65 protein-coding genes and 9 pseudogenes are annotated in these 54,800 nt (G+C 28.8%); 5 read left to right on the top strand and 69 right to left on the bottom strand.

Annotated elements, in window-relative coordinates; all coding sequences use genetic code 11:
• From QIA27_RS05955 to QIA27_RS05920, 8 genes and pseudogenes are all read right to left on the bottom strand, one after another.
• A pseudogene (locus QIA27_RS05955) lies at positions 1-531 on the bottom strand (DUF228 domain-containing protein); the annotation flags it as partial.
• An 11-nt stretch (positions 532-542) separates the two neighbouring features.
• Positions 543-1,235, bottom strand: coding sequence for a DUF1357 family protein (locus QIA27_RS05950; protein WP_418906373.1), 693 nt, complete (start codon positions 1,233-1,235; stop codon positions 543-545).
• Between the two features lie 16 nt (positions 1,236-1,251).
• Positions 1,252-2,478, bottom strand: coding sequence for a phage portal protein (locus QIA27_RS05945; protein ID WP_418885650.1), 1,227 nt, complete (start codon positions 2,476-2,478; stop codon positions 1,252-1,254).
• Positions 2,479-2,555: 77 nt separating this feature from the next.
• Positions 2,556-3,908: a PBSX family phage terminase large subunit gene (locus QIA27_RS05940; protein WP_418906372.1), complete on the bottom strand. Its 1,353-nt coding sequence runs from the start codon at positions 3,906-3,908 to the stop codon at positions 2,556-2,558.
• A pseudogene (locus QIA27_RS05935) lies at positions 3,905-4,472 on the bottom strand (DUF603 domain-containing protein). The gene QIA27_RS05940 and the pseudogene QIA27_RS05935 overlap by 4 nt, the downstream one beginning before the upstream one ends.
• A 188-nt stretch (positions 4,473-4,660) precedes the next feature.
• On the bottom strand, positions 4,661-5,131 hold the full coding sequence (locus QIA27_RS05930) for a DUF643 domain-containing protein (RefSeq protein ID WP_418906371.1): 471 nt from the start codon (positions 5,129-5,131) through the stop codon (positions 4,661-4,663).
• A gap of 182 nt (positions 5,132-5,313) precedes the next feature.
• Complete coding sequence (locus QIA27_RS05925; RefSeq protein ID WP_418906370.1) at positions 5,314-6,009, bottom strand: ErpL protein; 696 nt, start codon at positions 6,007-6,009, stop codon at positions 5,314-5,316.
• Between the two features lie 27 nt (positions 6,010-6,036).
• Positions 6,037-6,540, bottom strand: coding sequence for an Erp family outer-surface lipoprotein (locus QIA27_RS05920; protein WP_418906375.1), 504 nt, complete (start codon positions 6,538-6,540; stop codon positions 6,037-6,039).
• Between the two features lie 442 nt (positions 6,541-6,982).
• Between QIA27_RS05920 and QIA27_RS05915 the strand changes: the two genes are divergently transcribed.
• Positions 6,983-7,759, top strand: coding sequence for a site-specific integrase (locus QIA27_RS05915; RefSeq protein ID WP_418906369.1), 777 nt, complete (start codon positions 6,983-6,985; stop codon positions 7,757-7,759).
• 5 nt (positions 7,760-7,764) lie between these two features.
• Here QIA27_RS05915 and QIA27_RS05910 read toward each other — a convergent pair whose 3' ends face one another.
• From QIA27_RS05910 to QIA27_RS05880, 7 genes are all read right to left on the bottom strand, one after another.
• Complete coding sequence (locus tag QIA27_RS05910) at positions 7,765-8,190, bottom strand: DUF261 domain-containing protein (RefSeq protein ID WP_418906368.1); 426 nt, start codon at positions 8,188-8,190, stop codon at positions 7,765-7,767.
• 50 nt (positions 8,191-8,240) lie between these two features.
• Positions 8,241-9,569: a DUF244 domain-containing protein gene (locus QIA27_RS05905; protein WP_418906374.1), complete on the bottom strand. Its 1,329-nt coding sequence runs from the start codon at positions 9,567-9,569 to the stop codon at positions 8,241-8,243.
• A 753-nt stretch (positions 9,570-10,322) separates the two neighbouring features.
• Complete coding sequence (gene bdr, locus QIA27_RS05900) at positions 10,323-10,841, bottom strand: Bdr family repetitive protein (protein ID WP_418906367.1); 519 nt, start codon at positions 10,839-10,841, stop codon at positions 10,323-10,325.
• Between the two features lie 12 nt (positions 10,842-10,853).
• Entirely contained in the window at positions 10,854-11,399 is a 546-nt protein-coding gene (locus QIA27_RS05895) for a chromosome replication/partitioning protein (protein WP_418906366.1), read from the bottom strand.
• 50 nt (positions 11,400-11,449) lie between these two features.
• Positions 11,450-12,205 carry a ParA family protein gene (locus tag QIA27_RS05890; protein ID WP_418906365.1) on the bottom strand — a complete coding sequence of 252 codons (756 nt, stop codon included), beginning with the start codon at positions 12,203-12,205 and terminating at the stop codon, positions 11,450-11,452.
• Positions 12,181-12,738, bottom strand: coding sequence for a DUF226 domain-containing protein (locus QIA27_RS05885; RefSeq protein WP_418906364.1), 558 nt, complete (start codon positions 12,736-12,738; stop codon positions 12,181-12,183). The genes QIA27_RS05890 and QIA27_RS05885 overlap by 25 nt, the downstream gene beginning before the upstream one ends.
• Positions 12,739-12,747: 9 nt before the next feature.
• Positions 12,748-13,839 carry a plasmid maintenance protein gene (locus QIA27_RS05880; RefSeq protein WP_418906363.1) on the bottom strand — a complete coding sequence of 364 codons (1,092 nt, stop codon included), beginning with the start codon at positions 13,837-13,839 and terminating at the stop codon, positions 12,748-12,750.
• 396 nt (positions 13,840-14,235) lie between these two features.
• Between QIA27_RS05880 and QIA27_RS05875 the strand changes: the two genes are divergently transcribed.
• Positions 14,236-15,243 carry an ERF family protein gene (locus QIA27_RS05875; RefSeq protein WP_418906362.1) on the top strand — a complete coding sequence of 336 codons (1,008 nt, stop codon included), beginning with the start codon at positions 14,236-14,238 and terminating at the stop codon, positions 15,241-15,243.
• A gap of 42 nt (positions 15,244-15,285) precedes the next feature.
• Here the strand turns inward: QIA27_RS05875 and QIA27_RS05870 are convergent, their stop codons facing one another.
• The gene (locus QIA27_RS05870) at positions 15,286-15,729 is read right to left on the bottom strand and encodes an Mlp family lipoprotein (RefSeq protein WP_418906361.1); all 444 of its coding nucleotides are present in this window, start codon (positions 15,727-15,729) and stop codon (positions 15,286-15,288) included.
• Between the two features lie 179 nt (positions 15,730-15,908).
• On the opposite strand from QIA27_RS05870, the gene revA reads away from it, so the two are divergent.
• The gene (gene revA, locus QIA27_RS05865) at positions 15,909-16,412 is read left to right on the top strand and encodes a fibronectin-binding protein RevA (protein ID WP_418906360.1); all 504 of its coding nucleotides are present in this window, start codon (positions 15,909-15,911) and stop codon (positions 16,410-16,412) included.
• Positions 16,413-16,551: 139 nt separating this feature from the next.
• Here revA and QIA27_RS05860 read toward each other — a convergent pair whose 3' ends face one another.
• The 31 genes and pseudogenes from QIA27_RS05860 to QIA27_RS05710 form a co-directional block, all read right to left on the bottom strand.
• On the bottom strand, positions 16,552-16,905 hold the full coding sequence (locus tag QIA27_RS05860) for a BBA14 family lipoprotein (protein ID WP_418906359.1): 354 nt from the start codon (positions 16,903-16,905) through the stop codon (positions 16,552-16,554).
• Complete coding sequence (locus QIA27_RS05855) at positions 16,898-17,233, bottom strand: BlyB family putative holin accessory protein (protein ID WP_418885638.1); 336 nt, start codon at positions 17,231-17,233, stop codon at positions 16,898-16,900. The genes QIA27_RS05860 and QIA27_RS05855 overlap by 8 nt, the downstream gene beginning before the upstream one ends.
• Positions 17,223-17,570, bottom strand: a complete 348-nt coding sequence (locus QIA27_RS05850) for a BlyB family putative holin accessory protein (RefSeq protein ID WP_418906332.1) — start codon at positions 17,568-17,570, stop codon at positions 17,223-17,225. Before QIA27_RS05850 ends, QIA27_RS05855 begins: the two co-directional genes overlap by 11 nt.
• 3 nt (positions 17,571-17,573) lie before the next feature.
• A complete protein-coding gene (locus tag QIA27_RS05845) occupies positions 17,574-17,780 on the bottom strand; it encodes a BlyA family holin (protein WP_418906331.1) in 207 nt (68 codons plus the stop codon).
• Positions 17,781-17,852: 72 nt separating this feature from the next.
• Positions 17,853-18,668 carry a DUF685 domain-containing protein gene (locus tag QIA27_RS05840; RefSeq protein WP_418906330.1) on the bottom strand — a complete coding sequence of 272 codons (816 nt, stop codon included), beginning with the start codon at positions 18,666-18,668 and terminating at the stop codon, positions 17,853-17,855.
• Between the two features lie 9 nt (positions 18,669-18,677).
• Positions 18,678-19,283, bottom strand: a complete 606-nt coding sequence (locus tag QIA27_RS05835) for a DUF735 family protein (protein ID WP_418906358.1) — start codon at positions 19,281-19,283, stop codon at positions 18,678-18,680.
• Positions 19,284-19,288: 5 nt separating this feature from the next.
• Positions 19,289-20,167 (bottom strand): DUF276 domain-containing protein, encoded by an 879-nt coding sequence (locus QIA27_RS05830; protein ID WP_418906357.1) that lies wholly within the window; start codon positions 20,165-20,167, stop codon positions 19,289-19,291.
• A complete protein-coding gene (locus QIA27_RS05825) occupies positions 20,164-20,496 on the bottom strand; it encodes a DUF2634 domain-containing protein (protein WP_418906356.1) in 333 nt (110 codons plus the stop codon). The genes QIA27_RS05830 and QIA27_RS05825 overlap by 4 nt, the downstream gene beginning before the upstream one ends.
• A 29-nt stretch (positions 20,497-20,525) precedes the next feature.
• Complete coding sequence (locus QIA27_RS05820; RefSeq protein ID WP_418906355.1) at positions 20,526-21,077, bottom strand: DUF777 family protein; 552 nt, start codon at positions 21,075-21,077, stop codon at positions 20,526-20,528.
• 12 nt (positions 21,078-21,089) lie between these two features.
• Positions 21,090-22,079, bottom strand: coding sequence for a DUF693 family protein (locus QIA27_RS05815; RefSeq protein ID WP_418906354.1), 990 nt, complete (start codon positions 22,077-22,079; stop codon positions 21,090-21,092).
• A 3-nt stretch (positions 22,080-22,082) separates the two neighbouring features.
• Positions 22,083-22,697 (bottom strand): DUF792 family protein, encoded by a 615-nt coding sequence (locus QIA27_RS05810; protein WP_418906353.1) that lies wholly within the window; start codon positions 22,695-22,697, stop codon positions 22,083-22,085.
• 34 nt (positions 22,698-22,731) lie between these two features.
• Positions 22,732-24,039: pseudogene (locus QIA27_RS05805) on the bottom strand (DUF759 family protein).
• Between the two features lie 7 nt (positions 24,040-24,046).
• Positions 24,047-24,283, bottom strand: a complete 237-nt coding sequence (locus QIA27_RS05800; RefSeq protein WP_418906352.1) for a DUF1322 family protein — start codon at positions 24,281-24,283, stop codon at positions 24,047-24,049.
• Positions 24,280-24,725 (bottom strand): annotated as a pseudogene (locus QIA27_RS05795) (DUF1473 family protein). The gene QIA27_RS05800 and the pseudogene QIA27_RS05795 overlap by 4 nt, the downstream one beginning before the upstream one ends.
• Before the next feature lie 15 nt (positions 24,726-24,740).
• A pseudogene (locus QIA27_RS05790) lies at positions 24,741-25,167 on the bottom strand (DUF1463 family protein).
• A 12-nt stretch (positions 25,168-25,179) separates the two neighbouring features.
• Positions 25,180-26,292 (bottom strand): DUF787 family protein, encoded by a 1,113-nt coding sequence (locus tag QIA27_RS05785; RefSeq protein ID WP_418906351.1) that lies wholly within the window; start codon positions 26,290-26,292, stop codon positions 25,180-25,182.
• Positions 26,273-26,840 (bottom strand): annotated as a pseudogene (locus QIA27_RS05780) (DUF764 family protein). Before QIA27_RS05780 ends, QIA27_RS05785 begins: the two are co-directional and overlap by 20 nt.
• Entirely contained in the window at positions 26,837-27,223 is a 387-nt protein-coding gene (locus QIA27_RS05775; RefSeq protein ID WP_418906350.1) for a hypothetical protein, read from the bottom strand. The pseudogene QIA27_RS05780 and the gene QIA27_RS05775 overlap by 4 nt, the downstream one beginning before the upstream one ends.
• Positions 27,214-27,594, bottom strand: a complete 381-nt coding sequence (locus QIA27_RS05770; RefSeq protein ID WP_418906349.1) for a DUF1506 family protein — start codon at positions 27,592-27,594, stop codon at positions 27,214-27,216. The genes QIA27_RS05775 and QIA27_RS05770 overlap by 10 nt, the downstream gene beginning before the upstream one ends.
• A complete protein-coding gene (locus QIA27_RS05765) occupies positions 27,594-28,049 on the bottom strand; it encodes a DUF3890 domain-containing protein (RefSeq protein WP_418885619.1) in 456 nt (151 codons plus the stop codon). Before QIA27_RS05765 ends, QIA27_RS05770 begins: the two co-directional genes overlap by 1 nt.
• A 19-nt stretch (positions 28,050-28,068) precedes the next feature.
• Entirely contained in the window at positions 28,069-29,028 is a 960-nt protein-coding gene (locus tag QIA27_RS05760; protein WP_418885618.1) for a hypothetical protein, read from the bottom strand.
• Between the two features lie 18 nt (positions 29,029-29,046).
• A complete protein-coding gene (locus QIA27_RS05755; protein ID WP_418885617.1) occupies positions 29,047-29,616 on the bottom strand; it encodes a DUF228 domain-containing protein in 570 nt (189 codons plus the stop codon).
• Between the two features lie 27 nt (positions 29,617-29,643).
• The gene (locus QIA27_RS05750; RefSeq protein WP_418906348.1) at positions 29,644-30,405 is read right to left on the bottom strand and encodes a DUF228 domain-containing protein; all 762 of its coding nucleotides are present in this window, start codon (positions 30,403-30,405) and stop codon (positions 29,644-29,646) included.
• A gap of 4 nt (positions 30,406-30,409) precedes the next feature.
• The gene (locus tag QIA27_RS05745) at positions 30,410-30,967 is read right to left on the bottom strand and encodes a DUF228 domain-containing protein (protein WP_418885652.1); all 558 of its coding nucleotides are present in this window, start codon (positions 30,965-30,967) and stop codon (positions 30,410-30,412) included.
• An 11-nt stretch (positions 30,968-30,978) separates the two neighbouring features.
• The gene (locus QIA27_RS05740) at positions 30,979-31,671 is read right to left on the bottom strand and encodes a DUF1357 family protein (RefSeq protein WP_418885751.1); all 693 of its coding nucleotides are present in this window, start codon (positions 31,669-31,671) and stop codon (positions 30,979-30,981) included.
• Between the two features lie 16 nt (positions 31,672-31,687).
• Positions 31,688-32,914: a phage portal protein gene (locus QIA27_RS05735; RefSeq protein WP_418885650.1), complete on the bottom strand. Its 1,227-nt coding sequence runs from the start codon at positions 32,912-32,914 to the stop codon at positions 31,688-31,690.
• A gap of 77 nt (positions 32,915-32,991) precedes the next feature.
• On the bottom strand, positions 32,992-34,344 hold the full coding sequence (locus QIA27_RS05730) for a PBSX family phage terminase large subunit (RefSeq protein WP_418906347.1): 1,353 nt from the start codon (positions 34,342-34,344) through the stop codon (positions 32,992-32,994).
• The gene (locus QIA27_RS05725) at positions 34,341-34,907 is read right to left on the bottom strand and encodes a DUF603 domain-containing protein (protein ID WP_418906346.1); all 567 of its coding nucleotides are present in this window, start codon (positions 34,905-34,907) and stop codon (positions 34,341-34,343) included. The genes QIA27_RS05730 and QIA27_RS05725 overlap by 4 nt, the downstream gene beginning before the upstream one ends.
• Before the next feature lie 188 nt (positions 34,908-35,095).
• Complete coding sequence (locus QIA27_RS05720) at positions 35,096-35,566, bottom strand: DUF643 domain-containing protein (RefSeq protein WP_418885691.1); 471 nt, start codon at positions 35,564-35,566, stop codon at positions 35,096-35,098.
• Between the two features lie 181 nt (positions 35,567-35,747).
• On the bottom strand, positions 35,748-36,428 hold the full coding sequence (locus tag QIA27_RS05715) for an ErpL protein (protein WP_418906345.1): 681 nt from the start codon (positions 36,426-36,428) through the stop codon (positions 35,748-35,750).
• 26 nt (positions 36,429-36,454) lie between these two features.
• Positions 36,455-37,036, bottom strand: a complete 582-nt coding sequence (locus tag QIA27_RS05710) for an Erp family outer-surface lipoprotein (RefSeq protein WP_418906344.1) — start codon at positions 37,034-37,036, stop codon at positions 36,455-36,457.
• A gap of 437 nt (positions 37,037-37,473) precedes the next feature.
• Between QIA27_RS05710 and QIA27_RS05705 the strand changes: the two genes are divergently transcribed.
• A complete protein-coding gene (locus tag QIA27_RS05705) occupies positions 37,474-38,250 on the top strand; it encodes a site-specific integrase (RefSeq protein WP_418906343.1) in 777 nt (258 codons plus the stop codon).
• Positions 38,251-38,255: 5 nt separating this feature from the next.
• Here QIA27_RS05705 and QIA27_RS05700 read toward each other — a convergent pair whose 3' ends face one another.
• The 7 genes from QIA27_RS05700 to QIA27_RS05670 form a co-directional block, all read right to left on the bottom strand.
• Positions 38,256-38,681, bottom strand: a complete 426-nt coding sequence (locus tag QIA27_RS05700; RefSeq protein ID WP_418885746.1) for a DUF261 domain-containing protein — start codon at positions 38,679-38,681, stop codon at positions 38,256-38,258.
• A gap of 50 nt (positions 38,682-38,731) precedes the next feature.
• On the bottom strand, positions 38,732-40,060 hold the full coding sequence (locus QIA27_RS05695; protein ID WP_418906342.1) for a DUF244 domain-containing protein: 1,329 nt from the start codon (positions 40,058-40,060) through the stop codon (positions 38,732-38,734).
• Between the two features lie 753 nt (positions 40,061-40,813).
• A complete protein-coding gene (gene bdr, locus QIA27_RS05690; RefSeq protein WP_418906341.1) occupies positions 40,814-41,431 on the bottom strand; it encodes a Bdr family repetitive protein in 618 nt (205 codons plus the stop codon).
• Between the two features lie 12 nt (positions 41,432-41,443).
• On the bottom strand, positions 41,444-42,004 hold the full coding sequence (locus QIA27_RS05685) for a chromosome replication/partitioning protein (protein WP_418906340.1): 561 nt from the start codon (positions 42,002-42,004) through the stop codon (positions 41,444-41,446).
• A gap of 16 nt (positions 42,005-42,020) precedes the next feature.
• On the bottom strand, positions 42,021-42,803 hold the full coding sequence (locus QIA27_RS05680; protein WP_418906339.1) for a ParA family protein: 783 nt from the start codon (positions 42,801-42,803) through the stop codon (positions 42,021-42,023).
• On the bottom strand, positions 42,779-43,357 hold the full coding sequence (locus QIA27_RS05675) for a DUF226 domain-containing protein (RefSeq protein WP_418906338.1): 579 nt from the start codon (positions 43,355-43,357) through the stop codon (positions 42,779-42,781). The genes QIA27_RS05680 and QIA27_RS05675 overlap by 25 nt, the downstream gene beginning before the upstream one ends.
• A 9-nt stretch (positions 43,358-43,366) precedes the next feature.
• Positions 43,367-44,464 carry a plasmid maintenance protein gene (locus tag QIA27_RS05670; protein ID WP_418906337.1) on the bottom strand — a complete coding sequence of 366 codons (1,098 nt, stop codon included), beginning with the start codon at positions 44,462-44,464 and terminating at the stop codon, positions 43,367-43,369.
• 378 nt (positions 44,465-44,842) lie between these two features.
• Here QIA27_RS05670 and QIA27_RS05665 point away from each other — a divergent pair, with 378 nt between their 5' ends.
• A complete protein-coding gene (locus QIA27_RS05665) occupies positions 44,843-45,880 on the top strand; it encodes an ERF family protein (protein WP_418906336.1) in 1,038 nt (345 codons plus the stop codon).
• 130 nt (positions 45,881-46,010) lie between these two features.
• On the opposite strand, the gene QIA27_RS05660 is transcribed toward QIA27_RS05665, so the two are convergent.
• The 15 genes and pseudogenes from QIA27_RS05660 to QIA27_RS05590 form a co-directional block, all read right to left on the bottom strand.
• On the bottom strand, positions 46,011-46,496 hold the full coding sequence (locus QIA27_RS05660) for a hypothetical protein (protein WP_418906335.1): 486 nt from the start codon (positions 46,494-46,496) through the stop codon (positions 46,011-46,013).
• 139 nt (positions 46,497-46,635) lie between these two features.
• On the bottom strand, positions 46,636-47,169 hold the full coding sequence (bdr, locus tag QIA27_RS05655; RefSeq protein ID WP_418906334.1) for a Bdr family repetitive protein: 534 nt from the start codon (positions 47,167-47,169) through the stop codon (positions 46,636-46,638).
• Positions 47,170-47,269: 100 nt separating this feature from the next.
• Positions 47,270-47,623, bottom strand: a complete 354-nt coding sequence (locus tag QIA27_RS05650) for a BBA14 family lipoprotein (RefSeq protein ID WP_418906333.1) — start codon at positions 47,621-47,623, stop codon at positions 47,270-47,272.
• On the bottom strand, positions 47,616-47,951 hold the full coding sequence (locus QIA27_RS05645) for a BlyB family putative holin accessory protein (protein ID WP_418885638.1): 336 nt from the start codon (positions 47,949-47,951) through the stop codon (positions 47,616-47,618). Before QIA27_RS05645 ends, QIA27_RS05650 begins: the two co-directional genes overlap by 8 nt.
• Positions 47,941-48,288, bottom strand: a complete 348-nt coding sequence (locus QIA27_RS05640) for a BlyB family putative holin accessory protein (protein ID WP_418906332.1) — start codon at positions 48,286-48,288, stop codon at positions 47,941-47,943. The genes QIA27_RS05645 and QIA27_RS05640 overlap by 11 nt, the downstream gene beginning before the upstream one ends.
• A 3-nt stretch (positions 48,289-48,291) precedes the next feature.
• Positions 48,292-48,498, bottom strand: coding sequence for a BlyA family holin (locus QIA27_RS05635; RefSeq protein WP_418906331.1), 207 nt, complete (start codon positions 48,496-48,498; stop codon positions 48,292-48,294).
• A 72-nt stretch (positions 48,499-48,570) separates the two neighbouring features.
• The gene (locus tag QIA27_RS05630; protein WP_418906330.1) at positions 48,571-49,386 is read right to left on the bottom strand and encodes a DUF685 domain-containing protein; all 816 of its coding nucleotides are present in this window, start codon (positions 49,384-49,386) and stop codon (positions 48,571-48,573) included.
• Positions 49,387-49,394: 8 nt separating this feature from the next.
• Positions 49,395-50,000 carry a DUF735 family protein gene (locus tag QIA27_RS05625; protein WP_418906329.1) on the bottom strand — a complete coding sequence of 202 codons (606 nt, stop codon included), beginning with the start codon at positions 49,998-50,000 and terminating at the stop codon, positions 49,395-49,397.
• Positions 50,001-50,005: 5 nt separating this feature from the next.
• Positions 50,006-50,884, bottom strand: coding sequence for a DUF276 domain-containing protein (locus QIA27_RS05620; RefSeq protein ID WP_418906328.1), 879 nt, complete (start codon positions 50,882-50,884; stop codon positions 50,006-50,008).
• The gene (locus tag QIA27_RS05615; protein WP_418906327.1) at positions 50,881-51,213 is read right to left on the bottom strand and encodes a contractile injection system sheath initiator; all 333 of its coding nucleotides are present in this window, start codon (positions 51,211-51,213) and stop codon (positions 50,881-50,883) included. The genes QIA27_RS05620 and QIA27_RS05615 overlap by 4 nt, the downstream gene beginning before the upstream one ends.
• Before the next feature lie 29 nt (positions 51,214-51,242).
• Positions 51,243-51,794: a DUF777 family protein gene (locus QIA27_RS05610; protein WP_418906326.1), complete on the bottom strand. Its 552-nt coding sequence runs from the start codon at positions 51,792-51,794 to the stop codon at positions 51,243-51,245.
• A 13-nt stretch (positions 51,795-51,807) separates the two neighbouring features.
• Positions 51,808-52,636: pseudogene (locus tag QIA27_RS05605) on the bottom strand (DUF693 family protein).
• A gap of 160 nt (positions 52,637-52,796) precedes the next feature.
• Positions 52,797-53,409: pseudogene (locus tag QIA27_RS05600) on the bottom strand (DUF792 family protein).
• A 24-nt stretch (positions 53,410-53,433) separates the two neighbouring features.
• A complete protein-coding gene (locus QIA27_RS05595; RefSeq protein WP_418906325.1) occupies positions 53,434-53,571 on the bottom strand; it encodes a hypothetical protein in 138 nt (45 codons plus the stop codon).
• Positions 53,572-53,654: 83 nt separating this feature from the next.
• Positions 53,655-54,748, bottom strand: a pseudogene (locus QIA27_RS05590) (DUF759 family protein); the annotation flags it as partial.
• Between the last annotated feature and the right edge of the window lie 52 nt (positions 54,749-54,800).

Below are 54,800 nucleotides of genomic sequence, written 5' to 3'. Positions count from 1 at the left end.
ACGCTAGCAAGAATAATATATAAATCCTCAGTTAATTTATGTGCTTTTGATAGCGCTATAGCATTAATAGGTTTATTATTTCCACTAACTTTTTCAAGCTCCCCATGTTCACTAAAATTCAGCTTATCCCCAATGCTTATACTGCTTTGATTCTCTTTTTTACATACTAAATACCCTTCAAAATATTTGTAATTGGAATTACAGTGGCTATGCCGGTGAACTCATCTATATCAACGCATATTCCGTATAAGTCTTCTCCACCACCAGCCTCAACTTCAAGCTCTGTTGTACCATCAGCACTAAAACTAAGCTTTACTCCGCGCTTGTATGGATAACCCTTAGCAGGATAATTTTCTATTTTGTCTTTACTACTAGTTCTAACTCCACCAGAATTGGCATAAATTAAGTTTTATTTCTAAAATCAATAGAATTGCCAAGCAAATTTGCATCATGTTGGGGATTTTTCATTAATGCCTTAATTTCGGCAACTTTTTTATCAAACTCTTGTTTAATCTTTGTAATGTCACTCATTAAAAACTCCTTTACGTAATACTTGTTCTTTTATTTCTTTTCAAGTTTTCATAAAATTGCATTCGTCTTTGCTTGTAAGTATTACTAATAGCTTGTACAAATTCTGTAAAATTAATTGGAACAAAATTAGAATCAAGCAAACTTACTCGCTCTTCTGATTTAGCAACAATATTGCCTTTAATAGAATCAACAGAAGAAGAATTGCTGTTCGCATTTTTTCTTAACTTGATGTTGACTTTAGCTAAAGAAACTAGTTGTTCTAGTATCTCCCCATCAATATGGGTTATGTCTGCTACTTTAGAAATAGCTTTAATTTGCTCAATTGGAACAAACTTGCGAACAAGTTCTCTACGTTGCGCTTGCATAATGTCTTTTAGAGTGTATCCTTTTGCAAGTAGCACTTCTTTATTAAAATGATTGCTAAGATGTGCTTTTGCTAGCGTATCAATTTCATTTATACGATCTGCCTCTAGTAATAATTGCTTTTCAACACGCTCACGCTCTTCAACTTCTGCAAGTTCTTTTGTTATTCGCTCATTTATGCTTAAATCACGATTTATCTCTTTAGGTTTTGCATTTGCCTGTTCTTTAAGGCGCATATACTCTTCATATTCACCAGAACTTATAATCTTAGTATCAGATTTAACTTGCTGTTCTTCTTTAACTTGTACTTGCAAGTCTTCTTTTTCTTCATTTTCAATCACTTTTTAACTCCTTTTCTCAAAATGAGAATAACTTTTCTTTTAAAATAGCTAGCTCTTCGTTATTAAAGGCGCTGCTTTGTATAAGCTCGTTATATTTACTGTAAAGCTCAATTAGCTTAATATCTCTTTCTACCTTTTGATCTTCACTTAACATAATCAGTGAATTAAACCTCATATCAAGACCAAAATATTTAGTAAGTTTCAAATTACAAGAATTCTCAATTTGTTCTTGTACCCCTTTTAGAAAATCATAATAATTACTCCTATCGCCTTTACCATCATTTCCAAGTCCTTTAGCCTGCTCGTTAAAACTTCTAGTTAGAGGCTCCTTAGTATCAGCACCAATTTTTGCTTTAATTAATGCCAACGCTTCTTTTAAATAACTAAGATCGTACTTAACAACTTCTAAACTAGCGCTAGGGGTTGCGGTGTAAAACATCCCCTCATTATTAAGATTGCTTTTAAGCCTAGCAAGCTCATGTGCTAGTGAATCATTAAGACTGCGTAAATTAGAAATATCTTTATTATGATTATTTGTATTTTGTTTTCTTAAAAAAGAAGACAAAATGCTACTGCCTTTTTCATTATTGCTACTATTAGTTAGTGCGCTCAAAGAAGTTGTAGCACTAGAGAGAGCGTCTTGTAGTTGCACTAAAGATTCGTCTTTATAAAACAAAAAATTGTGGTTCTCAATGCGTTTTTCTATTTCAACGTATATTTTTTCAAACAAGTAAATATCTAACAAAAAACTTTCCGTATAACACGGAACATATCTTTTTAAGATATAATCGAAATTTTCATATATTATGAGTCGACTTTTGTGTATTTTAACTGCATCTAAAGAATTACCATTACTGTTGGCTTTTACTTTATAAGTTATATGATCAACATCAACCCCTGAATCTCTTACAGATTCATGATCAAGGTATTCAAATCCAACAGGTAGCTCTATGTTAACAGGTTCTTCAAGGTCTAGCAGTGTGTCTTTGGTTTTTACTAAAACATATCCAATGCCATGAAAACGGTAGCTTATAATACAATTTAAAAGCGCATTCTTAAGCTGCACCTTTAATCTAGAAAGTTCTGCTTCACTAACATTGCTAGTAGTGCTTTCAAGAACAAGCCCGTTCTTGAGGCAGTCTTCTGCTACATTTTCTATGTAATTTCTAAAAAATATTGAATATCTATATAGTTCTAGTGAACTTATTTTATCTACTAGTTTTGCTTTTCTTAAATTACACATTTTTACTTCTTATTCTTAATTTTCTTAATTAAATTATGGTGTATAATAGCAAAAACTAATATTTTTGTCAATAAAATTTACAAAAATTTTTGGCTGCCAAAATGAATACTTCGCTCTTTATATCCTAAAGACAACATCAAATATGCAGCGGACATTGCGTCAAGTGCATCATCATGGGTTTTGTTATCCCCTTTATAAGCGTAAATATCATTAAATACAGAAGAACTGCTGTACTTTGCAATATAAAGTTTCTTGTAAGTAAACGGTGTGATTAACGATGTTATTCTACTAAATTTATTGGACTTTGGTTTAACCGGTACAATTCTAAAATAATGGCCCATATTGTTTCTAAGAGTCATATATTCACGAGTCAATGCCCCCGCACCTTTAGTATTGTCCCTATCTTCTAAGTAAAGTGTATTTACATTGAAATTTTCTAAAACAGTCTTGACCATATTCATAATATAAGGATCATTTACTGGTCTTTGGTCTTGAAATACAAATGCGTAATACTTATCATCAACCCTCTCCATAACACATAAAGCGGTATTATCCCCTCCAACACTAAATGCTGGATCCAAATATGCTATAGGGCTGCTAAACACATAATCTTGGGTAATATTAATTTGTGTAAAAATTGAATCGGTGCTTGCTATCCATTCTCCTAGTAAAACCCTTGCCTTGTACGTTGGTATATCTTTATAGAGTTTCTCTTGAGTTTCGATAAATCCTTTACTAAGAAGTACATTATCGTAAGTTGTAAAATTATATGTTTTAAAAGTCGCTGTATTATCAATATAATCAGTTTTAAAATAGTGTTCCGGATGATCAGGATTAGTATCAAAAATAATAGTCTCTTGTCCGCATCTGAGTCTTTTTAGCACTTCTTCTAAAGTTTGTTTGTGCAAAGTAGTGGCCTCATTAACAAAAACAAGCGCCGAATTACTACCTCTAAACCTTTCAAAATCACTTGCCTTATCCCCGCCATATAAATTAATACGAAGTGAATCTATCAATATATATGAATTATTTGTGTGTCTTGGAATATAAGGAATTTTAAGAAGTTTACATATCTTCTCAAATTGCCCCAAAACATTAACTTCAACTGAACGTTGAGAATTTCCTATAATGAAATTATTAGTATCACTAGAATATAGCTTTTTATTTGCAATTAAACTTTTAATAAACAGATAACATGCAAGATATGTTTTACCGCTAGCAATACCACCACTAAATATAATCTTCTTTTCATTGTTCTTTTGAATGCTTTTTATCACATTCTTTTGCTTTAGGGTTAAATATTCTTCTTCAAACTGATCAAAATTGATTGAAGAGTTTGTTACCTTTACAAACTGCAATATATCAACTCCAAACTGATTTTTATATTGCTTTTGAAGTGTCGTAAAAAGTTTTGTTTGATATAAGTTCACTTGTGTCCTTTACTACTTTTGTAGTTACTTTTGCTCTCAACTTCATGAGCAGCAGCAAGCCTTTTCATACATTCATAGTAAAGCTCCATTTCCCTTATTGAGCACTCCTTTATTAGATCATCAAGTTCATCTTTTAAAGAATTAATTTCTTCAGTAATACATTTTGCATTTTTTTTGTTACATTGTTTATTTAAAGATTCAATTTTAAATCTTAAATCATCTATTTTTGAAAACATACTAGCAAGTTCAATACTAGAATATTGCTTAAATGCACGTATAAATCCCAATTCTAAATTAGAGCGCTCTAAATCTAATTCGCCCTTAGCTTTTTTAGCCTTAACTTCAGATTTAAAAGTTTGTGCTACAAGGTGTTCAAAAGTATCTTCACTAATTGTTACTCTAGAATCTTCGTTAACAGAAGTTTCCCCACTCGCCCATTTTTGTCTCATTCTCCATACATTTACTCTAGAAACTCCGAGTTTAGCTGCTATTTCTCCATCATTTAATGAGCCTTCTCTAGAAATATGCAACATAATCATCAAAAGATCTTTTAACTCTTTTCAAAAGCATTACCCTAAAGTAACAAAATTAACAAATTGTTACTCTAAATAGTAAAGCAATTTGATGAATTGTTAACATAAACTGATAACTTCTTGATATCTATTGAGGAGTATTTTATATTTATTGGCTTTTATTGATTTAGCTCGCTGCTATTTCTAAATCAAAGATTATGAAAATAGCGGTTCAATAATTTATTGTATTTTTAAAAACCTTGATTTTGTAAGTTTGTAAAAATATTTCACTTCATTCATAAAATTATTACTTGTGAAAATTCCTTTGTCATAGTAGTGTATACTTATAAATAACATATCTTTAAATTCTTCAATCGCATGTGGTTGGTTTCGTTTCGATACTTTTCGTATTATCTTATAAAAAATAAAACTAACAAAAAACAAAAAATTGATAGATTCATCATATCCTAATTTTTCCAAACATTTTTCTAGCATTCCTTCCTTGTAGCTATAATTAATCTCAACATTTTTGGAACTTCTATATTTTTCTATTAGATATCTATCTTTTAAAACCCCTTTAATAAATTCTTTTGTGGGTGGTCCTAAAGGGTCATTTATTATTTCATAAGCGATGTGTATTTCCTTTTTTGATTCTTGATCTAAATTATCATAAAAATCTGAAACTTTATTAGCATGCATATTATCTATCATATGATTATTATAGCAAAAACACAATTATATATGCTAAAATTTTAGCAAAGGAGGAAATTACAAAAACCATTGAAAAATGTTTAATATTAAACTGTTTAGCGAAGTTAATACTTTATAAATAAAAACAAGACTAATTGTTAGTCTTGTTTTTCATATTTTATGCTTTCGAAAATCATTTTTCTTTACTTTTTCTCTTCGGAATTTTTAGTCTCTTTTTCAATACTTTTAAGTTCTTCATCAATTTGCTTAATCGCCTCATCTATTATTCCATTTGACATACCACTAGTATCAGCACTAACAGAAGAATTTACACTTAAACCATATTCTCTAGCTTTTGTCCAAGCTTGCTTTCCAACTTGTCCTTGATTCTGAGCTTGCTGCCCATGAGTTTCTCCAGTTGCAGATTTAACTTGACTTTGAAGCTTTTCAAATTCCCCCTTAGCCTCTTCTAAGGCTTTTTTTCTCGCTTCTTTTTTATTTTTTAAACTCTCTTCAAGCGCCTTTAATTTATCCTCAAGATTTCCTTTATCTTTTAACTTTTCTTTTATTTCTTTTAATGTTTTTTCATACTCAGAATATGTTAAAAGAGAAGTTTTTTGGGAATCTGAATTTTCTATTTTATTCTTTAATTCTTGAATTGTTTTTTCAATTTCTTTTGTATCTTTTTCATCTAAATTAGATATGTCTTTTTTCTCTAAAATATTTAACAATCCATTAAATTCTTTTTTTATCTCTTGTTCTACTTGTTTTGAACTTTCTAACTCCTGCTCTGAACTTTGTTTTGAAGTTTCTAAATCTTTACTATTTACATCATTCTTGCAAGAACTTATCAGTGCAAAAACAACACAAATAACAAACATTCTTATTTTTTTATTCATAAAAATCATCTCCTATGATATAAAAGTTTATTTCAAATTCTTTTTAAGCTCCTCTAATAAAATTGCATATGAATTATCTTTTCCAAAAAATGTAATAAATTGAGAACCATTAATAGTTTCTATTTTTGTTTCTATGTTTTTGCTTTTATAATCTTCTCCTTCTTGATAACCATAATAATAATCGGCATTAAATGCTCCCCCTCTAGTCATTGCGTTTACAAAGTTATTAACTTCTGACTCTTCTAATGAAAATAATGTCGCCGTGTGTCCTCCTCCTTCATTATCATTATTCAACCCTGTTGCAATACTATATTCTTCCTTTCTTATAACTAAAGTTCCCAAATCTGTCCAATTGCCACTATTGCCTTTTTTATATTTAATTTTTACAGTAAATTCAGAAAATTTTATTGTATCACTACTTACTTGCTCACTTAAACTACCATGCTCGCTTGAACTACTTGTAAAATTTCCACAAGAACTTATCAGTGCAAAAACAACACAAATAATAAACATTCTCATATTTTTATTCATATTTTTATTCATAAATTACTCCATAAGTCTTAAAGATAATGCAATACCTATTATATACAATTTTTTTAAAGATTTAAATAATTAATTTTGTTACATTTCGAATTACATAGTAACAAAACTCAAATGTAATTTTAATCAAACTTAGAAAATCTCTCCATTGCAAATGTCAAACTCATTACAAATGATCACAAAACACATACAAATTAAATTTCAGAGTCTTTGCTATATATCACACAAAGTATATTATCTTTCTTGTGTGCACCCCTTAGAAATTGCCACTTCTGTTTACTATAGCCATCCTACATTCCAAATTTCGCATGCAATGAGAAGCACCAAAATTTGACTAAAATTTTTAGTTTTTGGTAAAATACAAAATGTAATTTTTATCTATTTTTATTACTTTTACTTAATTTAAAAGTAACACTTTTAAGGAGTAGATTTTATGGACATCAATAATTATCTTAATTTAAATAACGGTGATACAGATTTTATCCTCAACCTACTAAAAAATTATCAAAAAGTTATAGATGAAAATAAAATTCTTAAAAATTCTCTAAAAAATTCATCTAAAACCAAAAAAGAAAATCTAAAACCCAGTCCTAAGTTTTATATAACTCCAAAAACTAAAAAACTAATTGAAAAATGTATTAAACAACTAAAACAAATTGATCCAATATCTGGGTGGTTCGTATATTTGCTTTTAATAACTGGGTGTAGGGGCACTGAACTTCAAAAAGTAAAAATGCAAGATATTACTACTCTGCCCAGCAAAACTGGTGAAATTCTTTACAATATAAAAGTAAATGTAGCAAAAAAAAGAAGTATCGCTTGTATTAGAGAAATTGTCATTGACGCTAACGATTTCATGGCTATTCAAACAGTACACAAAAATCATTTTGAAGATAAAAATCTTGATACAAGGCGTACTTATCTTTTCCAAAAAACCAAACACAAGTTTAAAGACAATCAAATTGACATTATACATATTTCTAAAAAATTTAAAAATCTTCTTAAAAAGTCCGGCTTCAAGGTAAATAAATCACTTCATTTATGTAGAAATTTATTTATTTCAAATTTAAAAGCCAATGGTTATAATTCTTTTCAAATTAAAGAACTTATGAAATACTCTTCAACCCATGAAATTGACAATATCTACGGACTATCTTCTGCAAACAAAATTCAAGCTTATAAATTTATCAAAAATAGTTTAAAGCTATAGTGCAACTACTTAAACTTAAAGATACGTTTTGAAGTTCCCTTAAATTCTTTTCCACGAGGCTTTAAATCAAGAGAATCATATAATATCTCTTGCTCTTTCGTAGCAATAAAGTGAAATCCAGCAACTCCTTTAATTTTAACTTCACTTATTTCAAATTCATTTGCAGTTCCAAAATAACGAGAAGTTTCATATCTTGCGCTACTTCTAATTCCGTAGTAATTAAGTATCATACAGGGATCTTTAATAAAACAATTACTCCTAATATATCCAAGTCCTAAAAATCTGTAATACGATGCATTTATATCAAAAACATTAAATTCAAGTTTCTTAAATAAACTTGTGTAGTAATGCAGACATAAAAAATAGCACCCCCACTTTTGTATCTCTGTGAGTAACCCATTATTACTTTGTTTTATTTTACTAATAATCATTGATCAACCTCCAATGTTAAATATTTTTTTTAACTCTTTAGTATCCCCATTCAAAAGGGGACACTATTTGCATACGCTATATTGCTTGGTAAGAATATCTTATTACTTGTTGTTAAAAATTCAGTAAATCTATCTGATATTGCCCTTTTCTTAGGATCATAATTGAACACAAATTCTCTAAATCTGTAATTCATATGATGAATTAGTGGATATTTATCCAAAATATTATCAATTTTAATTTTGAGCAGATTTTTTATAGGTTTTTCTCTTTTTCTATTTTCATTTTGAATTTTATTTAATTCTGCTTTTAGCTTATCAATCTCAATAAGATTCTCCTCAAGATTTATAGCAGCCTGCTCGGTTTTAATCTCAAGGTCTATACACTTAACATACTCTACAAATTCTTTTACCCAATCAAACTCAGTCCCAGATTGATAAAAATCACTCTTTACTACCAACTCCTCAATCTCTTCAACAAGATTAATAAACGTTTCATTATCATGATCACTTGCGATTAATAAATCAATCCCATGGTTTTTAGCAATTTCGTTTCTTATATTGAAAACTTCCCGCTCACATTTTTGAACAAATTCTAAAACTTTTGTTATCAAAGAGTCATTTCTTTCTATCTTACAATTAACTGGTGCAGCATCTATCAAGAAGAATAAATTACAATACTCAAGTCCGGTACATGCTAATTGTATTTGTGCTTGCACATAATATTTGAAAAAATACTTACTACTTAAGAAATTGCCATTTTTATTGTACTCCGCTATAGCGCCACTCATATAATTAGAGTCACTACTCTTAATCTCTAAAAGTTCTTTATTACCTTCCTTATTTATAAACCAGCCATCAATTGTTGCCCCTACTAAATTTTCTGAACCATTTATTTTTTTGGAATAATTATATTTATCAACACCGTTGGCATATTTGTTTTTGTATAGTACATCAATATCATCACCATGTGTCTTAACAAATTCTCTAAATCCTAAATTTTCTAACTCTTTGCCCTTGAGCATATACAAATTCTCTTCAAAAGGTATACTCATGCCAAAATATTTAAGCACTCTATTTATCATTAAGTCTTTAAGATCAGCTCCACCAATTAGAACAGTACCCACTTCACTAGCACCGTATTTATCAAGCTTGTTTCTTTGCACGCTAAAATCAAGATTTCTATTAAATCTAAAACACTCCCTACTACTTATTCCTGGTAATTTTTTACCTATTTTACTTAATTTGCTTTTTTCTTTAACAACAATATTTGATTTTTCTTCAAACACTTCACATCCAATAAAACTTTGTTGCTCAAAATTCATCATTTTAGATACTCCGTTATTTTGTATATCTTGATTATTATTTGTTAGTGACATAATCGTCAACCTCCATGAATTTGTTTAATAATAATTATATAGCAAAAACTATTTTTGCCAACTTTTTAACAAAATTTTTTGTAAAAAGAAGTTGGGACTTAACGAAATTCTTTTATATTCTTTTATTAGAAAATCTGTTAAGTCCCAACCTAATTAAATTGATTCTTGATTTATGATTTATGACACTAACATTTTTTTAGCTATACCTATTATATAATAATATATGTTTTTGTCAACTTTTACACAAAATTTCTTGTAAATAAAAATATAGAGAACTTATAGAAAATCTCTTACGAAAGAAATTCGATAAATTCCCACTACTGATTTTTTGGAAAATTCTAAATAGATAATAAATAAGTAACCTTTGCTGGTGTTTATGCAACCAACGTTATTTGACAATAATATAGCAAAAATGGTTGTTGTCAATTTGTTTGTAAAACTTTTTGTAAAAAACAGTGGGGACTTTATTAAAGTCTCTTGTTAAAATAATTTAATAAAGTCCGGGGTTTAGCAGAATTTATTATAAAAAATAATTCTACTAATTAATCATAATTCAATTTAGAATTAAAATCAATTTGGATTTTTACAAAACAAAAACTTATTTAAGTTCTTTTGTTTAAAAGTTTAAACAAGTTCTAATTTAGAAAAGAGCAAAAATAAAATGTTATTTTTAATAATTTAAATCAAGATTATAGTATCTCTATTTAAAAAATACGCTATATACTCCCTTGATATTTTGAAAAATTTCACTCATTCTCAATTGAAGAAATACTTATTGAATATAGAGTAAATAATTGGAGCAAGTGTTATTCCTGCTATTAACATTACTTGTATTGTTCTATTGCTTGCATTAAGTTCATTTTTTAAACTAGATATATCCTTTTGTAAAGTCTTTTCTAAACTATCTATTTTAGCGTTTAAACTCTTCTCTACACCATCTATTTTAGCGTTTAAACTCTTCTCTACATTATCTATTTTAGTATCTAAACTATCTATTTTCGCATTAAGTTCGTTTTTTACACTATCTATTTTCGCATTAAGTTCGTTTTTTACACTATCTATTTTAGTATCCAATCTAGATATATCTTTTTGAAAGTTCTTTTCTACATTAATTATTTGTTGTTCCAAAGAATTCATTTTCTCTTTTAAAACTTCAAAGTTGTAATTATCATTGTGAAGAAAAACAAAATCTATTGCCTCCTCACTAAACCCTTTATTTAAAAATTCATTCTTTATACTTTCTATATTATATGTTCTGTACGCTAAATTACTCATAAAATCTACGTATTATCCTTTTAATTGTTTATATTCCTTCATAATTCTTTTAATTATTTCTTTTTCATTATTAAATAATTTGTCTAATAAGAACCCTGTGAATTTAGAATTGGTTTTATAAAAATCGTAACTCTCTTTGCTTTTAAGTTGAAATCTTAACGGTTTTATTGGGTTTTGTCTTGATTTATCCTCTTTAATTTCTGTGTTTAATATGTTTCTATATACACCCTTTAATCCTTTTTCTTTAATGTCACTTATTGATACACTCCCATCTAATACTTTTCTATAAATTTTAAGGTATAAAAAAGCCTGACTTCTGGATATTATAAATTCTGACAAAAAGTCTTCAAATTTTTTATAACCATCTATCAAATAAAGTTTTTTTTCCCTTATTTTATATAATATTTTCATTGTTTTAATTTTATTATCAATATCATCAATAGTAATTCTACGAAGTTGCTCTTTATAACTTTTATATTCAAGTTCGTTATTTTCAAATTCTTTAATGCTATCTGTTCTATTATTTAATAATATTTTTTTTACTTTTAATTTTGACATTTAATCCTCCTAAGTTTTAATTTACTATAATAAATATGCCGGCATACTTTTTATAACAAATTGTTTAATATTTTTTTCATTTCTTGATAATAAATTTCTTTATTGTCCGGCTCTTTTAATTCGTTTATAAAAACCTTAATTGCATTATAAAAATGAACTCTTCCCTTAATAAGATCCTTGTATTTTGGCTGCAAAATACTTTCGATATCTTTATATGTATTTCTATTTTTCATAAATTGGTTTTCTACTATTGACGTGTCAATATTTTTTTTTCTTATCATTTCAACTTCTTTTATTTCATTCATTAATATTGGCAAAGACTCTACAGACCATCTTTCCGTTTGAATAGGTATTATAACTTTATGTGTAATATTTAAAGCATTAAATAATAAAGAACTTAAACTGGGTGGAGTATCTATTATCACATAATCAAAATTATAATAATGTAAGTTATGATCAAAAATAAATTCCAACATAAGCTCTTTATAAGTAATATCTTCTTTTTCAAATTTACACAAAATGGGATGGGACGGAATAATATACATATTATTATTTATTGGATTCATATATTCGTTAAAATCCACTGTTTGATCTCTTTTTAATAGATAATAAATATTATTTATTTCAATATTACTAATATATCGTAAAAAATAGCTTGTCAAACTATTTTGAGGATCTAAATCTACAACTAACACTTTATTGTTGGCTTCATTTAAAATATATGAAAATATAATTGACAACATGCTTTTACCAACACCGCCCTTAATTGACGCAATTGTTATTATTTTAGGTTTTTTATTATCCATTTCGTAAGTGGTCCTTGTTCGGGGTATTTTTTCCCATAAAATTCATATACTTGTTTTTCTAAATCTGTAAACATACTAAATAATATTTTGTTGTAATGATTATTCATTCTTTCTTTATATAATAAGCGGTATAATCCCTTAAAATAAAAGAAAACGCTGCCTGCTTTAAATCTAACTTCCATATAATATGCCCTTGCAAATCCATAAGATTTTCTAACTCCATTTGCTTCATACTTTACAAAAGCCTTTTTAATTGGTTTTCTAAAACCATAAAAAATTCCCAAAAATTTGTCCCCTTCTTTGGGGGGGTATAAGTGGGTTTCTTGAACAATTCTTTCTCCATTATGCAAGGCCCTTAATGACACTCGAAATTCATGTTTCTTCTCATAAACTCCAAATTTGTATAAATCCATCATTATTGGTGTATGGTACATCGCCTTACCATTTTCTTTCTCAATTTTTATAAACTTATCTTTATTTTTACATTCAACTTTGCATTTACCTTTTTTGGTAGGCTCAATTGCAGTTTCCATACTTAATCCTTATACAACTTCTTTTAACGCTAAAGAATTGTTTTCATTTTCTACTATTTCTAATAATTCATAATAATACGTATCGAATACTTTATTATATTCTAATTTCTTTTTGCTATTCAAATAATCTTTTATAATTGGCTTTAAAACTTCAATTTCTTTCACATTTTTTAGCCGCTCAATAAGTATATTGAAAGTGTTTATCTTTAAATTTTCATAATCTTTTTGTGAATTTTCCCGATTTATTTCAATTGATTTTTCTAATTTGCGTATTATTTTGCTTAAATCGTTATATTTGTGATTTTCAATGATAAAATGGGGTTTAAATTTATAATTTTCATATATTTTTTGGAAATTTGTTTCCAGATGTTTGGGATTATACCCGTTTTTTTCTAATTTTTTTTGATTATTGTTTAAAATTTCTTTCAATTTGTTTTGCTTTTCTTTTAAAGAATTTTTGTTAAAATGTACATTTTTATGTTTTGTTGTTTTAATTTCAAATCTTTTTAAAGCTTTAATTATTTCAATTTTTTTATCTTTACTAATATCTAAGTTTAATAAAATTAGAAGAAATTCTTTATCTTTAAAGTTACATTTATTGTAATAGTTTATTACTTGAAAATTTTCTATTTTTTTATTTCTTTCTTCTTTTATATTATTATTTTTATTACTTAAACACTCCCCCAAATTTACACTCCCCCTTAAAGGGGATTTGTCCAAATAGTGGTTTTCAACTCTTTTTTTAAATCTTGAGTGTTTTTTATCTTCAAAGAATTTATTAATTTTAAAGTAACACTCTTTTTTTGGATAAATGAGTTTATAGTAAATTTCAGTCCCACAATTTACCCCCAGGTGTTTGTGGTAATTTGATGTAACTTTTATTTCTTTTTCTAATTTATAAAGATATTTTTGCAATGTTTTTAGCGTAACAGTATCTTGACCATTTTTTTTAAGATTTTTATTAAAGTAATATAGTATATTTTTTTGGGTATATTTTGGATATTTTATGTTTACGTAGTCTAGTGTTGAAATAAGAACAATTAATTTGTGTTGGTGTTTGTTGTGGCAATTTGGACTTTTTTTATTGATTGTTAGTGTCATGACCGTCAACCTCCATGAATTTGTTTAATAATAATTAATAATATAGTGCATAATTTTGATTTAAAAGTAAAGACTTTTCTAAGAAAAAATATTAAATTTTAATTATTAATCTCATTAATTTAATACACTTTTTATAATTTAGTAAAAGAAAATTGATTTTAATTCTAAATTGGGCTACACTACAAAAAGCGTAGTTGTTTAAATATTGACATTGGCACCTACCTGAATTTGTTAATTTGCAAGAAAATAATAATACAGTGGGCACTTAACGAGATTCTTTGTAAAGAGAGTTTGGTTAAGTCCCACTTCTTTTTACAAAAAATTTTGTTAAAAAGTTGGCAAAAATAGTTTTTGCTATATAATTATTATTAAACAAATTCATGGAGGTTGACGATTATGTCACAAGTAACAAATAATCAAGATATACAAAATAATATACAAGCAGAAATAGACTTCAAAAAAGATATGCACACCCTAATTATAAATTTATCAGGGATTGATAAAAATCTTCAGGGATATGGTTATAAGTATCAGAATTATAACGAAATAGCTAAAGAAATTAAAAACGTTATTAAAAATCATAATTTAGATATTTGTTTATGGCAATATCCAACTTCTAAATATGTAGATGGTCAAAAGGAGCACGTTATTAGGACTACATTTTTCAGCAGAAGTACTAGATATGAATTTTCTTTTGATACACCAATGTTTACAGAAAATTTACAATTCAATGATAATGATGATGAAAATAGTACTAAAGTTACAAATACAGTGTATCATCGATTTGGCTCAGCTATTACTTATACCAAAAGGTATGCGTTAGCTTCATTTCTCATGGTAGAAAGTGAAATGGATACTGATGCAGACCCTAATTACAATAATTATGAAAACAAAAATTATATGCCTAACAAGCAAGTTAGTTTTAATCGAAAGCAAGAACAAAAACAAGAGAGATATTACAATCAAAGAAAAGACAATAATTCTGAACAAAAAAACAACACTATTCAAAAACAGAAAAAAGATAGGTTTTATTACTACGGTATTTTTAAAGACGCTCTATCTAATATAAAAAATTGGGTAAATGATTCTAAAATAAAAGATGATATAAACTCAATTATTCAAAAAATAAGCTTTATTCAGAATGTAGACCCCAATAATATAGATGATATCAAGAAAATTGAAGCCGATTTAATCTCGTATTTTGAGAAAAATAGTGATTTTAAGAGTATAAACTATTGGGCGGAGATTATAAAAAGCTACTTCAAGAAAAATAATAGATTAAAGGATTTACAAGATTTTGAAAAGTTTATGGCGTTTAAGAGGACTACTTATGGCCCTAGCCCGTTAATATTCTTTAGTGTGTTAAAAGAAGATAAACAATTTGATTATATATTTGCAGCATAGCAGTATGTTTAGTAAAGCCCCCACAATAAGGGGGCTAGTATATTATGGATTATTACATGTACTAACTACATCAGTTTTGAAATTATTTATATCATCGCCTTTAAAGAATTCTTTAACCAAAGTTTTAAAAGTACTTTTCTGTTCATTGGCTTGATCCCCATTACAGCTATCAAGTTCACTTTTTATATGATCAAGTGCCGATTTTATTTTATCTTCATCATATCCTAAAAATTTATCAAATTTTTCATTCTCCAATGTGTCTTTTAACCATTTAAGTTGTTTTTTTTGATCTTCAGAGAGCTTGTCTTTAAGCAGGTCTTCTTTAGATTTTGGTTTTTCTTGTTGTTCGCTTATATCTCGTTTTGCCCTGCTTTTTACTTCTTGGGTATTATTTTTATTATTTTTCTTAAAAGCGTCGTTATTATTAGAATTACAGCTATTTAGCATAATAAAAAATAAACAAAATAATACATTGATAATTTTCATTTTTATCTCCTTTTTCTCTTCAGTACAATACATTAAGTAACAAAAAAGTTTATTCTTGTAATTATAGATCTTGTTTTTAGAAATTTTTAAAAAATTAACGCAAGTTTTAATTGATAGGTTTATATTTTAAAATGTTGTGCTATTTTTACCTTCATTATTATTAAATAAAGGAGTAACTAATGGAAATTAAAAACATAGTTAAATTATTTTGTATATCGACATTATTTGTAATGGCTTGTAGCTTATATGAAGAAGAAAAAAAAGCATATGAAGAAGAAAAAAAAGAAATAGATTCAATCTTTTCAGAGATTTCAACTCTTAAAAATGACACTGATTGTGACAAATTTAAAGGGTATAAAGATGAAATAAATCAATTAAAAGAAAAATTTAAAGATGTAGATAATGCAGAACTTAAAGAAAAACTATTAAAGTTACAAAGTCTTTTTAAAGATAAATTAACAGCTAAATTAGCAGCTTTAAAATTAGCTAAACAAACAATCGAAGGTATTACTGATAAGGATAATGAAAGTGAAAAAAGAAAAATATGGAAAGAAGCAAAATTGGTTGGAGTAACTGTAAAGTTCAGTGGAAGTAATACTTCTGGCAAAGGAGCAGAAATGTCTAAAGAAGCTGTAGGACAGATAGATAAAATAATAGAGTTTCTAGAAGAAGGTACTCATTGATTAGTAAATAATCATATTAAAAATGTTAAAATCTAGATATTAGATTAAATTAGATTTAATATCTAGATTTTCTTCTGTTGTAAAAGCTAATTTGTTTAATATAAAGCATAAGTTCTTGCAAGAACACTCTTTTTGTAATTTACATTTTTAACTTTGAATACGTATTATAGACTTTTTTTGCTATGGGTTTTGTTTTTTTGATGTACTCTAAAAGTAGTTTGATATTATATTTTATCGAAGTTATTGAGTGTTCGTCTTTTAGTGTTGATAAATCCGGATAAGTATATTCTGGATAATTTGGGTCATTAACTTTAGATTTTGTTTTAGATAAAAATGTTACTAGGTACATAGCATAATCTGATAGTTGTGCCTCATATTTAGCTAAAGATTCTAGTGTTTGAATAATTGGCGGTTTTGGTTCTCCAGGTAGGCTAGCAATAGTAGTGCAGCATAGTAGCAAAATAATCAAAAGGGGGTTTACTAGCTTAAGCATTTTCACTCCTTTTAAGAATGTTGATATATTCCCGCATAATCTTATTGCGTTTTGCTTTTAATGAGGAGATAATTTTCTTATTTTTACTACTAGAAATAGCCTCTATTATCTCAATATTGCATTTTAATATGTCTTGTATTTCTGCAAATATTCTCATTGATTCGGCTGTTTCCATAGATTTTAGTGTTTCAATATATGTTTTGTAGAAAAAATCTATTACCCTACTAAAAGTATTAATATAGTTTTCATCTATGTTTGTAGTATTTTTAGCTATATTAGTTAAGTTAGATAGTAAATTAAGTCCTAAACCAACAGTGTCATTTTGCATTATTTATCCCCTCTTGGTAGATAGGTTTTCCTTCCTTATTGAATTTTAGATCATTAGATATTTTTAGATTTTTTTCATCAGAATTAACTAGATCAATACACCTGTTGATTTTCTCATTAATTGGAGCTAGTGTTTTAGCTATTGTTGGAGTTAATGCATTCTCAAGTCTTTCCATATTTGATTTATAGATTAATTTGTAATGAGAATACAGCTCATAAACTAAAAAAAATCCTTTATGAGCAATCTCATCAAATTCATCTTCAAATTTAGAAAATATTTCAATAAGGTTTGATATGGACGTAAGTCCAAGCTCAATATTATCTTTAGATAATTTCATAAATTAATCCCGTTTTTTAATATGATTGTTGCCATTTCCATTGCCATTGCCATTTCTAAAAATCTTGCCTATTACTATAGATAATATGTCTTTTAGTAAAGGTTTTAGAAGAATTAGCACTCCTAGAACTAGTACAGTGACAAAAATCATTACGGCTATAAGTTTAATTTCGTTTAAATTAATAAGAAGTTCAGTTATTTTAATATCCATTTTTAATCCTTCATTTTAATTTTTTTTGATATATACATTATATACCAAAACTGTAATTTTTGCTAAAATAGTTTACAGTTTGCAATAAACTGGGATTGGATTTCCTGATCTGAGGGATCTTTTTTGGACATACCATCCTTTGTACATAGGGACCCTAATAGATATTGAAGAGGAGCCCTCATGCAGATAAACCAGATTTTTTTCACTTTCATCGTAATACTTTAGGTATAATGATTTACTCCCATTGCTAGGGTGTTTTATGTCAATATCAATATCAAGGTAATGGGGAACATCGTCAAGACTTTTATTGCAAACAAGAGTTACATCGCCGTAATCGTCCATATTAATAGTTTTTAAACTACCCTTGTATTCATACGGATAAAACGTGGTACCTAAAGTTTTTTGTCTGTAAGGATGATAACCAAATGGTAAGCCAGTTATTTGTTCAGGAACAGGTGTTTTTTGAATAGTGTTTGTTGAATGAGACATGATTAAAAGTTTATCATGATAATGTAGGGTAGCTGATGGCATGCCACTTTCAAGGTATGACTTGATTTTATAATAAAGGCTTACAATATTAGTAGAGTCATTGTTAATTAGTTTATTCGTTATTTTAGCGTAAATTTTTTTTACAAACTCCTCATCAGCTGCAAGTTCTTCAGCGATTGTAGACTTAATTATCTCTTTAAAATAGTCAAGTCCTTCACCTTTAAATGTTTTGTCTTTAGCGGTTTTTAAAAAATCTTTAAAAGTAATAGCGTTGCAACTTGCAACTCCATCATCAAGCAGTAAAAGATCATCATTGTTAACAACACCTACCTTATTTAAATCTTTTATTTGAACAGTTTCTTGTTCATCAATTAGTAATTTTTCTTGATCATCAGCCATTAAGCCCCCTTAATTATTAAAAGTGATAATATTTTCACCATCTTTATTATTAATTTTAAGAACTCTACCAATAGGAATAATCCTTTTTATGAAAGCATAAATTGAATGATCATATCCTTTAGGAAGAGAGTTGAATACTAAAGCCTTTTTAGATGCAGCATATCCATCTTTTTTTTCTCTAATTAATATCTTTCTAAGCGGGTTTCCTTTTGCAGTGCTAGGGGAAATAAATGTAATAAAATTTGTTTTTATTGTCCCTTTTAGTGAGATATCAATAACACCGGCTTCTGGTGTATTAACTGTAATATCTACATTTAAAAACGCCTTGAAAATCAGTCTAAACGATTCATCAGTGCCAATATGGCGTAAAGCAAAAATAACGCTGTTGATGTTGGTTGTAATACTTTGTAAAGTTTGAGTTTTTGCATAGAAAATTGATAAGACTTGATATAGCCATATGGCAATATATCTTGATTTTACATTTTCTTTTGCACTAATGGATATAAAGTTAGAATTCATGAATTTAAGTTCATTAAGCAGTGTTTGTGCGTATTCCAATTCTGTACGTATAAATTTGTGAACTTCAGTGTTTTGTAAAAAATTAGGTATTTTCATAATTTTCAAGTATCAATGCCAATAAGTAGTCGTTCAGTTGTATTGAAAATCAGCATTGTATCATCAGTAATGGTAATATCTTGATTTGTTTGAAAATCGCTATCACTGATTTTTGAAATACTTTCAGTGTCTGTATCTTTAACACAAGCTTTTATTTCCATAAACTTAATCCCTTTTACTTCATTAACGGGCGCAAAAAAGTCTTGATACTCAAAGCTAATTCCCATATCAGAATAGTTATTTGAAATAATCCTAGAGTATATGTTTCTAATTTGAGAGTCTATGTTTAAGTAGAGATAGTTTTTAAGGTCAAGTTTATATTTTACTTTCATATAAACATATTTTCTTTTTCCAAGTGATATTTTATAAGATTTTCGTTGTCCAGTTGGGTTGAGTCCATCAATTTCTATATCACCCTCAAGTAAAGGGCCACTAGGAGTTGTAAGATACAATGTTTCCCAAAGTTTTGCTTTAAATTCTGAATTATTAATAGTAGTTTTACCAGCGTCTAGTAAATCTTCTTTCAAAATTAGGTATATATTAGCTTTACCAGCGGAACTTTTAATGTTTGCGTACTCTACCCCATAAAGATTAAGTAAAGCAGCTCTAACTGCACTGTAAGTTGCGCTTTTAGAAGAAATGTGTTCTTCAATTGCAGACCAATAGCTACCACCGGGTTTCATTTTAGAAAAAAAGAGATTAAGTTCATTAATTACTTCTTCTTCAATCAATGCTAAAGAAGATGCAATCATGTTGTAAATCGAGCTATTACTATCATCAATGTTAATCCCATAATTTATCCGTAAGTATTCTCTTTTTGCCCGTACTATATCCTTAATTGTACGCTTTAGAATGCCAAAATCAGAATCAAAAACAATGCTCATAAATTAAACTCCATATTCAAAATGTCCCCGGAGAAAAAAAAGGATATATGTGCTTTGCGATCTTTTACAGCAGTCGAAATATTTATTATATCTAAGTTAAGTTCTTTAGATATTTCATGAAAATAGTTTTTTATAGCTTGAAGATTGTTAATTTTTAATAGTTTCAAAAGTAAAAAGTAGTCTAGTCCCCAATTAGGAGCATAGCTTAGACTTCCCTTTAATGTTTTTAAGAATAAAAACAGTTTTTGTTTTTGCTCGTCAATTCCATCAACAATTGATACATCGTTATTAAATACCAATTTAAAATCATTACTAATTCTTAAATCCATACTAGTAATTATACCATATTTAGCAAAAATTACTTAAACAAACTGTTGATATTAGCAGAAATTCTAGAGGTCACCGCTTGTAATGCTGGATAGTTAATAGTTGTTTTTTCGTCTCCTATGATAGTTATACCGTTGATAGCGCTGAGAATACTATCTAGAATTTCTTTTAAGCTAGTTGTTTGGTTAGCTATTTCAATTCTGCTATTTGCTTTTATCTTAACAGTATCAGAAATTAAATTTAAAGTTTTTGGACCAATTGCGCTAAGTATATAAAAATGATGTTTGTCAAAATGAATATCATCATTTTTATCAAAAATGTTAATGCTTGATTGAAGAAGTATAACAGTATCACCTTTTGATAATTCAAAACTGATATTAGAAATATTTTTTGTTTGAATTTCTAAGTCTTCAAATTCTGGTATTGTAACTACAGCCTCTTGTGTTTGCCGGTTAAATTCTTTTACAGCGCCAATTCGAGTTATGAAAATATTTGAATAAATCCAATTTTTTACGTCTTCTTGTGTTAATGTATTTCCATAAATGCGCTTGTTCATTTTGTAAATTATATGCTCTAAGTCCATTTTACCCCCTTATTATCTCATTGGTGCAAAATTAGAGGCGTCATATAGCTTAAGTGATAATGAACAATCTCCTGTGTTGCTAAGCCCCGCACTTGTTTCTTGTATGGTGTTTTTTATAATGTTTCCTAGTCCGTCTATAAATGAAACTTTATCACCAACTCTTAGTTTATGTGTATAAAATATTTTAGCGTTCCAATATATACGCCTTGTCTTAAATTCAGGTTCAATATCAACTTCTTGTTGTGGTATAAATTCAAGTCCATAATCTTCTAATGCCTCATAGTGAATATCTTCACTCTCTTGATTGTAATTAGTAAATATAAAGTTGCATTCAATTTCGTAATCATGATAGCCAGCATCAGTTATTACGTTATGAACGTATTTTCCTTTTATTATTTTTTCAATAAACTCTTTTGGTGTTGAGGCATAAATATTTTTGTCGATTACTTTAAGTTTATCTTTATCATTCATGTTAATGATATTGCGATTAGGAAATACAGACTCTATCGCATCTTGCACCGTCATGCCCTTAAAGTTTTTACCCACTTTTCCCTCTTTGTCCTTCAATTTGCGATTGAAGAAGTTGCTATTAGTTAATAATTTAACTTCAAGCTCGACACTAAAATCTCCACCAGGATAATCAGTGCTCATGGGGTGCTCTAAAGTGCCTGCCATTATGAAATCAAATTTTTTTTCATAAGCAAATTTCTTATAATATATTTTTACAATATCTCCGAATTTAATGTGGTCTGTAAAGTCTAGTGGCAAGTTCCACAGAACAATTTTTGCTTGTTTGGAACTTACAGTATTTAAGTCTTCTGATAATCTATTAAATATGGAAATATCAACATGAATTCCGCCTTGTGTATTGATTATAATTTTAGGAATTTTTTTCGGAAAAGGAGTTCCATCAGTTGATTTTTTTGATTCATCTACATCATAAAACTCAATTTTAAAATCATAACTTAGTAACACTGTTTTAAAATCGTGATTTACTAACATATATTATCCTTTATATTTTTCTAATGTAAACGTTTTCACTACTTCCATTGATAGACTAACTTCAACTTCATCAATGAAGGGAGTGTCCTTAAACGAAAGATTTGTAATTATAGCTAATTCTTTAAATCCAAAAGTTGGACTGTAGATAGTAAAAGGAACTTGAGCTTGTAGTCTGTTGGCTAGTTGTTCTTTTACAAGGTGGGCGTCAAAACGGAGTAAAGAATTGCCAAAAACAGTCTTTTTGAGTGGTGAAAGCATTTCTTTGTATAGAGAAGTCAGTACTCCACCGTTTAATGAAATATGTTCTCCAGTCATTACGGGGTTGTAGCTTACGTATGTCGCTTTTCTATCATAATAGTTGATAGTCGGGCGTTTAGAGTAACTAGTGTTGTAAGACCGCGAGATTAGCTGGGTTTTTGGTTTTATAAAAAACAATTGTGGCACATACCCAAAACCTTTTAAATCTAGTCTAGGGAATAGCATTAAAAAGTTGTCTGCTCCAAAAAGAGCAGATATTTGGGTTGTTATATCTCTTATTAATTGAGTATTCTCCGGAGATGACTTTTCCTTTTCTTTTTTATTTTCGCCATTGTCAATATTTTTATTTATAATGTCCATAAAATTACCTTTTATCAAATAACACTAAAAATCCTCAATAATAGCCCAATTTTTTTAGTAGTTTTTGTAACCCTACCGGTAAGAGACTTACAAAACCTCGCCACGCAGCGCTAAATCCAGCAGCAATTGCAGAACCTATAGAACTAAGAGCACTTGTAACCATTTTGGTTAAAACACCAGTAATGCCCCCTGTACTATACGTTTTCATCAAGTCTTCGACCCAGGCAATTATTTCTGAAGCACCATCAAGCACCGGTTTCATAGCTCCAGCAGTCACATCCATAAGAGATTGCTCAAGCCTGGTTAACTTGATATCAATTTCTTCTTTCTCGTCAGCAGGTTTTGTAAGTCCCTAACTTGCGTAATCATCTTTTATTTCTTTTAATTTCTTAAATCTAAAGTTATAATCTTTGCCCCGAGCGTCTCTTTCATAGTTATCTTTTGCTTGTACCGTATATTTTTCGCCTTTTATTGTGCCCTCCATTGTTTTATAAAGGTTTCCATATCCTCTAATATGCGCGTCAACAAGTGCTGCAGCCTCTTGCATGCTAGCTTGACCGCTAGATACAAGATCGGCCATCATTTCCCCCGTAAGTTTTAATCTCTCTGGAGTCAACTGGTTCATGCTTGTTAGAGTCCCCTTAATAAGAGAAAATTGCCGCAGAAACTCTTCTTTTTCTAAGCTGCGCTCAAATCCTTTTCTAGTATTAAGGATTCCCCCGGTAATATTCCCTTCCTTATCTTTAGTTCCCATAAATAATGCCCGTTGTTTTTCTGTATAAAATGCGCTATTGAGGTGTTGCGCTTTTCTCTGTTGAGAAACTGCTTCAACTGATTTTTTAATCCAACCAAACGCAAAACCAAAAATCCCACCTGCTGCTTTACTAACAGCGTTGCCAATAACAGTTCCTAGGGCGCTACCTATAGCAATTTTGGCAACAAGTCCTTTCCCTTGAGAAGCCGCTAGCAATTTACTTTTTGCTTTTGATTCTTTTGCAAGTTCTTTATACTCAAGGCGTCTTTTATCTCTATCCGACATTAAAGATCTTTTAAAAGCTTCTTTTCGAGCTTTTTCAAAACCCATGCCTTGTTTCATAAGCTTTTTAGTTTGTGTTAGCCTATATTTCTCAACACGCTCTCTTAAGCTTTCAAATTTAGTTTGTTTGCTTAGTTCTTTTTTCTTATCAGACAAATTATTTTTTACAATATCTTTAGTACTACCCAAACTAGATTTTTTAGGTTTAAGATATTTTTCCATTTTGGTAATATCTTGTTCGATAGCCTTTTTTGTTGCTGCATGATCAAGAACGCCCTTAAATTTAATGGTGAATTTGTCGCTCATTAATCCCTCATTTACTCAAAATTAACTCATACAATTCTTTTTCTAATTTAAGATCAGCAATACGATTAACTTCTAAAAGCTCATCATAAGGCATTTTCTTAACATCATCATATGAGCAAATATTCATAATTACTGGAAAATAGTATTTATCGTTTTTTATCTCTTCAAGTAAGGTGAAATACTTTTTTCTACTCTCATTAAGACTAGCAATAGTTTTGCCAATCTCTTTATTTATTTTGCTCATTTAGCAACCAGTTCAGTAGAATTTGATGTAAGTGTAGAAGTTACTTTTGTATAATCAAAATTATCATTGATGTAGTCAAAAGTAACAAAATCACCAACATTGTTTTCATATTCACTCAAAAATACTAAAGCCGGTTTTTTAAGATCATTATCTGCGTGAAAAGTATTGAATTGCGCGGTGTAGATAATAGCAACAAGATAGTCCTTGTAGTAAGAGATAAATTCTCTATTTGCATCTAAAATTACATAAAATTCATCTAAAAATTTCGGACTTATCATTAAGTTGTAATTTCTCTTAAATATTTCACTTCATTAAGCTTATAAATAGCGTCACTTTGATTAAATCCGAGGACTCTATCCCATTCATAGACTGGTAATACTCTAAGTGGATATTCATATGTTTTGTTTTTGGTTAAAATTTTCATTTTATATCTCATTATCATAGAAAGAATCTCCTTTTAATTTTTGTTTGGTTTTGTTTTTTTGCAATTAATAGCCCTAATTTCAAAAGTTACTTTTTCAGCTTCAGCGAATAACTTCTTGACGGTTCTTCAGTGAAAATTGCATGGTTAGAAATAATTTTGGTAGCAATTCTATCATTGAATGCTAAATCAAGCATTTTATCATATTTGCTAACATCCATGTTATAAAACTGATCATCTGCAATTTCAGTTAGTGCAATATAATCATGACTACCTAGAGTAACTTCAATGTTGAAAATATAAGTTATCGTTTTAGGATCTCGTAAGCTTATTACAGGAAATCCTTATCTTCAGTGCTAACCACTGCTCTTGTTGTAGGTTCACTTGTAAGCTCAAGTTTGCCACTATGCAGTTGTATACCACCGATTGAAAAGTAAACTTCTCTTAAATCATAAAATTGCATAATTTTAACTCCTTATACGTTTAAACTATTTTGATAATCAACTATATCTTGAGAAGTAATTACTAAAGTAACAGCATTAATACTAAAGTTGTAAGTAATATTCACACTAAGTTCTAATTTAAGCTGTTTAGTGCCTGAAAGGGTAAGCTTTAAGTCTTTGTATTCTACAATCAGTCCCCTATCGATAAACCGTTTTAGTAGGCATTCAATAGCAGAAGTATATGCATTATCTCTAGCGCCACTAAGTTGTAGTGCGGATAATTTGCTGTTTTGTCTATTGTTTTTATTCCAAATTCGAATAAGCTCAACAATAGCCTCGTTTTTTATGTAATGATAAGTAAAAATCTTATCTATTGATTTTCCAGTTAGATCAACACCCTCTTTAAAAGCGGATATACCATCAAGTCCAGTTTCATTAAGAAGTGAGTAAAAATTGATTTTTGTATCCCTTAACTTTTTAATCACAGCATCATCAAGAAGTGGTTTGGCGGCTAGTGGCATACCATAAGGATTAACAGAATGAAAAATACTTGCTTGATGCAAATACGCACTTACAAATTTTAAATGTAGATTGTCTCTATTATTACTATAAACAACAATATTTCCTTCTTTTTCAATATCGCCTTTATCCTTAAACAGTTCTTTTATTTCTTGTTCTTTAGTTGAGAATACAAAAAAAGTTGAAGACATTTTGAACTTATCATAGTCGTCTTTGTAAATTTTTAGTCCATCATCCGAATTATCACCTTCAGTATTAATAAGCACAACAAAAGAGTGTCTATGCACTTTTAGATAATTTTTTAATTCTTCAGGTTTATCCTTATAAATAAAAAGAACAGCGGATTTTGTTGACTCTTCAGTTGAATTAAAAAAATCTTTCATTGCGGTTGTTAAGAGTGTTTTTTCTTTTCCAAACTGTTCTTCTCCATTGCCATTTTCTTTTTCTAAAGTTTGAATTTCTTTTTCATAGTTATTAACAGTTAGATCCAATGTTTTGTAGTTAATAGAATCTTTTTTAACCTTAATTTTGGCTGTTTTGTAGACCAAAAGTGGGCTATAATAATTGGGCGTGTTAGCTTGAACACTAGCTTTAACCAAGCTTACACTAATTGTATCTTGTGGCAATTTTAATCCTCCTTTAAAATTTCGATTGCTTGAACACTAGCATTAAATGCTACAGATGCACTGTATGCATGGTTGCTATATTTTGTACCTAAATTAATCATTCCAACTGTTTGCATGTTAGATGTTAGATAAATATAAAAGTTAATTTTTCTTATATATTCGGGTTGAGATTGACTTTCTAACGTGTACTTATGGTCTTTATTATGTAAAAATTTGCTAAGCATACTGTAAAGCATTAGCATACGCGAATTAGCCTCAAAATCTTTAGCATTTAACACTACCGCAATAATATATATTTGAAAATCTAGACTAAACTCCAAAGCATTTTCGTAAAATGTACCGAGATTACAATTATGATCAAATAGATGTTGTGTGCCATCAAATTTCAATGCTACGATATTAGGGCTAGCAGTTGTAATTTTTGAAAGATATGGGTGATTGTAAGTATTCATAATCTCGCATTCAAAATTATTTTCAGTTGCATAGGTCTTAAACCCTTTAAATATCTTGATTAAATGATTTAAAATCACATCTAGAGTTACAATCATTCAAGTACCTTATAAGTAAGTTCTGATAACATTTTGGACGTATCCACAAGTGGAATTGATGCGGTATTGCTACCTTTTTTTGACTTCCTTTCAATTGTGCTAGCCTTTAAACCCGGTGCAACTTGCCCAGATAGTACATAATTCTGGTAATATCTTATAAAAGCTTGTCCAATAGCATCCATTCCTGATTTAAGATCAGTACGAAACTTAGAATTTATATAGCCACTATTGATATATTCTCTAAATTCAGCACTATCAGCAATTTTAGTTAAATGTTTTCTTACTGGTAAATTAGCACCCCCTTTTTCATGCATCCTAGCAATACTAGAACGGCCCCCGAACCAGCCAATTTCTAACTCAATTGTAAATTCTTCTATGCCCATATAAATTCCTTTAAAACTAAAGTAAAGTAGCCAATTGAAGAGTCAATGCTAAATATTTCAAAATAAACTAAATCTGAAATTGATATTCTATCTTTCAGTTCATAGTCAAGGTTTTGATATGTGTAAAGTTTAGAATACCCTTGAATGTCAGATATATTGGAGTCATAAAGCATTGCAAGTTCTTGCGGTTTAATGTCAATAATAACCCCAGCAAATTCGATGTACTTGTTCTTATCAAACACTCTTTGATAAGAGTCATCATGTTCAAGTTTTACAAGATTGCCTTTATAAAATCTCAAAGATTGAGGGTCTTTAAAAACGTTAATCATGCGTACAGACATATCCGCTAGTCTTTTTCTAACACCATTCACTAGACAACTCCTAAGCAGGATGGTGTTGAAGTTTCTCTTTTTAGTTTTTCTAAAAATGCATCAAGTTGCAAACAAAAGTTCTTGTTTGATCCACAACTTTCTCCACCACCCTCATCTCCTCCACTACCGCTAGGATAATAATCAAGTTCAAGTTCGTTAAATTTCTCTTTTTTGATCCTATCAAATTCAAATTCGCGAACAACCCCTTGCTTTCTTAATTGACAACCCATATGGTAGAAAGTAAGCAAAAATATTTGCTCATATGTAAGTGAACTAGCATCAATACCACGTGTTACTAGAATAGCTTGAAGTAAAGATAGATGAAGTAGAAAATTTTGCCTGCTTAGTGCTAGTTTATCTATCCCTAATAGCAGTAGCACTTCAGAATGAAGTTTTGTTACTAAAAGTTCTTCTTCATTCTGTGCTTGTACTTGTAAATTTGTTTGTTCACTCACTTTGATTTACCTTATCTTTTTAACTTTGTTTAATATGAATTTGCAAAATGGTCTTTTTGGTAGCAAGTAGACCACCTAAAACAAAATCAATGTATGAATGAGCAATATCAGTTGAGTCTCTATCAACTTGTTCATTTGGTGTAGGTAACATATACTTACTAGGTTTAAACTTAATTAGTTCTGAATTTAGTGGATAAATCAGTATTTGATGTTTTAACAAGTTTGAAGTTTCAATGTAAACATCTTCTCTATTATTAATAGCCTTAATAGTTTGAATTAGAACATCTTCCCATTTTTCACTATTTGATGCGGGGGCTTGTCCTACCACGTATGGTTTTACCAATTTCAATGAAGTTGCGGGATCAACTATTACCATCATGGGTGTAGAAAATTCATCGCCCAATTCTAACTTAGATAGTCCCGCCTCAATTTTTTCAAATATTTTTTCCATTTTATCTTTATCGCCACTTGCAACTTCTTCTTTTACTTGATGTGGCATATTAAGAAGTCCATACATATTAGGAAGTAACCGTTTTTGATTTTTTCCATCTTTTTGAATTGAAACAGTGCCGGTTAGTACAAAGTGGTTAATAAGTTTAATAATTTCGCTGCTTGCAAGTTTATAAGCTTGATTGAAAGGAAGTAGATTATTATTAATGTCGCCAATATATGAGTCTGAAGTGTAAAATTTTTCGGACGCTTGCTTTAAGTGTCTGAATTTATACTGTAGTTTTAAGTAATTAAGTCTTACCACTTCAGAACTAAATCCAATAGTTGAGATAGTATTAACCTCATTGGCAATTGTTGTAGGGTTAGCATTTAGAAATGCGTCCCACTTTACAGTTCTTTGGTAGCCCATTTGAAGATCAACATCCTCAATTTGTTCCGGTAAAAACCATTTATACATTATAGGATCCTTAACTTCGCCTATAATATTAGCTACAGCTTTTGCATAATAATTTTCATCAAATAATTCCATATTAAATCCTCCTAAATTTTAATTTGAGCTTTTAGCTCTATTTCCAAATACCGCTACTTTAATCAAATAAACATCATTACTAATTTGTTTTGAATCAGATAATGCTATTGCATTAACAGTCGCTTTATTCCCTCCAGAAACCTTTTCTAGAGCGCCATCTTTATTGAAAACAAGTTTGTCTTTTGCTTTAGGTGTAGCATCTTTTGCTACCAAATACCCTTCAAAATTATTAGTAATTGGAATAATAGTAGCAGTTTTGCTAAATTCATCAATGTCAGCGCATATTCCATACAAGTCTTCACCACCACCAGCCTCAACATAAGGCTCATAGTGAGGTTCATTTGCTTTTGCCTCTTGAATTACTCTTTTGACTCCACGCTTGTACGGATATCCTATAAATGGATGATTTTCGAGTTTGTCAAACTTACTAGTTCGAGTACCTCCAGAAGCAAAAAATTGCACATTTTTATCTCTAAACTCTAAAGAATTAGTAAGTAAACCAGAATCCTGTTGGGGATTTTTCATTAACTTTTCTAGTTTACTTCGTTTTTCTTGATACTCTTTTACTAATTGCGTTGTATCCGCCATTCACTTGCCTCCTTTTATTTTTTAGCCTTAACCACCAGCATCAGGCACTACTGTTTTCTCATAAGCTCTATTGCCAAAAATTGTAACTTTTACCAAACTAATAAAATAATCTTGCTTACGGTTTTCATCCTTAATCTCTTCTTCTGGTTTAAAATTGATTGTAAATGAATCAGAAAGTGCGTATGCATTAATATACGTTGGTGGCCCACCACCAGCCTTGATAATCACCCCGTCATTATTAATATCTAATATTTCCCCAGCTTTTATACTTGGGTTTCTTGTAACAAGATATCCTTCAAAATTATTTGTAATTGGTAAAACGTATGCGGTGCAACTAAACTCACATACATCAACGCATATACCGTAAATATCCGTATCTGAACTAATCTCCACATATAAAGAATTCTCTTTTGGAACAAGTTTTACCCCACGCTTGTATGGAAAACTCTTTTCGGGGTCATAAAAATATTCTTCTATTTTGTCTGCATAACTTGAACATGAAAATGTATATGCATCAACTTGTTCATTTTTAGATCTAAAACAACCACTTGAACTTTCAAAAACCTTGTTCTCAATAGAACTGATTGATTTTGAATATTTTTTGAATTTCAAAAGAATGTCGTCAAGTTCTTTAACTGAGTCCAAATAGGGATCTACCCCTTGTACATCATCAGCACTTCTTGCTTGACGTCGCGCTCTAGGAACAGCAGGTTGAACTTCTTCTAAGCCCAATTGTAAATTATCATCAACATCGGGTTCTGGAACTTGTCCTTTACCTTTTACAGTCATTTACTTATCCTTTTGCTCTATTCCCAAAAACGCTAGCAAGAATAATATATAAATCCTCAGTTAATTTATGTGCTTTTGATAGCGCTATAGCATTAATAGGTTTATTATTTCCACTAACTTTTTCAAGCTCCCCATGTTCACTAAAATTCAGTTTATCCCCAATGCTTATACTGCTTTGATTCTCTTTTTTACATACTAAATACCCTTCAAAATTATTAGTAATTGGAATTACAGTGGCTATACCGGTAAACTCATCTATATCAACGCATATTCCGTATAAGTCTTCTCCACCACCAGCCTCAACTTCAAGCTCTGTTGTACCATCAGCACTAAAACTAAGCTTTACTCCGCGCTTGTATGGATAACCCTTAGCAGGATAATTTTCTATTTTGTCTTTACTACTAGTTCTAACTCCACCAGAATTGGCATAAATTAAGTTTTTATTTCTAAAATCAATAGAATTGCCAAGCAAATTTGCATCATGTTGGGGATTTTTCATTAATGCCTTAATTTCGGCAACTTTTTTATCAAACTCTTGTTTAATCTTTGTAATGTCACTCATTAAAAACTCCTTTACGCAATACTTGTTCTTTTATTTCTTTTCAAGTTTTCATAAAATTGCATTCGTCTTTGCTTGTAAGTATTACTAATAGCTTGTACAAATTCTGTAAAATTAATTGGAACAAAATTAGAATCAAGCAAACTTACTCGCTCTTCTGATTTAGCAACAATATTGCCTTTAATAGAATCAACAGAAGAAGAATTGCTGTTCGCATTTTTTCTTAACTTGATGTTGACTTTAGCTAAAGAAACTAGTTGTTCTAGTATCTCCCCATCAATATGGGTTATGTCTGCTACTTTAGAAATAGCTTTAATTTGCTCAATTGGAACAAACTTGCGAACAAGTTCTCTACGTTGCGCTTGCATAATGTCTTTTAGAGTGTATCCTTTTGCAAGTAGCACTTCTTTATTAAAATGATTGCTAAGATGTGCTTTTGCTAGCGTATCAATTTCATTTATACGATCTGCCTCTAGTAATAATTGCTTTTCAACACGCTCACGCTCTTCAACTTCTGCAAGTTCTTTTGTTATTCGCTCATTTATGCTTAAATCACGATTTATCTCTTTAGGTTTTGCATTTGCCTGTTCTTTAAGGCGCATATACTCTTCATATTCACCAGAACTTATAATCTTAGTATCAGATTTAACTTGCTGTTCTTCTTTAACTTGTACTTGCAAGTCTTCTTTTTCTTCATTTTCAATCACTTTTTAACTCCTTTTCTCAAAATGAGAATAACTTTTCTTTTAAAATAGCTAGCTCCTCGTTATTAAAGGCGCTGCTTTGTATAAGCTCGTTATATTTACTGTAAAGCTCAATTAGCTTAATATCTCTTTCTACCTTTTGATCTTCACTTAACATAATCAGTGAATTAAACCTCATATCAAGACCAAAATATTTAGTAAGTTTTAAATTACAAGAATTCTCAATTTGTTCTTGTACCCCTTTTAGAAAATCATAATAATTACTCCTATCGCCTTTACCATCATTTCCAAGTCCTTTAGCCTGCTCGTTAAAACTTCTAGTTAGAGGCTCCTTAGTATCAGCACCAATTTTTGCTTTAATTAATGCCAACGCTTCTTTTAAATAACTAAGATCGTACTTAACAACTTCTAAACTAGCGCTAGGGGTTGCGGTGTAAAACATCCCCTCATTATTAAGATTGCTTTTAAGCCTAGCAAGCTCATGTGCTAGTGAATCATTAAGACTGCGTAAATTAGAAATATCTTTATTATGATTATTTGTATTTTGTTTTCTTAAAAAAGAAGACAAAATGCTACTGCCCTTTTCATTATTGCTACTATTAGTTAGTGCGCTCAAAGAAGTTGTAGCACTAGAGAGCGCGTCTTGTAGTTGCACTAAAGATTCGTCTTTATAAAACAAAAAATTGTGGTTCTCAATGCGTTTTTCTATTTCAACGTATATTTTTTCAAACAAGTAAATATCTAACAAAAAACTTTCCGTATAACACGGAACATATCTTTTTAAGATATAATCGAAATTTTCATATATTATGAGTCGACTTTTGTGTATTTTAACTGCATCTAAAGAATTACCATTACTGTTGGCTTTTACTTTATAAGTTATATGATCAACATCAACCCCTGAATCTCTTACAGATTCATGATCAAGGTATTCAAATCCAACAGGTAGCTCTATGTTAACAGGTTCTTCAAGGTCTAGCAGTGTGTCTTTGGTTTTTACTAAAACATATCCAATGCCATGAAAACGGTAGCTTATAATACAATTTAAAAGCGCATTCTTAAGCTGCACCTTTAATCTAGAAAGTTCTGCTTCACTAACATTGCTAGTAGTGCTTTCAAGAACAAGCCCGTTCTTGAGGCAGTCTTCTGCTACATTTTCTATGTAATTTCTAAAAAATATTGAATATCTATATAGTTCTAGTGAACTTATTTTATCTACTAGTTTTGCTTTTCTTAAATTACACATTTTTTACTTCTTATTCTTAATTTTCTTAATTAAATTATGTGTATAATAGCAAAAACTAATATTTTTGTCAATAAAATTTACAAAAATTTTTGGCTGCCAAAATGAATACTTCGCTCTTTATATCCTAAAGACAACATCAAATATGCAGCGGACATTGCGTCAAGTGCATCATCATGGGTTTTGTTATCCCCTTTATAAGCGTAAATATCATTAAATACAGAAGAACTGCTGTACTTTGCAATATAAAGTTTCTTGTAAGTAAACGGTGTGATTAACGATGTTATTCTACTAAATTTATTGGACTTTGGTTTAACCGGTACAATTCTAAAATAATGGCCCATATTGTTTCTAAGAGTCATATATTCACGAGTCAATGCCCCCGCACCTTTAGTATTGTCCCTATCTTCTAAGTAAAGTGTATTTACATTGAAATTTTCTAAAACAGTCTTGACCATATTCATAATATAAGGATCATTGGCTGGTCTTTGGTCTTGAAATACAAATGCGTAATATTTATCATCAACCTCCTCCATAACACATAAAGCGGTATTATCCCCTCCAACACTAAATGCTGGATCCAAATATGCTATGGGACTGCTAAACACATAATCTTGAGTAATATTAATTTGTGTAAAAATTGAATCGGTGCTTGCTATCCATTCTCCTAGTAAAACTCTTGCCTTGTATGTTGGTATATCTTTATAGAGTTTCTCTTGAGTTTCGATAAATCCTTTACTAAGAAGTACATTATCGTAAGTTGTAAAATTATATGTCTTAAAAGTCGCTGTATTATCAATATAATCAGTTTTAAAATAGTGTTCCGGATGATCAGGATTAGTATCAAAAATAATAGTCTCTTGTCCGCATCTGAGTCTTTTTAGCACTTCTTCTAAAGTTTGTTTGTGTAAAGTAGTGGCCTCATTAACAAAAACAAGCGCTGAATTACTACCTCTAAACCTTTCAAAATCACTTGCCTTATCCCCGCCATATAAATTAATACGAAGTGAATCTATCAGTATATATGAATTATTTGTATGTCTTGGAATATAAGGAATTTTAAGAAGTTTACATATCTTTTCAAATTGCCCCAAAACATTAACTTCAACTGAACGTTGAGAATTGCCTATAATGAAATTATTAGTATCACTAGAGTATAGCTTTTTATTTGCAATTAAACTTTTAATAAACAGATAACATGCAAGATATGTTTTACCGCTAGCAATACCACCACTAAATATAATCTTCTTTTCGTTGTTCTTTTGAATGCTTTTTATCACATTCTTTTGCTTTACGGTTAAATATTCTTCTTCAAACTGATCAAAATTGATTGAAGAGTTTGTTACCTTTACAAACTGCGATATATCAACTCCAAACTGATTTTTATATTGCTTTTGAAGTGTCGTAAAAAGTTTTGTTTGATATAAGTTCACTTATGTCCTTTACTACTTTTGTAGTTGCTTTTGCTCTCAACTTCATGAGCAGCAGCAAGTCTTTTCATACATTCATAGTAAAGCTCCATTTCCCTTATTGAGCACTCCTTTATTAGATCATCAAGTTCATCTTTTAAAGAATTAATTTCTTCAGTAATACATTTTGCATTTTTTTTGTTACATTGTTTATTTAAAGATTCAATTTTAAATCTTAAATCATCTATTTTTGAAAACATACTAGCAAGTTCAATACTAGAATATTGCTTAAATGCACGTATAAATCCCAATTCTAAATTAGAGCGCTCTAAATCTAATTCGCCCTTAGCTTTTTTAGCCTTAACTTCAGATTTAAAAGTTTGTGCTACAAGGTGTTCAAAAGTATCTTCACTAATTGTTACTCTAGAATCTTCGTTAACAGAAGTTTCCCCACTTGCCCATTTTTGTCTCATTCTCCATACATTTACTCTAGAAACTCCGAGTCTAGTCGCTATTTCTCCATCATTTAATGAGCCTTCTCTAAAATATGCAACATAATCATCAAAAGATCTTTTAACTCTTTTCAAAGACATTAACCCAAAGTAACAAAATTAACAACTTGTTACTCTAAATAGTAAATCAATTTGATGAATTGTTAACATAAACTGATAACTTCTTGATATCTATTGAGGAGTATTTCATATTTATTGGCTTTTATTGATATAGCTCGCTTCTATTTCTAAACCAAAGATTATGAAAATAGCGGTTCAATAATTTATTGTATTTTTAAAAACCTTGATTTTGTAAGTTTGTAAAAATATTTCACTTCATTCATAAAATTATTACTTGTGAAAATTCCTTTGTCATAGTAGTGTATACTTATAAATAACATATCTTTAAATTCTTCAATCGCATGTGGTTGGTTTCGTTTCGAGACTTTTCGTACTATCTTATAAAAAATAAAACTAACAAAAAACAAAAAATTGATAGATTCATCATCTCCTAATTTTTCCAAACATTTTTCTAGCATTCCTTCCTTGTAGCTATAATTAATCTCAACATTTTTGGAACTTCTATATTTTTCTATTAGATATCTATCTTTTAAAACCCCTTTAATAAATTCTTTTGTGGGTGGTCCTAAAGGATCATTTATTATTTCATAAGCGATGTGTATTTCCTTTTTTGTTTCCTTATCTAAATTATCATAAAAATCTGAAACTTTATTAGCATGCATATTATCTATCATATGATTATTATAGCAAAAACACAATTATATATGCTAAAATTTTAGCAAAGGAGGAAATTACAAAAACCATTGAAAAATGTTTAATATTAAACTGTTTAGCGAAGTTAATACTTTATAAATAAAAACAAGACTAATTGTTAGTCTTGTTTTTCATATTTTATACTTGTGAAAACCATTTTCTTTATTTTTTCTCTTCTGAACTTTTAGACTCTTCTCCAAAATTTTTAAGTTCTTCTTCAATTTGCTTAAGCGCATTAGTTATTATTTCATTTGACATACCACTAGTATCAGCACCACCAGAAGAATTTACACTTAAACCGAATTCTTTAGCCTTCTGCCAAGCTTGTTGCCCAACTTTTCCTTGATTCTGACTTTGATGGCCATCAGTTACCCCAGTTACAGAATTAACTTCACCTTTAAGCTTTTCAAATTCTTTTTTAGCTTCTTCTAGGGCTTTTTTTCTATCATCTTTTTTCTTTTTTAAGCTATCTTCAAGTTCTTTTAATTCCTTTTCAAGTTCTTGCTTATTTTGTAATTTATCCTTTAATTTTTCTCTTATTTCTTTTAATGTTTTTTCAAACTCAGAATATGTTTTAAGAGAAGTTTTTTTAGCATCCGTTTTTTCTATTTGATCCTTTAAGTCCTTAATTGTTTTTTCAATCTCTGATGTATCTAATTTAGATACGTCTTTTGTCTCTAAAATATTTAACAATCCATTAAATTCTTCTTTTATCTCTTGTTCTACTTGTTTTGCACTTTCTAAATCTTGCACTGAAGTTTCTAAATCTTTACTAATTGCATCATTCTTGCAAGAAATTATTAATGCAAAAATAGAACAAATAATAAACATTTTTTTCTTCATAATTGTCCTCTCTTATACTTTAATTTCTATTTTAAATTCTTCTTAAGCTCTTCTAGTGATATTGCATATTCAGCAGTTTTATCTTCTAGATCTCTATCTTCTTCCTCTTCTTCCTCTTCTTCATCTTCTTCATCTTCTTCATCTTTAATAATTTTATCTCCTGAAAATGTAATATGTTCAGAATCATTAATTTTCTCTATCTTTGTTATTATCTCCTTATTTTTGATACCATTTGCATCACTTTGTTCATTATTATATCCATAATACAAACTGGTTTTAAACGCTCCACCTTCAGTCATTGCTTTCACAAAGTTATTAACTTCTGACTCTTCTAATGAAAAGAATGTAGATGTATGCCCTATTCCAGCATTTAAACCTATTGCAATGCCGTCTTCTTCTTTTCTTATAACTAAAGTCCCTAAGTCGCTCCAATTGCTACTATTGTCTTTATTTTTAATTTTCACAGTAAATTCCGAGAATTTTATTGTATTGCTACTTACTTGCTCACTTAAACTACCGTACTCGCTTGAACTACTTGTAAAATTTCCACAAGAAATTATCAGTGCAAAAACAACACAAATAATAAACATTCCTATCTTTTTCTTCATAAGTTACTCCTACTTCATAAATCTCAAAGATAATGCAAACCCCCAATAAATACAATTTTTTACGGTTTTAAATAATTAATTTTGTTACATTTCGAATTACATAGTAACAAAACTCAAATGTAATTTTAACCAACTCCGGAAAATCTCTCCATTGCAAATGTCAAACTCACTACAACAAATTACAAAACACATACAAATTAAATTTCGGGGTATTTGCTATATATCAGCTAAAGTATCATGTCTTTCTTAGCCGACCCTCTTAGAAACTACCACTTCTGCTCACCACAGCCACTCTAAATGCCAAATTCTTCATGCAATGAGAGACACCTAAATTTGACTAAAATTTCTAGTTTTTGATAAAATGTAAATTGCAATTTTTATCTATTTTTATTACTTTTACTTAATTTAAAAAGTAACACTTTTAAGGAGCTGATATTATGGACTTTAATAATTATCTTAATTTAAATAACGGTGGTACAGATTTTTTCCTTAAACTATTAAAAGATTATCAAAATCTAAAAGATGAAAATAAAATTCTCAAAAATACTCTAAAAAATTCATCTAAAAATAAAAAAGAACCTCTAAAACCTAGCCCTAAATTTTACTTAACTCCAAAAACTAGCAAATTAATCATAAAATGTATTAAACAATTAAAACAAATTGATCCAATATCTGGTTGGTTCGTATATTTGCTTTTAATAAGTGGATGCAGAGGCACTGAAATTCAAAAAGTAAAAATGCAAGATATTACCCAGTTATCAAGTAAAACTGGTGAAATTTTTTATAATATAAAAGTAAATGTAGCAAAAAAACGAAGTGTCACTTGTATTAGAGAAATTGTAATTAACTCTAAAGAATTTGACGCTATTCAAGCAGCGCATAAAAATCATTTCGATGAAAAAAATATTGATACAAGGCGTACTTATCTTTTCCAAAAAACTAAACATAAGTTTAAAGACAATCAAATTGATATTATCAACATTTCTAGAAAATTTAAAAATCTTCTTAAAAGATCAGGCTTTAAAGCAAATAAATCACTTCATTTATGTAGAAATTTATTTATTTCAAATTTAAAATCTAATGGTTATAATTCTTTTCAAATTAAAGAACTTATGAAGTATTACTCAACCTCCGAAATTGATAATATCTACGGACTATCTTCTGCAAACAAAATTCAAGCTTATAAATGTACAAAAAACAGCTTAAAGCTATAGTGCAACTACTTAAACTTAAAGATACGTTTTGAAGTTACCTTAAATTCTTTTCCACGAGGCTTTAAATCAAGAGAATCATATAATATCTCTTGTTCTTTCGTAGCAATAAAGTGAAATCCATTAACCCCCTTAATTTTAACCTCGCTTATTTCAAATTCATTTGCAGTTCCAAAATAACGAGAAGTTTCATATCTTGCGCTACTTCTAATTCCGTAGTAATTAAGTATCATACAAGGATCTTTAATAAAACAATTACTCCTAATATATCCAAGTCCTAAAAATCTGTAATACGATGCATTTATATCAAAAACATTAAATTCAAGTTTCTTAAATAAACTTGTGTAGTAATGCAGACATAAGAAATAGCACCCCCACTTTTGTATCTCTGTGAGTAACCCATTATTACTTTGTTTTATTTTACTAATAATCATTGATCAACCTCCAATGTTAAATATTTTTTTTAACTCTTTAGTATCCCCATTCAAAAGGGGACACTATTTGCATACGCTATATTGCTTGGTAAGAATATCTTATTACTTGTTGTTAAAAATTCAGTAAATCTATCTGATATTGCCCTTTTCTTAGGATCATAATTGAACACAAATTCTCTAAATCTGTAATTCATATGATGAATTAGTGGATATTTATCCAAAATATTATCAATTTTAATTTTGAGCAGATTTTTTATAGGTTTTTCTCTTTTTCTATTTTCATTTTGAATTTTATTTAATTCTGCTTTTAGCTTGTCAATCTCAATAAGATTCTCCTCAAGATTTATAGCAGCCTGCTCGGTTTTAATCTCAAGGTCTATACACTTAACATACTCTACAAATTCTTTTACCCAATCAAACTCAGTCCCAGATTGATAAAAATCACTCTTTACTACCAACTCCTCAATCTCTTCAACAAGATTAATAAACGTTTCATTATCATGATCACTTGCGATTAATAAATTAATCCCATGGTTTTTAGCAATTTCGTTTCTTATATTGAAAACTTCACGCTCACATTTTTGAACAAATTCTAAAACTTTTGTTATTAAAGAGTCATTTCTTTGTATCTTACAATTAACTGGTGCAGCATCTATCAAGAAGAATAAATTACAATACTCAAGTCCGGTACATGCTAGCTGTATTTGTGCCTGCACATAGTATTTGAAAAAATACTTACTACTTAAGAAATTGCCATTTTTATTGTACTCCGCTATAGCGCTACTCATATAATTAGAGTCACTACTCTTAATCTCTAAAAGTTCTTTATTACCTTCCTTATTCATAAACCAGCCATCAATTGTTGAGCCTACTAAATTTTCTGAACCATTTATTTTTTTGGAATAATTATATTTATCAACACCGTTGGCATATTTGTTTTTGTATAGTACATCAATATCATCACCATGTGCCTTAACAAATTCTCTAAATCCTAAATTTTCTAACTCTTTGCCCTTTAACATATACAAATTCTCTTCAAAAGGTATACTCATGCCAAAATATTTAAGCACTCGATTGATCATTAAGTCTTTAAGTCCAGCTCCACCAATTAGAACAGTACCCACTTCACTAGCACCGTATTTATCAAGCTTGTTTCTTTGCACGCTAAAATCAATATTTCTATTAAATTTAAAACACTCTTGACTGCTTATTCCTGGTAATTTTTTACCTATCTTGCTCAATTTACTTTTTTCTTTAACAACAATATTTGATTTTTCTTCAAACACTTCACATCCAATAAAACTTTGTTGATCAAAATTCATCATTTTAGATACTCCATTATTTTGCATATCTTGATTATTATTTGTTACTTGTGACATAATCGTCAACCTCCTTATTTAGATTAATAATAATTATATAGCAAAAACTATTTTTGCCAAGTTTTTAACAAAAATTTTTGTAAAAAAGAAGTGGGACTTAACGAAATTCTTTTATATTCTTTTATTAGAAAATCTGTTAAGTCCCAACCCAATCGGATTAATTTTGATTTTTGCAACATTTTTAGCTATATATATTATATGGCAAAAACTGTTTTTGTCAACTTTTTCTTAAAAAGGTGGGACTTGACCAAATTATCTTATTAGAAAATCGGTTAAGTCCCACTAAAATGTCAATACTAAAAAATCAAAAGAATAATTTCATGCTTAAACCCGAAATCAGCAGACATTCGGAAAAATACACATAAAATATAATCTGTAAATAGATTATATAACAAAAATTGTTTTTGTCAAGTTTTTTAAAAAAAATTTAAAGCTTAACTAATTCTCTTATTAGAAAAATCAGTTAAGCCAACACCAAAAGGCTGAAAACGTAAAAAATTCAGAAAAAATATAATTAATATAATTTATAATAAAAAAATATCAAAAACTGTTTTTATTAATTTCTTAACGAAAAATTCAGTGTGACCGCCAATTTGAAATTAAAATAAATTTAGATTTTTACAAAACAAAAACTTATTTAAGTTCTTTTGTTAAAAAGTTCAAATAAGTTTTAATTTGGAATAGATCAAAAATAAAATGTTATTTTCTAATAATGTTCATCGGTATGATGATATAATGCTTGAAAAAAACAAATTATGTATTATTTATATATTGTAAATATCTCATAAATAAAGCATTTAAAATTGGCCCAAGAATTGCTGCTGTTAATATCATAAAATGTATTAATCTGTTCCCCATATTAAGATCTTTGCGTAAATTCTTTATTTCAGTGTCAATCTTGGTATTTAAAATAGATATATCTTTTTCTAAATTCTTCTCTACAATATCTATCTTATCGTTTACACTATCTATTTTGGCATTTAAGCTCTTTTCTACATTGTCTATCTTAGTATCTAAACTATCTATTTTGGAATTAAGTTCATTTTTTACATTATCTATCTTAGTATCTAAACTATCTATCTTAGTATTTAAATTCTTCTCTACAAAATCTATTTTGGTATTTAAATTCTTTTCTACATTATCTATTTTAGTATTAAGTTCGTTTTTAACAGAATCTATCTTAACATCTAAATTAGATATATCCTTTTGTAAATTCTTTTCTACATCAATCAATTTCTCTTTTAAATATTCAAAGTTGTAATTATCATTATGAAGAAAAACAAAATCTATTGCCTCTTCACTAAAACCTATGTTTAAAAATTCATTTTTTATACTTTCTATGTTATATGTTCTGTACGCTAAATTGTTCATAAAATTTCCGTATTATCCTTTTAATTGTTTATATTCTTTCATAATTTTTTTAATCATTTCTTTTTCATTATTAAATAATTTGTCTAATAAAAATCCAGTGAATTTAGCATTACTTTTGTAAAAATCATAACTTTCTTGACTTTTAAGCTGAAATCTTAACGGCTTTATTGGATTTTTTTTTGATTTTCTAAATGTTGGACTTTCTTTATCTTGTATTAAATCAAGAGAATTGTGAATACCATTTTCTATTACATAGTCTTCTTTAATAAGTCCCTCTTGCAAAGCATTTGCTAATTTTAAATAATTATACGCTTGAGTTCTTGCTATATTATAATCTTTTACAAACGCAAAAAAACTCTTATATCCATCTAACTTATAGTATTCATTGTCTTTTATTTCTTTTAAAATTCTAATATTGTCAACTTTATGAAATATTTCTTTCCTAAAATTAGCCTTCAATCTATCCTTTAAAGAATTATAATGAGCAATTGCATCTTCATCAGTAACAACGTTTTTTTCCATATCTGGATCTATTTCTTCTGATAAAACTCTTTTGTTTAATTCTATTTTCACAAAAACCTCCTTTATTTCAAGATTGTTCAGATTGTGAACAGCCTTTTATAATATATTTTTCATACATATTAAAAAATTTTGACAATGCTTCTTTATATTCATTAATATAATCTTTAGTCATATCAAACTCATCATTGCCAGTAATTTTTTTATTTAAATCTTCTCTCTCATGAACAATCCCTAAAAATCCTCTTTTGGATCCAACATGTTTTAATAACTCTTTATGAGTATTATTTTTTTTAAATCTTGTTATAAAAATAAAAATTGGAATTTTTATTTTTAAATTCTTAATATAAAATTCTAATAAATCTAAACTTTCTACTGCCCATTTTTCTGCTGTCATTGGCACTATTATGCAATTACTGGCTATTAAAGCATTTGATAAAGTAAAATCTAAACTAGGATTAGTATCCATTATTATGTAATCGTAATTCTGTTTTAAAAAAAATAAATTATCTTTTAATCTCAATTCTTTAAGGGGTATAAATTCACTTGAAAATTTATGCAAACTTAAATAACTTGGTATTAAATCTAAATTATCTTTTATATTAACAACTGCATCATTTATATCTAATTTTTCTTTTAATACTCTATATATATTTTTACTTACAATGTTAATCTTTTTATTTGCAATTTCTTTATAAAAATAACTAGTAGTAGATGCTTGGGTATCTATATCTATTAATAATACCTTATATTTTTGGGCCAAAAGAGTTGCAAATATTATTGCGCTGGTGCTTTTACCAACACCGCCCTTAATTGATGCAATTGTTATTATTTTAGGTTTTTTATTATCCATTTCGTAAGTGGTCCTTGTTCGGGGTATTTTTTCCCATAAAATTCATATACTTGTTTTTCTAAATCTGCAAACATACTAAATAATATTTTGTTGTAATGATTATTCATTCTTTCTTTATATAATAAGCGGTATAATCCCTTAAAATAAAAGAAAACGCTGCCTGCTTTAAATCTAACTTCCATATAATATGCCCTTGCAAATCCATAAGATTTTCTAGTTCCGTTTATTTCATACTTTACAAAAGCCTTTTTAATTGGTTTTCTAAATCCGTAAAAAATTCCCAAAAATTTGTCCCCCTCTTTAATGGGGTATAAATGCGTTTCTTGAACAATTCTTTCTCCATTAAATAATGCCCTTAATGATACTCGAAATTCCATTCTTTTCTTTTTACTCTTTTTTTTATTCTCATAAACTCCAAATTTGTATAAATCCATCATTATTGATGTATGATACATTGCTTTACCATTTTCTTTCTCAATTAAAATAAATCTATCTTTATTTTTGCACTCAACTTTACATTTACCCTTTTTTATTGGCTCAGGTGCAGTTTCCATATTCAATCCTTATATAACCCTTTTGCTAAATTCTTTTGGTGTTAAAGAATTTCTTGTTATCTCTAATAAATCATTATAATACGTGTTAAATACTTTATTGTATTCTAATTTCTTTTTGCTATTTAAATAATCTTTTATAATTGGCTTTAAAACTTCAATTTCTTTCACATTTTTTAGCCGCTCAATAAGTATATTGAAAGTGTTTATCTTTAAATTTTCATAATCTTTTTGTGAATTTTCCCGATTTATTTCAATTGATTTTTCTAATTTGCGTATTATTTTGCTTAAATCGTTATATTTGTGATTTTCAATGATAAAATGGGGTTTAAATTTATAATTTTCATATATTTTTTGGAAATTTGTTTCCAGATGTTTGGGATTATACCCGTTTTTTTCTAATTTTTTTTGAGTATTGTTTAAAGTTTCTTTCAATTTGTTTTGCTTTTCTTTTAAAGAATTTTTGTTAAAATGTACATTTTTATGTTTTGTTGTTTTAATTTCAAATCTTTTTAAAGCTTTAATTATTTCAATTTTTTTATCTTTACTAATATCTAAGTTTAATAAAATTAGAAGAAATTCTTTATCTTTAAAGTTACATTTATTGTAATAGTTTATTACTTGAAAATTTTCTATTTTTTTATTTCTTTCTTCTTTTATATTATTATTTTTATTACTTAAACACTCCCCCAAATTTACACTCCCCCTTAAAGGGGATTTGTCCAAATAGTGGTTTTCAACTCTTTTTTTAAATCTTGAGTGTTTTTTTTCTTCAAAGAATTTGTTTATCTTAAAGTAACACTCTTTTTTGGGATAAATAAGTTTATAGTAAATTTCAGTCCCACAATTTACCCCCAGGTGTTTGTGGTAATTTGATGTAACTTTTATTTCTTTTTCTAATTTATAAAGATATTTTTGCAATGTTTTTAGCGTAACAGTATCTTGACCATTTTTTTTAAGATTTTTATTAAAGTAATATAGTATATTTTTTTGGGTATATTTTGGATATTTTATGTTTACGTAGGCTAGTGTTGAAATAAGAACAATTAATTTGCGTTGGTGTTTGTTGTGGCAATTTGGGATTTTTTTATTGGTTGAAACATCTTCCATGTTTTCTCCTTATTTAGATTAATAATTATTAATAATATAATGCAAAATTTTGAATTAAAAGTAAATACTTTTCTAAAAAAATATTAAATTCTAATTATTAATCTCATTAATTGAATACACTTTTTATAATTTAGTAAAAGAAAATTGATTTTCATTCTAAGTTAGACTATACTACAAATATCGTAGGGAAACTTTTTCATGTGTTTACCTACCTTATTTAGATAATTTGCAAGAAAATAATAAAAAGGGTTTAGCTTAGTTCTTTTAGTAGAGAATCTAGCTAAGCCCTAATTTTTTACAAAAATTTTTGTTAAAAAGTTGGCAAAAATAGTTTTTGCTATATAATTATTATTAATCTAAATAAGGAGGTTGACGATTATGTCACTAACAAATAATAATCAAGATATGCAAAATAATATACAAGCAGAAATAGACTTCAAAAAAGATATGCACACCCTAATTATAAATTTATCAGGGATTGATAAAAATCTTCAGGGATATGGTTATAAGTATCAGAATTATAACGAAATAGCTAAAGAAATTAAAAACGTTATTAAAAATCATAATTTAGATATTTGTTTATGGCAATATCCAACTTCTAAATATGTAGATGGTCAAAAGGAGCACGTTATTAGGACTACATTTTTCAGCAGAAGTACTAGATATGAATTTTCTTTTGATACACCAATGTTTACAGAAAATTTACAATTCAATGATAATGATGATGAAAATAGTACTAAAGTTACAAATACAGTGTATCATCGATTTGGCTCAGCTATTACTTATACCAAAAGGTACGCGTTAGCTTCATTTCTCATGGTAGAAAGTGAAATGGATACCGATGCAGACCCTAATTACAATAATTATATGCCTAATAAGCAAGTTAGTTTTAATCGAAAGCAAGAACAAAAACAAGAGAGATATTACAATCAAAGAAAAGACAATAATTCTGAACAAAAAAACAACACTATTCAAAACCAGAAAAAAGATATTAATCTAGAGCAAAGAAACGGCAGCAATCAAAATCAGATAAAACCTTGGTTTTATCGTTATGGAATTTTTAAAGAAGCGTTGTCTAACATAAAAAATTGGGTAAATGACCCCGAAATAAAAGATAATATAAACTCAATTATTCAAAAAATAAATTTTCTTCAGAATATAGACCCTAACAATATTGATGATATCAATAAAATTCAAGACGATTTAGCCGAGTATATCAAGGGTAGTGATTTTAAGAGCCCAAACTATTGGTCGGAGATTATAAAAGACTATTGCAAGAAAAATAATAGATCAAAGGATTTAAAAGATTTTGATAACTTTATGAAGTATAAGAAGACTAATTATGGCAACAGCCTGTTATTATTCTTTGTCGCGTTAAAAGAAGATAAACAATTTGATTATATATTTGCAGCATAGCAGTTACACCTACAAAGCAGAGCCCCCTATTTTGGGGGCTCTGCTTTGTAGGTGTGACATTTTAGGTCACAAATAAGTTTGTTTTTGTAATTATAGATCCTATATTTAGAAATATTGTTGTTTTTAAGGATCAAAACATGGATTGTAGCAGAATTATAATCATAAAAATCCCGGAAAAAATATTATCTTGTTCTGCTAAGGAATTGACCAAATTGAATAATAACAAGCTATTATCATAAAATTCTTTAGTTTTAGGCCTTAATTGCTTGTAAATGGTAAAATAGACTACCACACGTATAATATCTTGGAAATCTTTTTCATTTTTTATTTTAGGAAGGTTTAGTGTTTTGTATAAGGTGTTTAAGTATGTTTTAGTTTTTTCCTTGCCAAGATCATTAAAGAATTTAATGATAAAGTCTTCATTGTATTCAATTTTCATAAAATCAGTATTTACATTTTTAAAAAATTCATTGGCTTCAAAATCTAAATTTGGATTTTTTAAAGTATCTTTAACAAATTTAAAAGCAGATTGTTCTTCTTTTGTTAAATTGTTTAAAAAGTTAGCATAAAGATTAATATTTGCAAAAATTAGAATACTAAATAGTAAATGTTTCATTATTGTCTCCAAATAAGTAATGTTGAATTAACTAATTATTACTACTAAATATTGGATAAACAATTATTAGTGAATTTCTGTTTTTAATAGGATTCTTTGAAAATGATAAATTATATATTTCGAGGACTATTTGTAATTTCTATTTAAAAAATTTAGTAATTAGCGCTATGACAACAGTCGTTATTATAGATATAGCAATAGGGACTACTACTATTGCGGCAATAGTTATTATTCTGTTGCTCACCTTAAGTTTTTCTGATAATAACTGATTGTTAATTTCCATTTTTTCCGATAATAATTTATTGTTAATTTCCATTTTTTCCGATAATAATTTATTGTTAATTTCCATCTTTTCTAATAATAATTGAGTATTAATTTGCATATCTTTTTTAAGATCTTGTGCCAAATTAGACATATCTTGTTTTAAATTCTTTTCTACATTATCTATCTTGGTATTGAGCTCATTTTTAACAGTATCAATTTTAAAATCAAGATTATCAAACTTTAAACCAAATTGTTTTTCTAAATTTTCTAAATCTCTATAGGTAAGTTCATTATGATAATATCTTTTAGATAAATCTTGTGCTATTAGTTGTTCCATCCCTAGTCTAATAAACTCATTATATATTTGTTCTTCACTTACACTTGCATTGTTTGTTAGCGCTGGTTTCATAATAATTTCCCTTTACAGCCATATTATACACTATTTTAATTAGCTTTAAATATTTTTATATATGAATTATAAGTTCTTGCAAGAACACTCTTTTTGTAATTTACATTTTTAACTTCGAATACTGATTATAGACTTTTTTTGCTATGGGTTTTGTTGTTTTGATGTACTCTAAAAGTAGTTTGATATTATATTTTATCGAAGTTATTGAGTGTTCGTCTTTTAGTGTTGATAAATCCGGATAAGTATATTCTGGATAATTTGGGTCATTAACTTTAGATTTTGTTTTAGATAAAAATGTTACTAGGTACATAGCATAATCTGATAGTTGTGCCTCATATTTAGCTAAAGATTCTAGTGTTTGAATAATTGGCGGTTTTGGTTCTCCAGGTAGGCTAGCAATAGTAGTGCAGCATAGTAGCAAAATAATCAAAAGGGGGTTTACTAGCTTAAGCATTTTCACTCCTTTTAAGAATGTTGATATATTCCCGCATAATCTTATTGCGTTTTGCTTTTAATGAGGAGATAATTTTCTTATTTTTACTACTAGAAATAGCCTCTATTATCTCAATATTGCATTTTAATATGTCTTGTATTTCTGCAAATATTCTCATTGATTCGGCTGTTTCCATAGATTTTAGTGTTTCAATATATGTTTTGTAGAAAAAATCTATTACCCTACTAAAAGTATTAATATAGTTTTCATCTATGTTTGTAGTATTTTTAGCTATATTAGTTAAGTTAGATAGTAAATTAAGTCCTAAACCAACAGTGTCATTTTGCATTATTTATCCCCTCTTGGTAGATAGGTTTTCCTTCCTTATTGAATTTTAGATCATTAGATATTTTTAGATTTTTTTCATCAGAATTAACTAGATCAATACACCTGTTGATTTTCTCATTAATTGGAGCTAGTGTTTTAGCTATTGTTGGAGTTAATGCATTCTCAAGTCTTTCCATATTTGATTTATAGATTAATTTGTAATGAGAATACAGCTCATAAACTAAAAAAAATCCTTTATGAGCAATCTCATCAAATTCATCTTCAAATTTAGAAAATATTTCAATAAGGTTTGATATGGACGTAAGTCCAAGCTCAATATTATCTTTAGATAATTTCATAAATTAATCCCGTTTTTTAATATGATTGTTGCCATTTCCATTGCCATTGCCATTTCTAAAAATCTTGCCTATTACTATAGATAATATGTCTTTTAGTAAAGGTTTTAGAAGAATTAGCACTCCTAGAACTAGTACAGTGACAAAAATCATTACGGCTATAAGTTTAATTTCGTTTAAATTAATAAGAAGTTCAGTTATTTTAATATCCATTTTTAATCCTTCATTTTAATTTTTTTTGATATATACATTATATACCAAAACTGTAATTTTTGCTAAAATAGTTTACAGTTTGCAATAAACTGGGATTGGATTTCCTGATCTGAGGGATCTTTTTTGGACATACCATCCTTTGTACATAGGGACCCTAATAGATATTGAAGAGGAGCCCTCATGCAGATAAACCAGATTTTTTTCACTTTCATCGTAATACTTTAGGTATAATGATTTACTCCCATTGCTAGGGTGTTTTATGTCAATATCAATATCAAGGTAATGGGGAACATCGTCAAGACTTTTATTGCAAACAAGAGTTACATCGCCGTAATCGTCCATATTAATAGTTTTTAAACTACCCTTGTATTCATACGGATAAAACGTGGTACCTAAAGTTTTTTGTCTGTAAGGATGATAACCAAATGGTAAGCCAGTTATTTGTTCAGGAACAGGTGTTTTTTGAATAGTGTTTGTTGAATGAGACATTATTAAAAGTTTATCATGATAATGTAGGGTAGCTGATGGCATGCCACTTTCAAGGTATGACTTGATTTTATAATAAAGGCTTACAATATTAGTAGAGTCATTGTTAATTAGTTTATTCGTTATTTTAGCGTAAATTTTTTTTACAAACTCCTCATCAGCTGCAAGTTCTTCAGCGATTGTAGACTTAATTATCTCTTTAAAATAGTCAAGTCCTTCACCTTTAAATGTTTTGTCTTTAGCGGTTTTTAAAAAATCTTTAAAAGTAATAGCGTTGCAACTTGCAACTCCATCATCAAGCAGTAAAAGATCATCATTGTTAACAACACCTACCTTATTTAAATCTTTTATTTGAACAGTTTCTTGTTCATCAATTAGTAATTTTTCTTGATCATCAGCCATTAAGCCCCTTAATTATTAAAAGTGATAATATTTTCACCATCTTTATTATTAATTTTAAGAACTCTACCAATAGGAATAATCCTTTTTATGAAAGCATAAATTGAATGATCATATCCTTTAGGAAGAGAGTTGAATACTAAAGCCTTTTTAGATGCAGCATATCCATCTTTTTTTTCTCTAATTAATATCTTTCTAAGCGGGTTTCCTTTTGCAGTGCTAGGGGAAATAAATGTAATAAAATTTGTTTTTATTGTCCCTTTTAGTGAGATATCAATAACACCGGCTTCTGGTGTATTAACTGTAATATCTACATTTAAAAACGCCTTGAAAATCAGTCTAAACGATTCATCAGTGCCAATATGGCGTAAAGCAAAAATAACGCTGTTGATGTTGGTTGTAATACTTTGTAAAGTTTGAGTTTTTGCATAGAAAATTGATAAGACTTGAGATAGCCATATGGCAATATATCTTGATTTTACATTTTCTTTTGCACTAATGGATATAAAGTTAGAATTCATGAATTTAAGTTCATTAAGCAGTGTTTGTGCGTATTCCAATTCTGTACGTATAAATTTGTGAACTTCAGTGTTTTGTAAAAAATTAGGTATTTTCATAATTTTCAAGTATCAATGCCAATAAGTAGTCGTTCAGTTGTATTGAAAATCAGCATTGTATCATCAGTAATGGTAATATCTTGATTTGTTTGAAAATCGCTATCACTGATTTTTGAAATACTTTCAGTGTCTGTATCTTTAACACAAGCTTTTATTTCCATAAACTTAATCCCTTTTACTTCATTAACGGGCGCAAAAAAGTCTTGATACTCAAAGCTAATTCCCATATCAGAATAGTTATTTGAAATAATCCTAGAGTATATGTTTCTAATTTGAGAGTCTATGTTTAAGTAGAGATAGTTTTTAAGGTCAAGTTTATATTTTACTTTCATATAAACATATTTTCTTTTTCCAAGTGATATTTTATAAGATTTTCGTTGTCCAGTTGGGTTGAGTCCATCAATTTCTATATCACCCTCAAGTAAAGTGCCACTAGGAGTTGTAAGATACAATGTTTCCCAAAGTTTTGCTTTAAATTCTGAATTATTAATAGTAGTTTTACCAGCGTCTAGTAAATCTTCTTTCAAAATTAGGTATATATTAGCTTTACCAGCGGAACTTTTAATGTTTGCGTACTCTACCCCATAAAGATTAAGTAAAGCAGCTCTAACTGCACTGTAAGTTGCGCTTTTAGAAGAAATGTGTTCTTCAATTGCAGACCAATAGCTACCACCGGGTTTCATTTTAGAAAAAAAGAGATTAAGTTCATTAATTACTTCTTCTTCAATCAATGCTAAAGAAGATGCAATCATGTTGTAAATCGAGCTATTACTATCATCAATGTTAATCCCATAATTTATCCGTAAGTATTCTCTTTTTGCCCGTACTATATCCTTAATTGTACGCTTTAGAATGCCAAAATCAGAATCAAAAACAATGCTCATAAATTAAACTCCATATTCAAAATATCTCCGGAGAATAAAAAGGATATATGTGCCTTGCGATCTTTTACAGCAGTCGAAATATTTATTATATCTAAGTTAAGTTCTTTAGATATTTCATGAAAATAGTTTTTTACAGCTTGAAGATTGTTAATTTTTAATAGTTTCAAAAGCAAGAAGTAGTCTAGTCCCCAATTAGGAGCATAGCTTAGACTTCCCTTTAATGTTTTTAAGAATAAAAACAGTTTTTGTTTTTGCTCGTCAATTCCATCAACAATTGATACATCGTTATTAAATACCAATTTAAAATCATTACTAATTCTTAAATCCATACTAATAATTATACCATATTTAGCAAAAATTACTTAAACAAACTGTTGATATTAGCAGAAATTCTAGAGGTCACCGCTTGTAATGCTGGATAGTTAATAGTTGTTTTTTCGTCTCCTATGATAGTTATACCGTTGATAGCGCTAATAATACTATCTAGAATTTCTTTTAAGCTAGTTGTTTGGTTAGCTATTTCAATTCTACTATTTGCTTTTATCTTAACAGTATCAGAAATTAAATTTAAAGTTTTTGGACTAATTGCGCTAAGTATGTAAAAATGATGTTTGTCAAAATGAATATCATCATTTTTATCAAAAATGTTAATGCTTGATTGAAGTAGTATAACAGTATCACCTTTTGATAATTCAAAACTGATATTAGAAATATTTTTTGTTTGAATTTCTAAGTCTTCAAATTCTGGTATTATAACTACAGCCTCTTGTGTTTGCTGTTTAAACTCCTTTACAGTACCAATTCGAGTTATGAAAATATTTGAATAAATCCAATTTTTTACGTCTTCTTGTGTTAATGTATTTCCATAAATGCGCTTGTTCATTTTGTAAATTATATGCTCTAAGTCCATTTTACCCCCCTTATTATCTCATTGGTGCAAAATTAGAGGCGTCATATAGCTTAAGTGTTAATGAACATTCTCCTGTATTGCTAAGTCCCGCGCTTGTCTCTAATATGGTGTTTTTTATAATGTTTCCTAGTCCGTCTATAAATGAAACTTTATCACCAACTCTTAGTTTATGTGTATAAAATATTTTAGCGTTCCAATATATACGCCTTGTCTTAAATTCAGGTTCAATATCAACTTCTTGTTGTGGTATAAATTCAAGTCCATAATCTTCTAATGCCTCATAGTGAATATCTTCACTCTCTTGATTGTAATTAGTAAATATAAAGTTGCATTCAATTTCGTAATCATGATAGCCAGCATCAGTTATTACGTTATGAACGTATTTTCCTTTTATTATTTTTTCAATAAACTCTTTTGGTGTTGAGGCATAAATATTTTTGTCGATTACTTTAAGTTTATCTTTATCATTCATGTTAATGATATTGCGATTAGGAAATACAGACTCTATCGCATCTTGCACCGTCATGCCCTTAAAGTTTTTACCCACTTTCCCCTCTTTGTCCTTCAATTTGCGATTGAAGAAGTTGCTATTAGTTAATAATTTAACTTCAAGCTCGACACTAAAATCTCCACCAGGATAATCAGTGCTCATGGGGTGCTCTAAAGTGCCTGCCATTATGAAATCAAATTTTTTTCATAAGCAAATTTCTTATAATATATTTTTACAATATCTCCGAATTTAATGTGGTCTGTAAAGTCTAGTGGCAAGTTCCACAGAACAATTTTGCTTGTTTGGAACTTACAGTATTTAAGTCTTCTGATAATCTATTAAATATGGAAATATCAACATGAATTCCGCCTTGTGTATTGATTATAATTTTAGGAATTTTTTCGGAAAAGGAGTTCCATCAGTTGATTTTTTGATTCATCTACATCATAAAACTCAATTTTAAAATCATAACTTAGTAACACTGTTTTAAAATCGTGATTTACTAACATATATTATCCTTTATATTTTTCTAATGTAAACGTTTTCACTACTTCCATTGATAGACTAACTTCAACTTCATCAATGAAGGGAGTGTCCTTAAACGAAAGATTTGTAATTATAGCTAATTCTTTAAATCCAAAAGTTGGACTGTAGATAGTAAAAGGAACTTGAGCTTGTAGTCTGTTGGCTAGTTGTTCTTTTACAAGGTGGGCGTCAAAACGGAGTAAAGAATTGCCAAAAACAGTCTTTTTGAGTGGTGAAAGCATTTCTTTGTATAGAGAAGTCAGTACTCCACCGTTTAATGAAATATGTTCTCCAGTCATTACGGGGTTGTAGCTTACGTATGTCGCTTTTCTATCATAATAGTTGATAGTCGGGCGTTTAGAGTAACTAGTGTTGTAAGACCGCGAGATTAGCTGGGTTTTTGGTTTTATAAAAAACAATTGTGGCACATACCCAAAACCTTTTAAATCTAGTCTCGGGAATAGCATTAAAAGTTGTCTGCTCCAAAAAGAGCAGATATTTGGGTTGTTATATCTCTTATTAATTGAGTATTCTCCGGAGATGACTTTTCCTTTTCTTTTTATTTTCGCCATTGTCAATATTTTTATTTATAATGTCCATAAAATTACCTTTTATCAAATAACACTAAAAATCCTCAATAATAGCCCAATTTTTTAGTAGTTTTTGTAACCCTACCGGTAAGAGACTTACAAAACCTCGCCACGCAGCGCTAAATCCAGCAGCAATTGCAGAACCTATAGAACTAAGAGCACTTGTAACCATTTTGGTTAAAACACCAGTAATGCCCCCTGTACTATACGTTTCATCAAGTCTTCGACCCAGGCAATTATTTCTGAAGCACCATCAAGCACCGGTTTCATAGCTCCAGCAGTCACATCCATAAGAGATTGCTCAAGCCTGGTTAACTTGATATCAATTTCTTCTTTCTCGTCAGCAGGTTTTGTAAGTCCGTAACTTGCGTAATCATCTTTTATTTCTTTTAATTTCTTAAATCTAAAGTTATAATCTTTGCCCCGAGCGTCTCTTTCATAGTTATCTTTTGCTTGTACCGTATATTTTTCGCCTTTTATTGTGCCCTCCATTGTTTTATAAAGGTTTCCATATCCTCTAATATGCGCGTCAACAAGTGCTGCAGCCTCTTGCATGCTAGCTTGACCGCTAGATACAAGATCGGCCATCATTTCCCCCGTAAGTTTTAATCTCTCTGGAGTCAACTGGTTCATGCTTGTTAGAGTCCCCTTAATAAGAGAAAATTGCCGCAGAAACTCTTCTTTTTCTAAGCTGCGCTCAAATCCTTTTCTAGTATTAAGGATTCCCCCGGTAATATTCCCTTCCTTATCTTTAGTTCCCATAAATAATGCCCGTTGTTTTTCTGTATAAAATGCGCTATTGAGGTGTTGCGCTTTTCTAGCTTTAGAAACCTCTTCAACTGATTTTTTAATCCAACCAAACGCAAAACCAAAAATCCCACCTGCTGCTTTACTAACAGCGTTGCCAATAACAGTTCCTAGAGCGCTACCTATAGCAATTTTGGCAACAAGTCCTTTCCCTTGAGAAGCCGCTAGCAGTTTACTTTTTGCTTTTGATTCTTTTGCAAGTTCTTTATACTCAAGGCGTCTTTTATCTCTATCCGACATTAAAGATCTTTTGAAAGCTTCTTTTCGAGCTTTTTCAAAACCCATGCCTTGTTTCATAAGCTTTTTAGTTTGTGTTAGCCTATATTTCTCAACACGCTCTCTTAAGCTTTCAAATTTAGTTTGTTTGCTTAGTTCTTTTTTCTTATCAGACAAATTATTTTTACAATATCTTTAGTACTACCCAAACTAGATTTTTTAGGTTTAAGATATTTTTCCATTTTGGTAATATCTTGTTCGATAGCCTTTTTTGTTGCTGCATGATCAAGAACGCCCTTAAATTTAATGGTGAATTTGTCGCTCATTAATCCCTCATTTACTCAAAATTAACTCATACAATTCTTTTTCTAATTTAAG

The organism is [Borrelia] tanukii (assembly GCF_030439725.2).
Classification (GTDB): domain Bacteria; phylum Spirochaetota; class Spirochaetia; order Borreliales; family Borreliaceae; genus Borreliella; species Borreliella tanukii.
The sequence above is the reverse complement of the archived record's forward strand: the minus strand, read 5'-3'. Positions and strand labels throughout refer to the sequence as shown.

Coding starts and splice junctions, on each gene's coding strand:
- QIA27_RS05945 (WP_418885650.1), bottom strand. CDS start 2,478: ATGTGTAATTTAAGAAAAGCAAAACTAGTAGATAAAATAAGTTCACTA.
- QIA27_RS05930 (WP_418906371.1), bottom strand. CDS start 5,131: ATGATAGATAATATGCATGCTAATAAAGTTTCAGATTTTTATGATAAT.
- QIA27_RS05925 (WP_418906370.1), bottom strand. CDS start 6,009: ATGAATAAAAAAATAAGAATGTTTGTTATTTGTGTTGTTTTTGCACTG.
- QIA27_RS05920 (WP_418906375.1), bottom strand. CDS start 6,540: ATGAATAAAAATATGAGAATGTTTATTATTTGTGTTGTTTTTGCACTG.
- QIA27_RS05915 (WP_418906369.1), top strand. CDS start 6,983: ATGGACATCAATAATTATCTTAATTTAAATAACGGTGATACAGATTTT.
- QIA27_RS05910 (WP_418906368.1), bottom strand. CDS start 8,190: ATGATTATTAGTAAAATAAAACAAAGTAATAATGGGTTACTCACAGAG.
- bdr (WP_418906367.1), bottom strand. CDS start 10,841: ATGAGTAATTTAGCGTACAGAACATATAATATAGAAAGTATAAAGAAT.
- QIA27_RS05895 (WP_418906366.1), bottom strand. CDS start 11,399: ATGTCAAAATTAAAAGTAAAAAAAATATTATTAAATAATAGAACAGAT.
- QIA27_RS05890 (WP_418906365.1), bottom strand. CDS start 12,205: ATGGATAATAAAAAACCTAAAATAATAACAATTGCGTCAATTAAGGGC.
- QIA27_RS05885 (WP_418906364.1), bottom strand. CDS start 12,738: ATGGAAACTGCAATTGAGCCTACCAAAAAAGGTAAATGCAAAGTTGAA.
- QIA27_RS05880 (WP_418906363.1), bottom strand. CDS start 13,839: ATGACACTAACAATCAATAAAAAAAGTCCAAATTGCCACAACAAACAC.
- QIA27_RS05875 (WP_418906362.1), top strand. CDS start 14,236: ATGTCACAAGTAACAAATAATCAAGATATACAAAATAATATACAAGCA.
- QIA27_RS05870 (WP_418906361.1), bottom strand. CDS start 15,729: ATGAAAATTATCAATGTATTATTTTGTTTATTTTTTATTATGCTAAAT.
- revA (WP_418906360.1), top strand. CDS start 15,909: ATGGAAATTAAAAACATAGTTAAATTATTTTGTATATCGACATTATTT.
- QIA27_RS05860 (WP_418906359.1), bottom strand. CDS start 16,905: ATGCTTAAGCTAGTAAACCCCCTTTTGATTATTTTGCTACTATGCTGC.
- QIA27_RS05855 (WP_418885638.1), bottom strand. CDS start 17,233: ATGCAAAATGACACTGTTGGTTTAGGACTTAATTTACTATCTAACTTA.
- QIA27_RS05850 (WP_418906332.1), bottom strand. CDS start 17,570: ATGAAATTATCTAAAGATAATATTGAGCTTGGACTTACGTCCATATCA.
- QIA27_RS05845 (WP_418906331.1), bottom strand. CDS start 17,780: ATGGATATTAAAATAACTGAACTTCTTATTAATTTAAACGAAATTAAA.
- QIA27_RS05840 (WP_418906330.1), bottom strand. CDS start 18,668: ATGGCTGATGATCAAGAAAAATTACTAATTGATGAACAAGAAACTGTT.
- QIA27_RS05835 (WP_418906358.1), bottom strand. CDS start 19,283: ATGAAAATACCTAATTTTTTACAAAACACTGAAGTTCACAAATTTATA.
- QIA27_RS05830 (WP_418906357.1), bottom strand. CDS start 20,167: ATGAGCATTGTTTTTGATTCTGATTTTGGCATTCTAAAGCGTACAATT.
- QIA27_RS05825 (WP_418906356.1), bottom strand. CDS start 20,496: ATGGATTTAAGAATTAGTAATGATTTTAAATTGGTATTTAATAACGAT.
- QIA27_RS05820 (WP_418906355.1), bottom strand. CDS start 21,077: ATGGACTTAGAGCATATAATTTACAAAATGAACAAGCGCATTTATGGA.
- QIA27_RS05815 (WP_418906354.1), bottom strand. CDS start 22,079: ATGTTAGTAAATCACGATTTTAAAACAGTGTTACTAAGTTATGATTTT.
- QIA27_RS05810 (WP_418906353.1), bottom strand. CDS start 22,697: ATGGACATTATAAATAAAAATATTGACAATGGCGAAAATAAAAAAGAA.
- QIA27_RS05800 (WP_418906352.1), bottom strand. CDS start 24,283: ATGAGCAAAATAAATAAAGAGATTGGCAAAACTATTGCTAGTCTTAAT.
- QIA27_RS05775 (WP_418906350.1), bottom strand. CDS start 27,223: ATGGGCATAGAAGAATTTACAATTGAGTTAGAAATTGGCTGGTTCGGG.
- QIA27_RS05760 (WP_418885618.1), bottom strand. CDS start 29,028: ATGGAATTATTTGATGAAAATTATTATGCAAAAGCTGTAGCTAATATT.
- QIA27_RS05755 (WP_418885617.1), bottom strand. CDS start 29,616: ATGGCGGATACAACGCAATTAGTAAAAGAGTATCAAGAAAAACGAAGT.
- QIA27_RS05750 (WP_418906348.1), bottom strand. CDS start 30,405: ATGACTGTAAAAGGTAAAGGACAAGTTCCAGAACCCGATGTTGATGAT.
- QIA27_RS05745 (WP_418885652.1), bottom strand. CDS start 30,967: ATGAGTGACATTACAAAGATTAAACAAGAGTTTGATAAAAAAGTTGCC.
- QIA27_RS05735 (WP_418885650.1), bottom strand. CDS start 32,914: ATGTGTAATTTAAGAAAAGCAAAACTAGTAGATAAAATAAGTTCACTA.
- QIA27_RS05720 (WP_418885691.1), bottom strand. CDS start 35,566: ATGATAGATAATATGCATGCTAATAAAGTTTCAGATTTTTATGATAAT.
- QIA27_RS05715 (WP_418906345.1), bottom strand. CDS start 36,428: ATGAAGAAAAAAATGTTTATTATTTGTTCTATTTTTGCATTAATAATT.
- QIA27_RS05710 (WP_418906344.1), bottom strand. CDS start 37,036: ATGAAGAAAAAGATAGGAATGTTTATTATTTGTGTTGTTTTTGCACTG.
- QIA27_RS05705 (WP_418906343.1), top strand. CDS start 37,474: ATGGACTTTAATAATTATCTTAATTTAAATAACGGTGGTACAGATTTT.
- QIA27_RS05700 (WP_418885746.1), bottom strand. CDS start 38,681: ATGATTATTAGTAAAATAAAACAAAGTAATAATGGGTTACTCACAGAG.
- QIA27_RS05695 (WP_418906342.1), bottom strand. CDS start 40,060: ATGTCACAAGTAACAAATAATAATCAAGATATGCAAAATAATGGAGTA.
- bdr (WP_418906341.1), bottom strand. CDS start 41,431: ATGAACAATTTAGCGTACAGAACATATAACATAGAAAGTATAAAAAAT.
- QIA27_RS05680 (WP_418906339.1), bottom strand. CDS start 42,803: ATGGATAATAAAAAACCTAAAATAATAACAATTGCATCAATTAAGGGC.
- QIA27_RS05675 (WP_418906338.1), bottom strand. CDS start 43,357: ATGGAAACTGCACCTGAGCCAATAAAAAAGGGTAAATGTAAAGTTGAG.
- QIA27_RS05670 (WP_418906337.1), bottom strand. CDS start 44,464: ATGGAAGATGTTTCAACCAATAAAAAAATCCCAAATTGCCACAACAAA.
- QIA27_RS05665 (WP_418906336.1), top strand. CDS start 44,843: ATGTCACTAACAAATAATAATCAAGATATGCAAAATAATATACAAGCA.
- QIA27_RS05660 (WP_418906335.1), bottom strand. CDS start 46,496: ATGAAACATTTACTATTTAGTATTCTAATTTTTGCAAATATTAATCTT.
- bdr (WP_418906334.1), bottom strand. CDS start 47,169: ATGAAACCAGCGCTAACAAACAATGCAAGTGTAAGTGAAGAACAAATA.
- QIA27_RS05650 (WP_418906333.1), bottom strand. CDS start 47,623: ATGCTTAAGCTAGTAAACCCCCTTTTGATTATTTTGCTACTATGCTGC.
- QIA27_RS05645 (WP_418885638.1), bottom strand. CDS start 47,951: ATGCAAAATGACACTGTTGGTTTAGGACTTAATTTACTATCTAACTTA.
- QIA27_RS05640 (WP_418906332.1), bottom strand. CDS start 48,288: ATGAAATTATCTAAAGATAATATTGAGCTTGGACTTACGTCCATATCA.
- QIA27_RS05635 (WP_418906331.1), bottom strand. CDS start 48,498: ATGGATATTAAAATAACTGAACTTCTTATTAATTTAAACGAAATTAAA.
- QIA27_RS05630 (WP_418906330.1), bottom strand. CDS start 49,386: ATGGCTGATGATCAAGAAAAATTACTAATTGATGAACAAGAAACTGTT.
- QIA27_RS05625 (WP_418906329.1), bottom strand. CDS start 50,000: ATGAAAATACCTAATTTTTTACAAAACACTGAAGTTCACAAATTTATA.
- QIA27_RS05620 (WP_418906328.1), bottom strand. CDS start 50,884: ATGAGCATTGTTTTTGATTCTGATTTTGGCATTCTAAAGCGTACAATT.
- QIA27_RS05615 (WP_418906327.1), bottom strand. CDS start 51,213: ATGGATTTAAGAATTAGTAATGATTTTAAATTGGTATTTAATAACGAT.
- QIA27_RS05610 (WP_418906326.1), bottom strand. CDS start 51,794: ATGGACTTAGAGCATATAATTTACAAAATGAACAAGCGCATTTATGGA.
- QIA27_RS05595 (WP_418906325.1), bottom strand. CDS start 53,571: ATGGTTACAAGTGCTCTTAGTTCTATAGGTTCTGCAATTGCTGCTGGA.